At 72.8% G+C, this 56,579-nt stretch carries 52 protein-coding genes, 1 pseudogene and 1 riboswitch (2 of these 54 running past the window's edge); of the genes and pseudogenes, 27 read left to right on the forward strand and 26 right to left on the reverse strand.

The features are described from left to right. Both AB0M95_RS12475 and AB0M95_RS12480 read right to left on the reverse strand, forming a co-directional pair. On the reverse strand, window positions 1-598 hold the 5' portion of the coding sequence (locus AB0M95_RS12475; protein ID WP_363762700.1) for a hypothetical protein. Its footprint begins 362 nt before the window's first position; only the first 598 of its 960 coding nucleotides appear in the window; the start codon lies at window positions 596-598; its stop codon lies beyond the left edge, outside the window. A gap of 380 nt (window positions 599-978) precedes the next feature. Beyond that, window positions 979-1,782 carry a GPP34 family phosphoprotein gene (locus AB0M95_RS12480; protein WP_363762703.1) on the reverse strand — a complete coding sequence of 268 codons (804 nt, stop codon included), beginning with the start codon at window positions 1,780-1,782 and terminating at the stop codon, window positions 979-981. 613 nt (window positions 1,783-2,395) lie between these two features. Between AB0M95_RS12480 and AB0M95_RS12485 the strand changes: the two genes are divergently transcribed. Then, window positions 2,396-2,629, forward strand: coding sequence for a hypothetical protein (locus AB0M95_RS12485; protein WP_358523551.1), 234 nt, complete (start codon window positions 2,396-2,398; stop codon window positions 2,627-2,629). Window positions 2,630-2,652: 23 nt separating this feature from the next. Here AB0M95_RS12485 and AB0M95_RS12490 read toward each other — a convergent pair whose 3' ends face one another. Beyond that, window positions 2,653-3,594: a nucleoside hydrolase gene (locus AB0M95_RS12490; RefSeq protein ID WP_363762707.1), complete on the reverse strand. Its 942-nt coding sequence runs from the start codon at window positions 3,592-3,594 to the stop codon at window positions 2,653-2,655. A 327-nt stretch (window positions 3,595-3,921) separates the two neighbouring features. Between AB0M95_RS12490 and AB0M95_RS12495 the strand changes: the two genes are divergently transcribed. Continuing rightward, window positions 3,922-5,268 carry a lanthionine synthetase LanC family protein gene (locus AB0M95_RS12495; protein ID WP_358523546.1) on the forward strand — a complete coding sequence of 449 codons (1,347 nt, stop codon included), beginning with the start codon at window positions 3,922-3,924 and terminating at the stop codon, window positions 5,266-5,268. A gap of 136 nt (window positions 5,269-5,404) precedes the next feature. Here AB0M95_RS12495 and AB0M95_RS12500 read toward each other — a convergent pair whose 3' ends face one another. Both AB0M95_RS12500 and AB0M95_RS12505 read right to left on the reverse strand, forming a co-directional pair. Beyond that, the gene (locus AB0M95_RS12500; RefSeq protein ID WP_363762710.1) at window positions 5,405-6,475 is read right to left on the reverse strand and encodes an ABC transporter ATP-binding protein; all 1,071 of its coding nucleotides are present in this window, start codon (window positions 6,473-6,475) and stop codon (window positions 5,405-5,407) included. Further along, window positions 6,472-7,314: an ABC transporter permease subunit gene (locus AB0M95_RS12505; RefSeq protein ID WP_363762713.1), complete on the reverse strand. Its 843-nt coding sequence runs from the start codon at window positions 7,312-7,314 to the stop codon at window positions 6,472-6,474. Before AB0M95_RS12505 ends, AB0M95_RS12500 begins: the two co-directional genes overlap by 4 nt. A gap of 5 nt (window positions 7,315-7,319) precedes the next feature. On the opposite strand from AB0M95_RS12505, the gene AB0M95_RS12510 reads away from it, so the two are divergent. Continuing rightward, window positions 7,320-7,460 carry a hypothetical protein gene (locus tag AB0M95_RS12510; protein WP_363762716.1) on the forward strand — a complete coding sequence of 47 codons (141 nt, stop codon included), beginning with the start codon at window positions 7,320-7,322 and terminating at the stop codon, window positions 7,458-7,460. 90 nt (window positions 7,461-7,550) lie between these two features. Here the strand turns inward: AB0M95_RS12510 and icmF are convergent, their stop codons facing one another. Continuing rightward, window positions 7,551-10,766: a fused isobutyryl-CoA mutase/GTPase IcmF gene (icmF, locus tag AB0M95_RS12515; RefSeq protein ID WP_363762719.1), complete on the reverse strand. Its 3,216-nt coding sequence runs from the start codon at window positions 10,764-10,766 to the stop codon at window positions 7,551-7,553. 180 nt (window positions 10,767-10,946) lie between these two features. On the opposite strand from icmF, the pseudogene AB0M95_RS12520 reads away from it, so the two are divergent. The 3 genes and pseudogenes from AB0M95_RS12520 to AB0M95_RS12530 form a co-directional block, all read left to right on the forward strand. Next, window positions 10,947-11,155, forward strand: a pseudogene (locus tag AB0M95_RS12520) (LuxR C-terminal-related transcriptional regulator); the annotation flags it as partial. Window positions 11,156-11,421: 266 nt separating this feature from the next. Next, entirely contained in the window at window positions 11,422-11,694 is a 273-nt protein-coding gene (locus AB0M95_RS12525; RefSeq protein ID WP_358523535.1) for a DUF6400 family protein, read from the forward strand. Further along, the gene (locus AB0M95_RS12530) at window positions 11,681-11,917 is read left to right on the forward strand and encodes a hypothetical protein (RefSeq protein WP_358523533.1); all 237 of its coding nucleotides are present in this window, start codon (window positions 11,681-11,683) and stop codon (window positions 11,915-11,917) included. Before AB0M95_RS12525 ends, AB0M95_RS12530 begins: the two co-directional genes overlap by 14 nt. A gap of 34 nt (window positions 11,918-11,951) precedes the next feature. On the opposite strand, the gene AB0M95_RS12535 is transcribed toward AB0M95_RS12530, so the two are convergent. Next, the gene (locus AB0M95_RS12535) at window positions 11,952-12,710 is read right to left on the reverse strand and encodes an MOSC N-terminal beta barrel domain-containing protein (protein ID WP_363762723.1); all 759 of its coding nucleotides are present in this window, start codon (window positions 12,708-12,710) and stop codon (window positions 11,952-11,954) included. On the opposite strand from AB0M95_RS12535, the gene AB0M95_RS12540 reads away from it, so the two are divergent. Continuing rightward, entirely contained in the window at window positions 12,709-12,954 is a 246-nt protein-coding gene (locus tag AB0M95_RS12540) for a hypothetical protein (protein ID WP_363762726.1), read from the forward strand. The two genes, AB0M95_RS12535 and AB0M95_RS12540, sit on opposite strands and share 2 nt — an antisense overlap. Here AB0M95_RS12540 and AB0M95_RS12545 read toward each other — a convergent pair. Further along, a complete protein-coding gene (locus AB0M95_RS12545) occupies window positions 12,926-13,492 on the reverse strand; it encodes a helix-turn-helix domain-containing protein (protein WP_363762729.1) in 567 nt (188 codons plus the stop codon). The genes AB0M95_RS12540 and AB0M95_RS12545 overlap by 29 nt on opposite strands. Before the next feature lie 127 nt (window positions 13,493-13,619). Between AB0M95_RS12545 and AB0M95_RS12550 the strand changes: the two genes are divergently transcribed. The 6 genes from AB0M95_RS12550 (at window position 13,620) to AB0M95_RS12575 (ending at window position 19,618) form a co-directional block, all read left to right on the forward strand. Beyond that, window positions 13,620-15,239 carry an MDR family MFS transporter gene (locus AB0M95_RS12550; RefSeq protein WP_363762732.1) on the forward strand — a complete coding sequence of 540 codons (1,620 nt, stop codon included), beginning with the start codon at window positions 13,620-13,622 and terminating at the stop codon, window positions 15,237-15,239. Window positions 15,240-15,478: 239 nt separating this feature from the next. Further along, window positions 15,479-15,892, forward strand: coding sequence for a DUF3592 domain-containing protein (locus AB0M95_RS12555; protein WP_363762735.1), 414 nt, complete (start codon window positions 15,479-15,481; stop codon window positions 15,890-15,892). Window positions 15,893-16,044: 152 nt separating this feature from the next. After that, entirely contained in the window at window positions 16,045-17,739 is a 1,695-nt protein-coding gene (locus tag AB0M95_RS12560) for an MFS transporter (RefSeq protein ID WP_363762738.1), read from the forward strand. A gap of 21 nt (window positions 17,740-17,760) precedes the next feature. Continuing rightward, window positions 17,761-18,204, forward strand: a complete 444-nt coding sequence (locus tag AB0M95_RS12565) for a MarR family transcriptional regulator (RefSeq protein ID WP_363762742.1) — start codon at window positions 17,761-17,763, stop codon at window positions 18,202-18,204. A 49-nt stretch (window positions 18,205-18,253) separates the two neighbouring features. Further along, the gene (locus AB0M95_RS12570) at window positions 18,254-19,186 is read left to right on the forward strand and encodes a Ppx/GppA phosphatase family protein (RefSeq protein ID WP_363762745.1); all 933 of its coding nucleotides are present in this window, start codon (window positions 18,254-18,256) and stop codon (window positions 19,184-19,186) included. 144 nt (window positions 19,187-19,330) lie between these two features. Next, window positions 19,331-19,618, forward strand: a complete 288-nt coding sequence (locus tag AB0M95_RS12575) for a hypothetical protein (RefSeq protein ID WP_363762748.1) — start codon at window positions 19,331-19,333, stop codon at window positions 19,616-19,618. A 25-nt stretch (window positions 19,619-19,643) separates the two neighbouring features. Here the strand turns inward: AB0M95_RS12575 and AB0M95_RS12580 are convergent, their stop codons facing one another. The 8 genes from AB0M95_RS12580 to AB0M95_RS12615 form a co-directional block, all read right to left on the reverse strand. Next, window positions 19,644-20,954, reverse strand: coding sequence for a helicase (locus AB0M95_RS12580; protein WP_363762751.1), 1,311 nt, complete (start codon window positions 20,952-20,954; stop codon window positions 19,644-19,646). 73 nt (window positions 20,955-21,027) lie between these two features. Further along, complete coding sequence (locus AB0M95_RS12585) at window positions 21,028-22,497, reverse strand: hypothetical protein (RefSeq protein ID WP_363762754.1); 1,470 nt, start codon at window positions 22,495-22,497, stop codon at window positions 21,028-21,030. Then, a complete protein-coding gene (locus AB0M95_RS12590; RefSeq protein WP_363762757.1) occupies window positions 22,494-23,612 on the reverse strand; it encodes a hypothetical protein in 1,119 nt (372 codons plus the stop codon). The genes AB0M95_RS12585 and AB0M95_RS12590 overlap by 4 nt, the downstream gene beginning before the upstream one ends. 66 nt (window positions 23,613-23,678) lie before the next feature. Further along, window positions 23,679-24,542 carry a hypothetical protein gene (locus AB0M95_RS12595; RefSeq protein ID WP_363762760.1) on the reverse strand — a complete coding sequence of 288 codons (864 nt, stop codon included), beginning with the start codon at window positions 24,540-24,542 and terminating at the stop codon, window positions 23,679-23,681. Window positions 24,543-24,624: 82 nt separating this feature from the next. Beyond that, the gene (locus AB0M95_RS12600; protein ID WP_363762763.1) at window positions 24,625-26,415 is read right to left on the reverse strand and encodes a protein kinase; all 1,791 of its coding nucleotides are present in this window, start codon (window positions 26,413-26,415) and stop codon (window positions 24,625-24,627) included. A gap of 260 nt (window positions 26,416-26,675) precedes the next feature. Then, entirely contained in the window at window positions 26,676-28,283 is a 1,608-nt protein-coding gene (gene mctP, locus AB0M95_RS12605; RefSeq protein WP_363762765.1) for a monocarboxylate uptake permease MctP, read from the reverse strand. Next, window positions 28,280-28,510, reverse strand: coding sequence for a DUF3311 domain-containing protein (locus tag AB0M95_RS12610; protein ID WP_363762768.1), 231 nt, complete (start codon window positions 28,508-28,510; stop codon window positions 28,280-28,282). The genes mctP and AB0M95_RS12610 overlap by 4 nt, the downstream gene beginning before the upstream one ends. Before the next feature lie 316 nt (window positions 28,511-28,826). After that, window positions 28,827-30,422, reverse strand: coding sequence for a CocE/NonD family hydrolase (locus AB0M95_RS12615; RefSeq protein ID WP_363762771.1), 1,596 nt, complete (start codon window positions 30,420-30,422; stop codon window positions 28,827-28,829). A gap of 327 nt (window positions 30,423-30,749) precedes the next feature. Here AB0M95_RS12615 and AB0M95_RS12620 point away from each other — a divergent pair, with 327 nt between their 5' ends. Further along, window positions 30,750-32,888, forward strand: coding sequence for an anthranilate synthase component I (locus AB0M95_RS12620; protein ID WP_363762774.1), 2,139 nt, complete (start codon window positions 30,750-30,752; stop codon window positions 32,886-32,888). Window positions 32,889-33,035: 147 nt separating this feature from the next. Further along, window positions 33,036-33,746: an FAD-dependent thymidylate synthase gene (gene thyX / locus AB0M95_RS12625; RefSeq protein ID WP_363762777.1), complete on the forward strand. Its 711-nt coding sequence runs from the start codon at window positions 33,036-33,038 to the stop codon at window positions 33,744-33,746. 93 nt (window positions 33,747-33,839) lie between these two features. Here thyX and AB0M95_RS12630 read toward each other — a convergent pair whose 3' ends face one another. Then, window positions 33,840-34,145 carry a hypothetical protein gene (locus AB0M95_RS12630; protein ID WP_358523482.1) on the reverse strand — a complete coding sequence of 102 codons (306 nt, stop codon included), beginning with the start codon at window positions 34,143-34,145 and terminating at the stop codon, window positions 33,840-33,842. Window positions 34,146-34,462: 317 nt separating this feature from the next. After that, window positions 34,463-35,581 (reverse strand): globin domain-containing protein, encoded by a 1,119-nt coding sequence (locus tag AB0M95_RS12635; protein WP_363762780.1) that lies wholly within the window; start codon window positions 35,579-35,581, stop codon window positions 34,463-34,465. A 557-nt stretch (window positions 35,582-36,138) separates the two neighbouring features. Between AB0M95_RS12635 and AB0M95_RS12640 the strand changes: the two genes are divergently transcribed. After that, the gene (locus AB0M95_RS12640) at window positions 36,139-36,825 is read left to right on the forward strand and encodes a gamma-glutamyl-gamma-aminobutyrate hydrolase family protein (protein WP_363762784.1); all 687 of its coding nucleotides are present in this window, start codon (window positions 36,139-36,141) and stop codon (window positions 36,823-36,825) included. A gap of 34 nt (window positions 36,826-36,859) precedes the next feature. Here the strand turns inward: AB0M95_RS12640 and AB0M95_RS12645 are convergent, their stop codons facing one another. Together AB0M95_RS12645 and AB0M95_RS12650 are read right to left on the reverse strand one after the other, a co-directional pair. Continuing rightward, window positions 36,860-38,041: an acyl-CoA dehydrogenase family protein gene (locus tag AB0M95_RS12645; protein ID WP_363762787.1), complete on the reverse strand. Its 1,182-nt coding sequence runs from the start codon at window positions 38,039-38,041 to the stop codon at window positions 36,860-36,862. Window positions 38,042-38,083: 42 nt separating this feature from the next. After that, on the reverse strand, window positions 38,084-38,674 hold the full coding sequence (locus AB0M95_RS12650) for a methyltransferase domain-containing protein (protein ID WP_358523470.1): 591 nt from the start codon (window positions 38,672-38,674) through the stop codon (window positions 38,084-38,086). Window positions 38,675-38,852: 178 nt separating this feature from the next. On the opposite strand from AB0M95_RS12650, the gene AB0M95_RS12655 reads away from it, so the two are divergent. From AB0M95_RS12655 to AB0M95_RS12690, 8 genes are all read left to right on the forward strand, one after another. Further along, window positions 38,853-39,431 (forward strand): CDP-alcohol phosphatidyltransferase family protein, encoded by a 579-nt coding sequence (locus AB0M95_RS12655; protein ID WP_363762791.1) that lies wholly within the window; start codon window positions 38,853-38,855, stop codon window positions 39,429-39,431. A 95-nt stretch (window positions 39,432-39,526) separates the two neighbouring features. Beyond that, the gene (locus AB0M95_RS12660; protein ID WP_363762793.1) at window positions 39,527-42,028 is read left to right on the forward strand and encodes a mannose-1-phosphate guanyltransferase; all 2,502 of its coding nucleotides are present in this window, start codon (window positions 39,527-39,529) and stop codon (window positions 42,026-42,028) included. Window positions 42,029-42,419: 391 nt separating this feature from the next. After that, complete coding sequence (locus tag AB0M95_RS12665; protein ID WP_358523463.1) at window positions 42,420-42,926, forward strand: FHA domain-containing protein; 507 nt, start codon at window positions 42,420-42,422, stop codon at window positions 42,924-42,926. Window positions 42,927-42,938: 12 nt separating this feature from the next. Further along, window positions 42,939-43,619, forward strand: coding sequence for a MerR family transcriptional regulator (locus tag AB0M95_RS12670; RefSeq protein ID WP_363762796.1), 681 nt, complete (start codon window positions 42,939-42,941; stop codon window positions 43,617-43,619). A gap of 131 nt (window positions 43,620-43,750) precedes the next feature. Then, window positions 43,751-44,221: a bifunctional nuclease family protein gene (locus AB0M95_RS12675; protein ID WP_358523458.1), complete on the forward strand. Its 471-nt coding sequence runs from the start codon at window positions 43,751-43,753 to the stop codon at window positions 44,219-44,221. Window positions 44,222-44,367: 146 nt separating this feature from the next. Next, a complete protein-coding gene (locus AB0M95_RS12680) occupies window positions 44,368-44,991 on the forward strand; it encodes a MerR family transcriptional regulator (RefSeq protein ID WP_358523455.1) in 624 nt (207 codons plus the stop codon). Between the two features lie 163 nt (window positions 44,992-45,154). Further along, window positions 45,155-45,278, forward strand: a riboswitch (glycine riboswitch). Window positions 45,279-45,442: 164 nt separating this feature from the next. Beyond that, window positions 45,443-48,304, forward strand: coding sequence for an aminomethyl-transferring glycine dehydrogenase (gene gcvP, locus AB0M95_RS12685; protein WP_363762800.1), 2,862 nt, complete (start codon window positions 45,443-45,445; stop codon window positions 48,302-48,304). 105 nt (window positions 48,305-48,409) lie between these two features. Next, window positions 48,410-49,279 (forward strand): hypothetical protein, encoded by an 870-nt coding sequence (locus AB0M95_RS12690; protein ID WP_363762803.1) that lies wholly within the window; start codon window positions 48,410-48,412, stop codon window positions 49,277-49,279. Between the two features lie 6 nt (window positions 49,280-49,285). Here AB0M95_RS12690 and AB0M95_RS12695 read toward each other — a convergent pair whose 3' ends face one another. After that, window positions 49,286-49,663: a hypothetical protein gene (locus AB0M95_RS12695; protein WP_363762806.1), complete on the reverse strand. Its 378-nt coding sequence runs from the start codon at window positions 49,661-49,663 to the stop codon at window positions 49,286-49,288. Window positions 49,664-49,744: 81 nt separating this feature from the next. Here AB0M95_RS12695 and AB0M95_RS12700 point away from each other — a divergent pair, with 81 nt between their 5' ends. Further along, the gene (locus AB0M95_RS12700; protein WP_363762809.1) at window positions 49,745-50,338 is read left to right on the forward strand and encodes an alpha/beta family hydrolase; all 594 of its coding nucleotides are present in this window, start codon (window positions 49,745-49,747) and stop codon (window positions 50,336-50,338) included. A gap of 12 nt (window positions 50,339-50,350) precedes the next feature. Here AB0M95_RS12700 and AB0M95_RS12705 read toward each other — a convergent pair whose 3' ends face one another. Further along, entirely contained in the window at window positions 50,351-50,551 is a 201-nt protein-coding gene (locus AB0M95_RS12705) for a DUF5999 family protein (protein WP_358523442.1), read from the reverse strand. Window positions 50,552-50,876: 325 nt separating this feature from the next. Next, entirely contained in the window at window positions 50,877-51,527 is a 651-nt protein-coding gene (locus tag AB0M95_RS12710) for a TetR/AcrR family transcriptional regulator C-terminal domain-containing protein (RefSeq protein WP_358523440.1), read from the reverse strand. A gap of 160 nt (window positions 51,528-51,687) precedes the next feature. Here AB0M95_RS12710 and AB0M95_RS12715 point away from each other — a divergent pair, with 160 nt between their 5' ends. Then, window positions 51,688-52,086, forward strand: coding sequence for a hypothetical protein (locus AB0M95_RS12715; protein ID WP_363762813.1), 399 nt, complete (start codon window positions 51,688-51,690; stop codon window positions 52,084-52,086). Between the two features lie 87 nt (window positions 52,087-52,173). Here AB0M95_RS12715 and AB0M95_RS12720 read toward each other — a convergent pair whose 3' ends face one another. The 3 genes from AB0M95_RS12720 to AB0M95_RS12730 all read right to left on the reverse strand — a co-directional run bounded on the left by AB0M95_RS12720 (window position 52,174) and on the right by AB0M95_RS12730 (window position 55,504). After that, window positions 52,174-53,580 carry an RNA polymerase sigma factor gene (locus tag AB0M95_RS12720; RefSeq protein ID WP_363762816.1) on the reverse strand — a complete coding sequence of 469 codons (1,407 nt, stop codon included), beginning with the start codon at window positions 53,578-53,580 and terminating at the stop codon, window positions 52,174-52,176. A 289-nt stretch (window positions 53,581-53,869) separates the two neighbouring features. Continuing rightward, entirely contained in the window at window positions 53,870-54,235 is a 366-nt protein-coding gene (locus AB0M95_RS12725; RefSeq protein ID WP_363762819.1) for a hypothetical protein, read from the reverse strand. Between the two features lie 78 nt (window positions 54,236-54,313). Next, the gene (locus AB0M95_RS12730) at window positions 54,314-55,504 is read right to left on the reverse strand and encodes an AMP-binding protein (protein ID WP_363762822.1); all 1,191 of its coding nucleotides are present in this window, start codon (window positions 55,502-55,504) and stop codon (window positions 54,314-54,316) included. 187 nt (window positions 55,505-55,691) lie between these two features. On the opposite strand from AB0M95_RS12730, the gene menD reads away from it, so the two are divergent. Then, a protein-coding gene (gene menD / locus AB0M95_RS12735) for a 2-succinyl-5-enolpyruvyl-6-hydroxy-3-cyclohexene-1-carboxylic-acid synthase (protein ID WP_363762825.1) crosses the window boundary here: on the forward strand, window positions 55,692-56,579 show its 5' portion. Its footprint extends 768 nt past the window's final position; 888 of the gene's 1,656 nt are visible here — the first part of the coding sequence; its start codon is at window positions 55,692-55,694; the stop codon falls past the right edge of the window.

The following is a 56,579-nucleotide window of genomic DNA, read 5'->3' on the forward strand; positions in this document are numbered from 1 at the left end:
GGACGTCTCCGGTCACCAGGTCGCGTACATACCACTGGTAGAGGCCCGCTCCCGGCACCTGGGCGGACCGCGACCGGTAGACGACGGTGCGCACGCCGTCATAGGAGACCTCGTACACCGAGTTCTCCTGCCGGCCGTCGGGCACGTCCAGCCGGGTGTCGGCACCCGTGGTCAGATCCCTCACGTACAACTTGGCGCACGAGTTGCCGCATGTGGTCACATAGACCGCCTTGCGGGCGTCTTCGCTGAGTTGAACGCCGTCCGCCGGGAGCGTGACGGACGTTCCCGTCTTCCGGTTCACGATGACGCTCTGGCTCTGGAACGTCGTGAACGGCGTATAGGTGTACGCGATCGTGTCGCCGTCGGCGCTGATCGCGGCCGGCTGGTAGTTGCCGAGGTAGTCCGCGGAGTCACGGTAGGCGCCGGAAAAGCCCGCCAGGGTCGCCACGGGAAGCGGCGGGCTCGGCACGGCCGCGGGGCCGTCCGCCTCCGCGGCACCGGCCGGCGCCGGCGGGGACACCCACAGGGAGGTGGAGAGGACGGCGGTCAAGGTCAGCGCCCGCAGAGCCCCTCCCTTCCGTAAACGGACACGCTTCACGAGAACTCCTTGTTCAGAGTCGGATCGAGGAGTGGGAGCCGGTGGCGGCGTGTGCCGTGAGACCCGCACGGGCCAGCGGTGTGCCGGAGGGACCGCGAATCGGGGAACCGCCGGCTCGGAAGTGGGTCACAGCGAATCGATCAGGTCCGATCGTGCGTGGATCACTTGGCCGAGCGGCGAACTCGGCATGAATGCGCGGCCACGGACGGGATGGCCGCTCCCTCTGGCCGCGTCCCGCGCCGGATCCGATCACGCGCGGTCGCCCGTGATCGCGGTGCGTCGCGCATCCGGCCGCTACGACGGCCCGGAGCGTCGCGATCGCCGGGGCGCCTTTCTCGCCGGCGCCGGCGATCGGGGGCCACGGAAAGCCTCCGCGGACCTCACGAGTCTCGTTCCTCGTCGGACTTGATGAGCTCGTAGGCGGCATGGGCGAGTGCGTGGCCGGCGGTGAGGCGCTCGATGTACCGGCGCAGGTCGGGGTGCTCCCGCAGGGGATAGAGGTGTTGCACGGTTCCCGCGACGCCGGCGAGGGCCATCAGGTGCACGGTGCGAAGGCTCGGGGGCACGGGCGGGCGGCCGTAGAGGTGCGGCCGGAGTTCGAGGTCGATCCGGTCGGCCATCCGCCGTAGCGGGTCGTACGAGCTCACGGTCCATCTGGTGAAGGGCACGATCCCGAGAGTGCGGCGCCGGTCCGCGACCAGCATGCCCCGCCTCTCCAGGGCCTCGGCGTACCGCCGGTCCAGGTCATGGAACTCGGCGTATCCCATCCAGCTGCGCAGTTCCCGCGGCGGCTGGGTCCCGGCGCCCGCGGCTCGCATCACGACCCGCGCCCGGGCGACCCTCCGCCCCCAGTCGGTCGTCGGCGTCGGCCCGGGCACCCCGTCATAGTCCGTCGGCAGCCCCACCAGCCGCGTCTGCCGCGCCCCGGGCCTGCCGAGCCGGACGTCGAGCACGATCCTGGCCAGCGCCCTGTCCATGATCGGATCGAGGAGCTCGACCGGCGTGACCTCGGCGATCCGGCTATCCGTAATGGTGATCGCCCCGCGTAACTGAAGCTCTGCCAGCACGCCCCCGGCGAGCACGCGCGTGAAGTACCTCGGCCGCTCCAGCACTCCGGTGGACGGACTCGCGCACAGCAACAGGAGTTCTTCCGGCAACGTCAACTCCGGCCCGTCATCCATCATGCTTCTCCTCGGTCCGCGCCGGGCTGTACCTCCATGGTGGGCAACGGCCGGATTTCAGCCACGGCGGAGCGCGTCACGAGGTGAGTGTTAGGCGAACGTTCCTCCCGCGGAATGGCCGCATCCAGCCCGAGGACTCGCTCCCGTCACCACCCCCGGCGGGCCATGTCCGGAATCCGCCTCGTATCCGAGCCGCTCGGCCTGCCGGGCGACGCGGGCGATGTTCACGGGTGACGCGAGTGGTCCCGACGTGGGGAGCGCCACACCGAGCTTTATGGCTTCCATGTGCATCCTCAGGTGGTCTCGTACTGTCGCGTGTTCCTGCTCGGTCCAGCCCTGCGGAATGCCGTGATATTCCGGAAACCGGAGAAACGCCAGAAAAAGATCGTCTCCGCTGGTGAAGCCCTGCCCAGTCGGCGTTCCCGCCACACCCAAGATCCGCGACGCGGCCGGGCATCGCCTCCCGACTGGCACGAACGTGCCGTTTAGGAGCAGGATTGAGGACCTGGAACCGGACGCCGGCGCGTGCCGGGCCGCCGCCGGGGGGCGGAGGGGCCGCCGCGCCGCGCGCTCGCGTCGGCCCGGCCCGGGCCGATCACGACCGCGAGGAGAATTCATGACCGCCGCGCCGCATTTGGACAACCTCGATCTCGCCACGACCGCCCGCGAGATGGCCGACAGGACGCCGGCCGGTTCGCTCGACCACGCCGCCGCCACCTCGGTGGCGATCACCTGCGCCACAACCCGCGACATCGCCGAGGCGCGGGCCGCGCTGGACGGCATCACCCCGGCGAGCGTGCGGGAGGCCGCCCTGGAGCTGTTCGGCCGCCTCTCCGCCGGCGCAGGGTGACCGCGCCCGAGCCTGCCGGCTCGTCACCGGGCTGACGTCCGGGCCAGGGTCGCGGTGAACCGCGCGACGAACCGGGCCGCGTCGACCGCCGTGACCACGCGGGCGTCCGGCCCCGGTCCAGCGTCCGGGCGCGCCCGCCAGGACGTGCCGTCGCGGACGACGGCGACCGGCCCGGTCACGGCCTCGGTGACCAGGCCGGGGTCGAGCAGGACGCCCGCCGCCAGCGGGTCGTGCAGGGGGATGACCGGCCTGCCCAGCCGCCGCCGCTTGATGTCCCGGTAGGCGGCGAGGACCGCGGCGGCGAACCGTGCGCCCGGCGTGCCGGCGGCGCGCAGGACGTCCAGGGCGGTGTCCGGCAGCAGCGTGGTGGCGGTGACGTTCACCCCGACCATGGTCAGCTCGCCGTGCGGGGCGGACAGGACGGCCCGCGCCGCCTCGGGGTCGCACGTGACGTTGGTGTCGGAGAGGCGTTCGCCGCCGGGGCCGGAGCCGCCCATCACCACGACCGAACGATACTTTGTAAAGACCGCCGGATCGGCGCGCAGCGCCAGGGCCAGGTTGGTCAGTGGCCCGAGCGCCAGCAGGTCCAGTTCGCCCGGCCGCTCGCGGGCCAGTCGCACGAGCAGCGCCGCGGCCGTCTCGTCCGTCGCGGGAGGCGAGGGGCGGTCCAGGCCGAGGTCGCCGAGGCCGTCCGCGCCGTGGGAGTCGCGGGGGACGGGCGGGGCCCCCGGCAGAGGTTCGGCGGCGCCGCGCGCCACGGGCGCCTCCAGCCCGGCCAGGCCGGCGACGTGGGCGATGTTGCGCGCCGCCTGCTCCTCGGGGCAGTTGCCGGCCACCGAGGTCACGGCGGCGACCTCCGCGTCCGGGCGCCCGGCCAGGTAGAGCAGCGCACAGGCGTCGTCGATGCCCATGTCGGTGTCGACGACGACGCGGCGGACGGCGCCGGCCGGTGCCGGTGTGCTCACTTGGTCGGCCTCCTTCGTCTCGGCCGCTCGCCGTGGCCCGTGGGTCCCCTGGTGATCGCAAATCTGGACGAACGTCCCGGAGGGTGCATTTCCCGTCTTCAAGGCGGACCATGTGGCCCGGCACGTACGGGATTGTGCCGGTAGCGATGCCGATCGATCGCCCCGTGGGCCCGCCGTATGTGAGAGTGTTCTGATGCCGCGGGTATGCGGCGGGTCACGGAGCCCGCCGGATCTCGGTGGAGACGGTGACCGGATGTTGAGCGATTGCCTAGTTTTCCTACCAGATTCATGGGTTTTATGGGATGCTGGGAGCGTGGAGGAGGCGATATGAGCTCGGATCGGATCCATCATCCATCATGGCCGCGCGCCGAGACCCCGCTCACCACGGCGATCATGGCGGGCCGCTGGATCCGCTCGGCCGCCGTCGACGACGGGCGCGGCCGGCACTGGCTCGCCAACCCCGACGCCCGCCGCCGCTCCGCCCGCTCCGGGCAGCCCGGCTCGCTGTACGCGGGCGTCGCCGGCATCGTGCTGTTCTTCCTGGAGCTCGCCGCCGCGACCGGCCACGAGGCCTACCTCGACGACGCCCGGCAGGGCGCCCGCTACCTCGCCGCCACCTGGGAGGACGAGCCCGACCTCTCGCTCTACCACGGGCTCACCGGAATGGTCTTCGCGCTCGCCGAAGCCGGGTGGGCGACCGGCGACGAGAGCCTCTCCGCGGCGGCGCGGGCGGCGGCCGACCGCGTCGTGCGCAGCCTGCGCAGGACCGGCGACGGCGTCGGCTGGACCGGCGACCCGGCGCAGCGCGGCGACGGCGGCATCATCCTCGGCCTGCTGCACGCCTCCGGCATCCTCGGCGTCGCCGCCTACGAGGAGGTCGCCGTGGAGGCCGGGGCGTGCGTCGCCGACCGCGTCGTCCCCGGCCACCGCTTCGGCCGGGAGGGCTGCCCGGACCTGCCGGAGGACGCGGTCACGCCCGGCTTCCTGTCCGGCACCGCGGGCACCGCGTTCCTGCTCGCCCGCCTGTACGGCGTCACGGGGGACAGGCGTTTCCTGGACGCAGCCCGGCGCGGCGCCGACTTCGTCCGCACGGTCAGCGTCGTGACCGACAAGCACGTCCTGGTGCCCCACCACGTGCCGCAGGGCCGGGGGCTGCACTACCTCGGGCTGTGCTCGGGCTCGGCCGGAGTGGCCCGCCTGTTCTACGAGCTCCACCGCGTGACGGGCGACCCCGGCGACCTGGACTGGGTGCGGCGGCTCGCCGCCGGCATCGTCTGCAGCGGCGTCCCCCGCCGCCAGACCGCCGGTTACTGGAACGTCGCCTGCCAGTGCTGCGGCACCGCCGGGCTGCTCGAGCTGTTCGTCGGCCTGTGGGCGGCGACCGGCGAGCCCGACGACCTGGAGTTCGCGCGCATCCTCTCCGAGAACCTGATCGGCCGCGCCACCGGGCACGACCAGGCCGGTTACCGCTGGTACCAGGCCTATCGGCGGCTGCGGCCCTGGGAGGTCACCGCCGACACCGGCTACATGATCGGCGCGGCGGGCATCGGCTCGGCGCTGCTGCACCTGGACGCGGCCTGCCGGGCCGGCGAGCCACGCCGCATGATCCTCCTGCCCGACAACCCGTTCCCCGCGATCCCGCTCCCGGCCTCGGCGCTGCGCGGCATGTCCTGACGGCGCGCGTTCTTCACGGCGAAGTGGCCCGCGTCGAGCAGACGCGGTGCTCGATGGACACCTGTGGCAACCGCCTCAAGGCCCGGCGGCACTACCGCAGGCACCGCGACCGAGTCGTTCCGTCGCGCGTGCGGCCTCACGGGGACGGCGCGGGGGCGGGGTAGGCGTGGGTCTCGGCGGCCGGGACGCAGGCCCACACCTGGTCGCCGGGGGCCAGGCCCAGGTCGGCGAGGGCGGCCGGGCTCAGATCCGCGGCCGCCGCGATCGGCCCGCCGAGGCGGACCCGGACGCGGTCGCCGTGCCCCTCGATGCCCTGCACGCCGCCCCGCCACAGGTTGCGCGGCGTTCCGCCGGGGACGGTCCGCGACAGGGTGACCGCCGAGGGCGGGAACGCGACGAACACCGGCCCGCGCAGCGCCTCCCGCACCGTGAACATGACCTCGCCTCCCCGGACGGCACCCGTCCCGCCACCGACCGACACCGACCGCCCCGCGGCGTGCCCCCGGCACAGGTTGAGCCCGGCGAGGCGCGCGGCGTGGCCGCTGAGCGGGCGGCGGGCCACCTCGGCGGGCGCGCCCTCCTGGACCAGCGCGCCGTCGTCCATCACCAGCAGCCGGTCGGCCGCCACCATGGCGTCCAGCGGGTCGCCCGTCACCAGCAGGCACGCGCCGGTGAAATCGGTCAGATGCCGATGCAGCAGGACCCGCGCCGGGGCGAGCTCCTCCGGGTCCAGGGCGGCGAGCGGGTCGTCCAGCAGCAGGATCCGCGGGCGGGCGGCCAAGGCCCGGGCCCACGCCACCCGCTGGGCCTCGCCCGGGGACAACTCGCGCGGCAGGACGCCCGCGCGCGCCCCGAGGCCCATCCGCTCCAGCCAGGCGGAGGCCGCCAGGCGCGCCTGCCCCCTGGGCTCGCCCTGGCAGCGCGGGCCGAAGGCGACGTTGTCCAGCGCGGTCAGGTGGGGGAACAGCAGCGGATCACGCCCGGCCATGGCCACGGACCTGCGGCGGGGCGCGCGGGCGTGCACGGCCGCCCCGTCCAGCAGGACGTGCCCGCCGAGGGACGGGGTGAGCCCCGCCAGCACCCGCAGCGCCGTGGTCTTGCCGCAGCCCTCGGGCCCGAGCAGCGCGACCACCTCGCCCGCGGCCACGCGCAGCCTCAGGTCGAGATGGAAGGGCGGATGGGCGGTCACCAGGCGGGCGTCGATCATGGCACGGCCCCCGTCCGCGCGGGCACGCCGGGCGTCCCCATCCACTGGTCGCGCAGGCCGGCCAGCACGGCGACCGAGACCGTGACCAGCGCGAGGCTCGTCGCGACGCCGGCTGGGCCCGCGGCGGCGGGGGAGAGCTCCGGCGGCGCGACCGGCGTCCCCCAGACCGGGCTCCCCGCCAGGGCGAGGACCGCGCCGGACTCCCCGAGCGCCCGCGCCCAGCACAGCACCGTCCCGGCGGCGATGCCCGGCGCGGCCGAGGGGAGGGACACGCGGCGCAGCACCGTCCACGCCGACCCGCCGAGCAGGGCCGCGGTCTCCTCAAGGCGCGGGTCCGCGGCCCGCAGCGCGCGCTCCACGGCGATGACGAGGAACGGCAGCGCCACGAACACCTGGACGAGCACGAACGCGGCCGCTCCCGGACGCGTGCCCGGCCACGTACCGCCCGGCGACACCACCAGCGGCACGGCCACGGCGGCCACCGCGGGCGGCAGGACCACCGGCGCCGTGACCAGGGCCCGGACGACCCGCTCGCCCCGCGTCCGCGCCCGGGCGAGCACCCAGGCCAGCGGCACCCCGATCGGCAGGCAGACCAGCGTCGCCAGCACCGAGGTCACCAGCGGGAACCGCAGCGACTCCATGAGGTGCGCTCCGGCGAGGGACGCCCACGGGGCCCGGGCCAGCGTCCCGGCCGGCGGCAGCGTCAGGAGCGCCAGCGCCACCGCGGCGGGCACCAGCAGCGCCGCCGGAACCCCGCGCGCGGCGCCGTGACCGCTCCCGGGTCTTCGTCGCCTGCCCTTGAGCACGGATACCACCGTGAGCGTGCTTGATGCCTTCATGTCGCATGAATCCCCCTCATCGCGCCGCGCCACGCGAGCGCCGCCGGCCGCCCTTCGCCGGAGCCTCGCAACGCGTGTACGCGCTCGTCGGAATCCTCGCGTCGCAGATCGTCTTCGGAGGCGGAGGGAAGTTCGCCGCCTACTGATTCCGTGAGGCCCGAAGGCGTCGCACCTGACACCCCCTCGTCACGGACCCGGGCCGCGCGCGCCCGGGACCGTTCGCGTGCGAGGCGGGGTCAGACGTTGCGGCGGTACTGGCCTCCGGCCTCGAACAGCGCCTCGGTGATCTGGCCGAGTGAGCAGACCCGGGCCGCCTCCATCAGCGCGCCGAACGCGTTCTCCTGGGACATCGCGGCCTCCCTGAGCCGCCGCAGCGCCCCGGGGGCCTCGGCGGCGTGCCGCTCCTGGAACTCCCGCACGCGGGTGAGCTGGTCGTGCTTCTCTTCCTCGGTCCCGCGGGCCAGTTCGAGCGTGCCGTGCTCGGTGGTCCCGGCGGGGTTGCGGAAGGTGTTGACCCCGATGATCGGCAGCGACCCGTCGTGCTTGCGCGTCTCGTACAGCATCGACTCGTCCTGGATGCGCCCGCGCTGGTAGCCGGTCTCCATGGCCCCGAGCACGCCGCCGCGGTCCGACAGCCGCTCGAACTCGGCCAGCACGGCCTCCTCCACCAGGTCGGTGAGGTCGTCGATGATGAACGAGCCCTGCAGCGGGTTCTCGTTGTACGCCAGGCCCCACTCCCGGTTGATGATCATCTGGATGGCCATCGCGCGGCGCACCGAGTCGGCGCTGGGCGTGGTCACCGCCTCGTCGAAGGCGTTGGTGTGCAGGCTGTTGCAGTTGTCGTAGATCGCGATCAGCGCCTGCAGCGTCGTGCGGATGTCGTTGAAGTTCATCTCCTGCGCGTGCAGCGACCGCCCGGAGGTCTGGATGTGGTACTTCAGCTTCTGCGAGCGCTCGCCCGCGCCGTACCGGTCGCGCATGGCGACCGCCCAGATCCGGCGCGCCACCCGGCCGAGCACGCTGTACTCCGGGTCCATGCCGTTGGAGAAGAAGAACGACAGGTTGGGCGCGAAGTCGTCGATCGCCATGCCGCGCGCCAGGTACGCCTCGACGTAGGTGAAGCCGTTGGCCAGCGTGAACGCGAGCTGCGTGATCGGGTTGGCCCCCGCCTCGGCGATGTGGTATCCGGAGATCGACACCGAGTAGAAGTTGCGCACCTCGTTGGCGATGAACCACTCCTGCACGTCGGCCATCATGCGCAGGCTGAAGTCGGTCGAGAAGATGCAGGTGTTCTGCCCCTGGTCCTCCTTGAGGATGTCGGCCTGCACGGTGCCGCGCACGGTGGACAGCGTCCGCGCCCGCACCTCCCGCGCCTCCTCGGCGGTGGGCTCGCGGCCGGCGTCCTCGCGGAAGCGGTCCAGCGCCTGGTCGATCGCGGTGTGCAGGAAGTACGCGAGGATCGTCGGGGCCGGGCCGTTGATGGTCATCGACACCGAGGTGCTCGGCGAGGCCAGGTCGAAGCCGTCGTACAGCGCCTTCATGTCGTCCAGCGTGGCGATCGAGACGCCCGAGGTGCCGACCTTGCCGTACACGTCGGGCCGTTCGTCCGGGTCGTGGCCGTACAGGGTGACCGAGTCGAACGCCGTGGACAGGCGCACGGCGGGCTGGCCGTCCGACAGCATCTTGAAGCGCCGGTTGGTGCGGAACGGGTCGCCCTCGCCGGCGAACATGCGGGTCGGGTCCTCGTCGGCGCGCTTGAAGGGGAACACCCCGGCGGTGAACGGGAAGCGGCCGGGCAGGTTCTCGGCGCGCAGGAACCGCAGCAGCTCGCCGTGGTCGGCGAACCGGGGGAGGGCCACGCGTGGGACGCGGCTGCCTGACAGGGACGTGCGCCACAGCGGCGTGTGCAGCTCCTTGCCCCGCACGGTGACCACCAGCTCGTCGGCGGAGTAGGCCTCCACCGTCTTCGGCCAGTCCTCCAGCAGGGCGCGGGCTTCGGCGGGCAGCTCCCGGTCGGCGCGCTCGTGCAGCGCGTCCACGTCGGCGGTGGCGGCGCCCTCCTCGGCCAGCAGGCGGCGCACCTCGGCCAGTCGCTGGCGCCGGCGGGCCGCCTCGGCCAGCTCCGCGGTGCCCCGGTGGTAGGCGTGGACGGTCTCGGCGATGTCGGAGAGGTAGCGCACCCGGGCCGGCGGGACGATCGCGGCGCCGATGCTGGAGGTCTTCACCTCGGTCGCCGTCAGCAGCCCCGGCCCGTCCGGCAGGCCCTTGTCCCGCAGCGGCCCGAGCAGCGCCTGGTACAGGGCGGTGACCCCGTCGTCGTTGAAGCGCGAGGCGACCGTGCCGTAGACGGGCATCTGGTCGGCCGCGGTCCCGAACGCCTCGCGGTTGCGCACCATCTGGCGCCGCACGTCGCGCAGCGCGTCCTCGGCGCCACGCCGGTCGTACTTGTTGATCGCGACGACATCGGCGAAGTCCAGCATGTCGATCTTCTCGAGCTGGGAGCTCGCGCCGAACTCCGGGGTCATCACGTATAGCGAGACGTCGCTGAACGGGACGATCGCGGCGTCGCCCTGCCCGATGCCCGGGGTCTCGACGATCACCAGGTCGTACCCGGCGGCCCGGCACACGGCGATCACGTCCCCGAGGTGCTCGGGCAGCTCGCGGGAGCCGCGCGTGGCGAGCGAGCGGAAGAACACCCGGCCGCCACCGAGGCTGTTCATGCGGATGCGGTCGCCGAGCAGGGCGCCGCCGCCCCTGCGCCGGGTCGGGTCGACCGCGATCACCGCGACGCGCGGCTTGTCCTCGTAGTCGACGCGCAGCCGGCGGATCAACTCGTCGGTGAGGGAGGATTTGCCCGATCCGCCCGTGCCGGTGATGCCGAGCACCGGCGTGCGGCGCTCCGCCGCCGCCGCCCGCAGCGCGCCGAGATAGGCCTCACCGGCCCGTCCCGACTCCACGAAGGTGATCGCCCGGGCCACCGCCCGCTCGTCGCCGCCCTCCACGGCGGGGGGCTCGGCGCCCTCGGTGAGGTCGACGTCGCACGCTTCGATCATCGTGTTGATCATCCCGGCGAGGCCCAGGCGGTGGCCGTCCTCGGGGGAGAAGATCTTGGCGACGCCGTGCCCCTCCAGCCGGGCGATCTCCTCCTGGACGATCACGCCGCCGCCCCCGCCGTACACCTTGACGTGCCCGGCGCCGCGCTCGCGCAGCAGCTCGACCAGGTAGGTGAAGTACTCGACGTGGCCGCCCTGGTAGGAGCTGATCGCCACGGCCTGCGCGTCCTCCTGGACGGCCGCGGTCACGACCTCCTCGACCGAGCGGTCGTGGCCCAGGTGGATCACCTCGGCGCCCTGGGCCTGCAGGATGCGCCGCATGATGTTGATCGCGGCGTCGTGCCCGTCGAACAGGGCCGCCGCGGTGACCACTCGCACGGGGTTGGCAGGTACGTGCACCGGCGCTCCTCATTCTGAGATACTTGGACGTCCTATTAAATTGTAGGACGTCCAAGTATCCTCCTGCGCCCCGGATCCGGATCGTCATCCACCGTCCGTTCCGGTGTCGCCTCCCGGACGCCGCGGTCCCCGTCCTGGGGCGGTGGCCGCATCGGGCCCGTCCTGCGCCGGGCGGGCGCGCTCGCGCGGCTCGGCGAGCTCAACGACCGGGAGCGCCAGGTGGCGGAGGCCGTCGGGCGGGGGGGTCGAACGCCGAGATCGCCGCGGAGCTCTACATGAGCGTGCCCACCGTCAAGACGCACGTGTCGCGCATCCTGACCAGGCTCGACCTGAACAACCGCGTGCAGATCGCCCTGCTCGTCCACGACGCGGGCGTCCTCGGCCCCTGAGGGCCCGCTCCCGGCCGCCATCTACCTGGCGGCCATCGACCCCGGCCCGGTCCGGCAGGACGTTCCCGCGGACGAGGCGGGCCGCCCGCCGGTGTGACCCGCCTTTGCCGGCGAGTGAGTCGTGTCACCCTTCTTGGCAATCCGTTGGGGCTATGCATAAGGTGTGAAATCGGACAAAAGACGTGTAAACCGGCATCCTGCCGCTCGCCCACGGACACGTCATCCCCCGACATCGCCCACCGGAAAAACCCACGGAAAGTCGCGTCATGAGCCACGGCAGCGGTCACACCCCGCCCGAGCACGCAGTCCCCGAGCATGCGGTCTTCGAGATGGACCTCACCCCGCACGAGTCCCGCCGCCGCGCCGAGGTGATCTCCGCGCTCGGCCCCGGCTGGGATCCCCTCGCGGTCATGCGGGCCGAGGAGGAGGCCTTCGACCTGCTCTACTCCGGCCTGGACGCGCGGCAGCGCGAGACCTACGACATGCTCGTGGCGGCCGGTGTCCTGCCCCGGCGAGAGGCGGGCCGTGCTACCGATTGACCCGCACGCCGACATCGCCCGTCGTGCCTGGATCCCCTGCCCCCGCTGCCGTGACGACCGCGGCTGCGACGACTGCGGCTCGGGCCGCAACTGCCGCGACCACTGGCGCTACCTGCTGAGCAACACCGGCAGCGTCCTGCACGTGCAGTGCCCCGGGTGCGCCCACCTGTGGGACCACGAGTCCCGCTTCGGAGCCGGCGGCCGGCCGCCCTTCCTGCCCTGACTCTGCCCCTGGTCCAGACCTGGGCCTGGCGTCGTCAGGGGGCGGGCAGGGCGGACGGCGCCGGGACGTTCGCGACCGACGCGGCCTCGCCGACGCGCGTGACCCCCGGCACGAGCACCCGCATGATCAGGCCGAACGTGTTGCCGTGCTCGGCGATCAGATGGCTCTGCAGCTCGGGCCAGCGCACGCGTCCGTGAGGATCCCAGCTCGGGACCGCGCAGCGGACGCACAGCCCGGCGTTCTCGCCCACGATGCCGAGCGTGACCTCGCCCGCGGAGATCGTCGTCCCGCCGTCGAACGCCTTCTCGGCGAACGCGGGGGCGTCCAGGTCGAGGTGGACGTTCGGGCGGAAGCGCGTGACGTCGACCTCGGCGCCCATCTCCTCCTCCAGCGCGCGGCGCGACGCCTCGAAGGTGACGTGCACCGTCGGCCCGCGATCCTGCTGGCCGTCGGCCGCGCGCAGGGACAGCGGGACGCCGTACGACTCCGACAGCGCGGCGGGCAGGTCCGGGTCGTCCCAGGCCCAGGCCTCGCCGCCGCGGTACAGGACGGGAGGGCCCGGAGGCTCGGGCGCGCCGTCGCACGTCGCCGGGTAGGCGGCCTCCCACGTTAGCATGGCGGCGTTCTGGCGGACGGTCAGCCGCTTACCGGCCCGGTCGGGACGCTCGTCGATCAGCGCGTACGCGCGGTCGCCCGCCATACCGCGGTGGTCCAGCAGCGCCGAGGACACGAGCTCGCCGCGCAACGACTTCACCGGCCAGCGGTACAGGTCGTGAACGCTCCCCCGATACATGGCTCAGATTTTAGGGGACGCCGGGGACGCCGCGCGGCTGTGCGTGTCGCTCCTGCACCGGGGGCGGCGGCTCGGCTACCTGTGGATCACCGTGGGCGAGCGGCCGCCGACCGCGCCGTACGGGACGCCGCCACCGTCGCCGTGCTGCTGGACGAGCACGAGTTCCCTGGCCGCGAGCGGAGCCGCCGCGTGCTGCGGCGGGTGCCGGGGGACGGTCAGGCCGCGCGGGGGAGGGGCTCGATGAGCTCCAGGGCGACCTCGATGGCCGCCTTCTTGCGGTCCTCATCGCTGAGCCCCTCGTCCGGCAGGACGAACCAGGCGGCGTGCAACGTGAGGATTGCCATCGAGCTCCTGAGGCGGAGCGCCGCCGAGTCGTGCTCCTCGCAGAGGATGCCGTGCACGTTCTTCATGAGGTCACGCATCCTCCCCACCTTGGGATGATCGCGCAGCGCGGTCTGGTTGCGCTCCATGAACCTCATGAACGCGTGGTGGTTGCCGCTGTAGAGGGATTCGGCGTACCGCTGGACGAACTCGCGCCGCGTCTCGAGGGTGCGCGGCTGGTCCTGGGCCCACTTGATCAGACGCTCCATCTCGGCCTGCCGGTCCTTGCCGAGGCTGGCCACGATGTCGTCCTTGGTCTTGAAGTGGTAGTAAAGGGCCGCCTTGGTGACGCCGAGCTCCTCGGCGATCTGCCGCAGCGACGTCGCTTCGTAGCCCTGCTCGGTGAAGAGCTTCAGGGCGATCTCCTGAATGCGAGCCCGCGTGTCAGTATGCTCCCTCATGTCTGTTTTGGAGCACTCCTTCCCTTTAAATTAACTTGACGGCCGACAAGTAAGTTATCTACCTTTGGCAGTATAGTCACTAGCCGGTCGGCAAGTAAGCAACCAACTACCAAGGGGGCTCAAAGGAATGTCGGAGACCGAGGCCGAGATAGTTCCCGGCCGTCGGCGGGAGGTCATGGTCGTCCTGCCCGGCTTGATGCTCGCCATCATGCTGGCCATGCTCGACAACATGATCGTCGGTACCGCGATGCCGCGCATCGTGGGCGAGCTCGGCGGCCTGGCCCATCTCTCCTGGTTGGTGACGGCGTACGTCCTCGGGACCAGCGTCTCGACGCCGATCTGGGGAAAGATCGGTGACTTGTACGGACGCAAGACCATATTCCTGGCGTCCATCGCCATATTCATGGTCGGCTCCGCCCTGTGCGGCATGGCCGGCTCGGACATCTTCGGCGGCACCTCGGGCGGCATGGGCGAGCTCATCGCCTTCCGCGCGATCCAGGGCCTCGGCGCCGGCGGCCTCATGGTCAACGCCATGGCCATCATCGGCGACCTGGTCCCGCCCCGCGAGCGTGGCCGCTACCAGGGCATCATGGCCGCGATCATGGCGCTGGCGATGGTCGCCGGGCCGCTCGTCGGCGGCTTCATCACCGACAACCTGAACTGGCGCTGGGCCTTCTACGTGAACCTGCCCATCGGCGCCGTCGCGTTCGTCTGGCTGCTCCTGCGCCTCCACCTGCCGAAGTACCGCACCGAGCATCGCATCGACTGGCTCGGCGCCGCGCTGCTCGGCGTGGGCATCACGGCTCTGGTCCTCATCACCACCTGGGGTGGCACGGAGTACGCCTGGGGCTCCTGGCAGATCCTCGGGCTCGTCGCCGTGGCCGTGGTGAGCCTGGCGATCTTCATCCCGGTCCAGCGCCGGGTCGCCGAGCCGATCATGCCCCTGCACGTCTTCCGCGACCGGAACTTCACGCTGGTCTCGCTGGTGGGCTTCCTGCTCGGATTCGCCATGTTCGGCGCGATCAACTTCCTGCCGCTCTTCCAGCAGACCGTCCAGGGCGCCTCGGCCACCAACTCCGGTCTGCTGCTCCTGCCGATGATGGCCGGCATGATGGCGGTCTCACTGGTCGCCGGGCAGGCCATCACCCGGACGGGCAAGTACAAGGTGTGGCCCTTGGCCGGCGGCGTGGTCATGGTCGTCGGCATGTGGCTGCTGTCGCTGCAGGACGTCAACACCACGACCTGGCAGACCGGCCTGTTCATCGCCGTGCTCGGCCTCGGCATGGGCGGCCTGATGCAGACCACGATGCTGATCGCGCAGAACAGCGTCGAGCAGAAGGACCTCGGCGTGGCCAGCAGCGCCGCCACCTTCTTCCGCTCCATCGGCGGCTCGTTCGGCGTCTCGCTCTTCGGGGCCATCTTCAACCACCACCTGACGTCCAACCTGACCGACAGGCTCGGGCCGCAGGCGGCGCAGATGGCGCAGGGGGGCAACAGCGCTCGCCTGGACCCCACCGCGCTGGCCGCGCTCCCCGCGCAGGTCCGCGAGGGCTTCCTCTCGTCGCTGGCCGACTCCATCTCCAGCGTGTTCTTCTGGGCCATCTTCATCTCGATCCTGGTGCCGGTGTTCGCGGCCTTCATCAAGCAGATCCCGCTGCGCTCCGGCCCCGCCGCCCCGGGCTCGGCGCCGAAGGACGGCACGGGCGACGTCGCCAAGGACGCGATGCCCGTCGCGGCCTTCGACTGAGACGCCGCTGAGACGCGCTGAGACGCCGTCTCCCGCCCCCGCTTCGCCGCGGCCGTGACCACCTCCGTGGTCACGGCCGTCGCCTTTCCCGCCAAAGCTGGATATAGGCGGACACGTCATCGCTTGTTCCCGGCAGGCGCCTGGCAAGCGCCCTGCAAGCGATCCCTTCTAGCGTCGGGCGTACCCCCTGCGAGAACCCGGCGGGACCCACGGAGACCCGCCAGAACGAGGAGCCCGACGTGTCCACCACAGCCCTGATGGTGCTCATATTCGGCGTGATCGCCCTGGTCTTCGGCGGTGTCGGTCTCGGCGCGCTGATGTCGGCCCGCGACTTCCGCCGCATCGCGCAGCGCGTCCCCGGGGAGGTCGTGCGGCTGCGCGAGAGCCGCGACAGCGAAGGATCCGTCTACTATCCGACCATCCGCTTCATGACGCTGAACGGGCAGTACGTCGAGGCCGAGACCCACTTCGGGAGCAACCCGCCCCCGGCCCGCGTCGGCGGCCGGGTGACCGTGCTCTACGACCCGGCCAGGCCGGACCGCATCCGCCTGGAGGGCTTCTGGGCCGGCGGCAAGCTCATCGGCGTCCTGTTCGCGTCGCTGGGCCTCGTGTTCCTGGTGGTCGCGGCGGCCATAGCCGCCTTCAGCCCCTGATCCACCCCGAACCCGCCGATCCGCAACGTCCGCCTGAAAGGCGCCCCGAACCCGCCGAGCCGGAGGCTCGGCCATAAGCAGGGACTTCTCGGAAGTCTCTGGCGAATATATGGTTAGTTAGCGTAAGCAACTAACCCGCTGAAAGGTCGCCCGTGCGGACGAAGCACTATCACTGGGTGGCGCTGAGCAACACCACGCTGGGAATGCTGCTCGCCACCGTCAACTCCTCGATCGTGATCATCTCGCTGCCGGCCATCTTCCGTGGCATCCACCTCGATCCACTCAAACCCGGCAACGTCAGCTACCTGCTGTGGATCCTGATGGGGTACATGCTCGTCTCGGCCGTCCTGGTCGTGACGCTCGGCCGCCTCGGGGACATGTTCGGCCGTGTACGCATGTACAACGCGGGGTTCGCCGTCTTCACCGTCGGCACCCTCGCGCTCTCCCTCGACCCGTTCCAGGCCGACGCCGGCGCGATGTGGCTGATCGGCTGGCGGGTCTTCCAGGGGATCGGCGGCGCGCTGCTCATGGCCAACTCCGCCGCCATCCTCACCGACGCCTTCCCGCCCGACCGGCGCGGCATGGCCATCGGCGTCAACCAGGTCGCCGCCATCGCGGGCAGCTTCTTCGGCCTGGTCGCGGGCGGGCTGCTCAGCGAGATCAACTGGCGGCTGGTCTTCTTCGCCTCCGCGCCCATCGGCATCGCCGGGACGGTCTGGGCCTACAGGTCCCTGCGCGAGACCGTCCGCCGCACCTCCGGCGCCCGCGTCGACTGGCTGGGCAACGCGACCTTCGCCGTCGGCCTCACGGCGCTGCTGGCCGGGGTCACCTACGGCATCCAGCCGTACGGCGGTCACCCCATGGGCTGGACGAACCCGTGGGTGCTCGCCGGTGTCGTCGGCGGCACCGCCGTGCTCGGCGCGTTCTGCGTGATCGAGACCCGGGTCGCCCAGCCGATGTTCCACCTGGAGTTGTTCCGCATCCGTGCCTTCGTGGCCGGCAACTCGGCGGGGCTGCTCACCGCCATCGCCCGCGGCGGCATGCAGTTCATGCTGATCATCTGGCTGCAGGGCATCTGGCTGCCGCTGCACGGCTACCGCTTCGAGGAGACCCCGCTGTGGGCGGGCATCTACCTGCTGCCGCTGACGGTCGGCTTCCTGGTGGCCGGTCCGCTGTCGGGCCACCTGTCGGACCGGCACGGTGCGCGGGCGCTGTCCTCCGGCGGGCTGGTGCTGTCCGCGCTGGCCTTCACCGGGCTTCTGCTCATCCCCACCGACTTCCCGTACTGGCTGTTCGGCGTGCTGATCTTCCTGAACGGCGTGGGGTCGGGCCTGTTCGCCGCGCCCAACTCCACCGCGATCATGAACGCCGTCCCCGCGGGGCAGCGCGGCGTGGCCTCCGGCATGGGCGCGACGTTCACCAACGCCGGCATGGTCCTGTCCATCGGCGTATTCTTCTCGCTGATGATCGCGGGCCTGGCCGACACCCTGCCCCGCACGCTCACCGCCGGCCTCGCCGAGCATGGCGTGCCGTCCGCGATCGCCGCCCAGATCGGGAACCTGCCCCCGGTCGGCACGCTGTTCGCGGCGTTCCTCGGCTACAACCCGATCGAGAGCCTGCTCGCCCCCACCGGCACGCTCGCCCCCGCCGACGCCGGGACGCTCACCGGCGGGTCCTACTTCCCGAACCTCATCTCCGGCCCGTTCCACCACGGCCTGGTCATCGTGTTCACGCTCGCGATCGCCATCTCGCTGCTCGCCGCCCTCGCCTCGCTGCTGCGCGGAGGCCGTTATGTGCACGAGGATGAGCCCACGCCCCGGAAGGTGGTCGCCGTGGGCGAGTCATGACCGCGCGCAGTGGAAGGCCTCATGATCGAAGAATCCCCCGGCGTCACCGTCACCGACGCCGAACTCGCCGACCGTCTGCGGAAGGCCCTGGCCCGCCTGTCGCGGCGGGCCCGCCAGCAGGTCCCGCAGGCGCTCACGGTGAGCCAGGTCTCCACGCTGTCGGCCGTGGACGCCCTGGGCCCGGTCCGCCTGGTCGACCTCGCCGCCCACGAGGGCGTCAGCGCCCCCACGCAGAGCAGGCTGGTCGGCAGCCTGGAGACCCTGAACCTGCTGACCCGCGCGCCCGACCGCGCCGATCGCCGCGCGTCCCTCCTCACCCTCACCGAGGAGGGACGCGCGCGGTTGGCCCAGCTCCGCGACGACCGCTCGGCGTTCTTCACCGCCCGGGTCGCCGCGCTGCCGCCCGGCCAGCGCGCCGCGCTCGCCGCCGCTCTGCCCGCGTTGGAGTCGCTGGCCGCGCCATGATCGCAAGGGTGATTTTCTTCATGATTCCCCCAGGTAGTAGCGTCGGATCATGCGACTAGGCGTCCTCGACATCGGTTCGAACACGGTGCATCTTCTGGTGGTGGACGCCCACAGGGGCGCGCAACCGCTGCCCGCGTACTCGCACAAGGCCGAGATGCGGCTGGCCGAGCACCTCCACGACGGCGAAACGCTGTCCTCGCAGGGGGAGCGCGAGCTGCGCCGGTTCATCGAGGAGTCGCTGCGCATCGCCGAGGACAAGGGCGTGGAGGACATCATGGCCTTCGCCACCTCGGCGGTGCGCGAGGCGTCCAACGGCGAGGACGTGCTCGGCCGCCTGCGCGACATCACCGGTGTCGACCTGCAGGTCCTGTCCGGGCAGGACGAGGCCCGGCTGACGTTCCTGGCGGTGCGGCGCTGGTTCGGCTGGTCCTCCGGCAGGCTGCTGGTGGTGGACATCGGCGGCGGGTCCCTGGAGATCGCCTCCGGTGTCGAGGAGGCGCCGGACGTCGCCGTCTCGCTGCCACTCGGCGCGGGACGGCTGACGCGCCGCTGGTTCACCGCCGACCCGCCGCCCGCCGGGGAGATCCGCGCCATGCGCCGGCAGGTGCGCGCCCAGATCGGCAGGGTGGTCGGCGACGTCGTCAAGTACGGCAGGCCCGACCACGCGGTTGCGACGTCCAAGACGTTCAAGCAGCTCGCCCGCATCGCCGGCGCCGCGCCCTCCGGCGAGGGCACCTACGTCAAGCGGACGCTGAGCCACAAGAGCCTGTCCGGCTGGACCGAGCGGCTCGCCGGGATGACCAACGCCCAGCGCGCCGGGCTCCCCGGCGTCTCCGCCGGCCGCGCGCCGCAACTCCTGGCCGGCGCGATCGTCGCCGACGCCACCATGGACCTGTTCGGGCTCGGCGAGCTGGAGATCTGCCCGTGGGCCCTGCGCGAGGGCGTGATCCTGCGCCGTCTGGACCGCATGCCCGGCACGTGAGACGCCCGGCGTCGCTTCCGTAACGCAAACACCGCGAACGGCGCGCCGGCCCGGCGGAATCAGTACGTTCACCAGCGGGGGACGAAGTGTGAGCGTGCCCGGCGCGGGCACGAGTCCCACGCCACAACACAAGAGAAGGGGGCGATGATGGAGGTCATCGGCGCGGCCTTGACAGTTCTGGCCGTCCTGATGCTCGCGGGACTCGCCCTGATATTCATCGCCGTGGTGACGCTGATCCTTCTGGCGCTGATGGCCTCGGCCACCAGCCCCGAGCCCGACCTCACGCCCGCCCCGCGTCCGGAGCCGCCGGGAACGTTCCCGGCGGCCTCGCCGGCCCCCCGGCCGGTTCAGGAGCGCAGGGACGGCCGCGTGAAGGCGGGCCCGGCCAGGGGCGTCGTCATCCGGAGGGAGGGCCACCCGGGAGTCTCGTGAGGTGGATCGCACGCCCGCGCCGGGGTCAGCGAAGCGGCGCCGCCTCGACACGGTGCGCGGACAGATGGGCCAGAACGGCCTGGTTGGCCTCCCACCCGTCGGGGAACTTCACCGGGACGTTCAAGCGGACCGGCTCGGCCGAGGGATGCGCGTCGAGCAGTTCGGGGATCCCGGCGCGGGCGACGACCACGCACGCGTGCCGATGCCGCGAGGTCAGCACGCACAGCCGACCGGACTCCAGGTGGAAGGCCGTCGCGTCCCTGCGCCCCGACAGCGGGTGCAGGACGATCGTGACGTCGTACTCGCGGCCCTGCAGCCGGTTGGCGGTGTCGACGGTCACCCCCGGCGGGGGCCCGGCGGCCAGGATCGCGGCCACCTGGTCGCGGTGCGCCGCCCCGATCGCGATGCGCTCGGCCGTCACCGGCCGCTCGCCGCGCTCGGAGATCGCCACCGGCGCGCGCTGCACGAGCCTCGTGGCCAGCAGGGCGACGGCCTGGACCGCCTCGGCGTCGGTGCGCAGGGTGTGCCGGCTCGGCAGCTCGTACAGCGCCCAGCCGTGGGAGGCGGCCTCCTCCAGCGCGCGGTCGTAGGCGGTGCGCATGCCGCCGGCCTGGAACTCCAAGCGCCGCTCGCCGGGCTCGGTGCCCGCGCGAAAGCCCGTGAACGGGTAGAACGCATCGGACACCACCGGCGCGGCCGAGGCGGGCAGCCGCCAGGACACCGGCAGCCGGTGCACGGGCAGGTCGGGGTTGTGGCGCAGCAGCACGGCCACCGCGCTCTGCAGCGGATCCCACGACAGGCCGGCCCAGCGGTCGCCGTCCACGACCGAGAACGGGTCGAGCTGGCCCGGGTCGCCCACGAACAGCGCCCGCTCGAACATGCCCGCGACGCGCAGCAGCTTGTCCGAGCGCATCTGGTACGCCTCGTCCACGATCGCCCACGGCCAGGTGCGGTCGCCCGCCCACGCCCATTTGTCCGCGGTGGCCACCACCACGGCGGGGTCGCCGAGGTCGGGCAGCTTGGTGCCCACGGACGCCTTGCCCAGAACCCGCTCGGGCATGACGTAGTCGGACGCCGACAGCCGGCCGAGCGGCAGGTCCGGGTGCTCCTCGGCCAGGCGGACGATCAGGTCGTCCACCTGCTCGTTGGTCTGCGCGACGATCATCAGCGGCTCGCCGGTCGCGGCCAGATGCCCGGCCGCGCGCACCACCAGCGTCGACTTCCCCGCGCCCGGCGGCGAGTCGACGACCACGCCCCGGTTCCGGGGCAGGTCGTCCAGCACGGCGTCGACCACGGCCGCCGCCTCCGCCGCGGGGGAGAGCATCCCGCCGATCACGGCCACTCCTCCCGGCCGCCGCGCGGGGCCGCCGCTCGTGTCACGCGTGTCACCAGGAGGCGATCGCTCTGGTTCACGACCATTCCTCCTGATCGTCCTCAGGGCTCGGGACGTACTCCGGCGGCGGGCCGCCGTGCGTCCAGGGGGTCTCCTCGGAGGCGGGCAGGCTCGCGGGCGGCTGGTACTCGTCGCTGAGTGCGGCGTAGCAGACCTGGTCGCCGGACTCCGGGACCGCGCCCGGGGTCGCGACCTTGCCGCGACCCATGCCCTTGACGATCTTCAGGGTGACCAGCTCGCCGTCGACCTCCACGACCTCGGCCTGCTGGCCGCGCCGCTCCGGGGTGCCCAGCTTCGCGCCGGCCGCCAGCCGCACCGGGTCGCCCGTCCGCACGGTGACCAGCGGCCGCAGCTTGCGCCCCCGGCCCTCGCCCTCGGCGTTGGCGGGGTCGGACGCGACGACCGTGCCGGTGAACGCCTCGCCGGTCAGCCGGTAGGCGGCCATCAGCAGCGGGTCGTCGTAGGCGCGCTGGGCGTCGTAGGACGCCTGCGCGCGCTCCATGCGGGCCAGCCGGGACGCCGCCGGCACCGCGCCGTCGTGCTTGGGCTGCGGCGGCCCGCCCTCGGCGACCTGCTCGGCGAAGGCGGTGAACGACCCGCGGTCGAGCTCCCACCGCGCCGACGCGCCCCTGCCCTCGGGCAGCCCGCGCAGCAGGTCCACGGCGCGCCACATCAGCCGCCACGTCGGGTCGAGCTGCGTGCGCACCGCCTCGGCGACCCGCGCGGTCGCGCGGTCGCCCGGCGCCTCCTCGTACGCCCGGATCGCCGGCGCCAGCACCTCGGCGTCGAAACCGGGGTCGGTGGCCGGGCCCGCGGGCGGCCAGACCAGCGGGTCCTCGGCCTCCCTGGCCGCCTCCGCCCCGGTCGTGCCCGGCGGCGGGTCGATCCAGCCGACCAGCGACGCGAGGTTGGCGTCCTCCAGCGCGCTCTGGCCCGTGGCCCAGTGCAGCGACAGCGCCTCGGTGACCGCCGGCAGCAGCGCCGAGCCCGGGTGGCGCGCCCGCTGGGCGAAGAACGTGAGCCACCGGCCGAGGACCGGCACCGACGGGTGGACGGCGTGCGGGCCCTCCGCGCGGCGGAACCGCGTCGAGCGGCCGAGCAGCAGCGTGAACGCCAGCGCGGCGCGGTTCGGGACCAGCAGCTGCGGCGCGTCGGCGCACCGCTCGTACGGCTCGGCGCCGCGCCGCTCCACCGTCTCGGTCTCCTTCAGGAAGCCCTCGACGTACGGCAGGACGATCTGCGCCAGCTCGGCCGCGAACGCGAACCGCAGATCCCGGTCGCGCGGCTGCGGCACCACCAGCAGGTGGGGATGGCCCGGGTCGGTGCCCGCCATGGCGGCCAGCGGCGCGGCGGCCTCGCCGGCCAGCCGCAGCGGGATGAACACCATGGGCCGCTCCGACAGGTGGCAGTGGCGCACGGTGGCGAGCCGCTGGGCCGTCCCGGTGCGCACGGCGCGCAGGCGGGCGAGGGCGGCCAGCGTGCTCATCCCGCCTCCGCGTAGACGCCGTAGATGCCGTCGGCCAGGCGCAGCAGGCGGGCGATCTCCTCTTGGCCCTCGCCGGGCGTCAGGGTGCCGTCGGCGAGGCCGAGCGCCTCCGACACCGTCGCCACCCCGCCGAGCGCGTCGCGGACCTGGCGTCCCAGCAGCTCGGTCGACCCCTCGGCCGCGGCCTCGTCCCGGCAGAAGAAGCACAGGTCGCACGTGGACAGGCACTCGGGCGCGTACCGCGCGCCGACCGCGCCCACCGCCTCGCGCAGCTCGCTCACCGGGCGCGTCGGCACGCCGTCGGCGTCCGGCGCCAGGTCGAAGGTCAGGTCCTCGGGCAGCGTGTCGGCGATGGCGCCGACCTTGGCCATGCGCGAGAGCTGCCTGCGCAGCACCGCCAGCTCCCTGCGCACGTCCAGCAGCGTGCCCGCCGGGCGGTTCGCGAAGTTCTCCGGGCACACCAGCACGACCTCGTGCGACACGCGGGCCGGGTCGTGCCCGAGCTCCGCCAGCATGTTCCGCAGCGCCAGCACGTACACCGCGGCCTGGCGCGCCGCCGCGGCCACCTTGTCCGGCTCGGCCTGGCCGTCGACGATCGCGAACGACTTGATCTCCACGATGTGGAACCGGCCCGCGAGCCGGAACGCGACGACGTCCGGCTCCAGGTAGGAGGTGTGCCCGGCGATCTCCAGCCGCAGCAGCGGGTGGTCGTACAGCGTGCCCGCCTCGTCGTCGTCACGGGCGGCCCGGTCGATGAGCTTGAGCGTGTGGGCGTGGCGCAGGTGCGCCGACGGGTTGCCGCCGATGTCGCCGAGGTCGGTGTAGGCGGCGAGGGGGATCGGCAGGCCCAGCAGCTCGCGAAGCAGCCGCAGCAGCTCGGCGCAGCCGGAGTCCTTCACCAGGGCCTCGAACGCGTTGCCCCGGGTGATCGCGAACGGCGACCGGCCGAACGGGGCGGGGAACCCCAGATGGGTCGCGGTCGCGTCCTTGTCGATCCCCGCGGCGTCCATCACCGCGCGCCGCCCGCACCCGGGGTTGGCCGCCAGCGCGGCGATCGCCCGCGCGTCGTGCGGCCGCGCGGGCACGGCGCCGCGCAACCGGTCGAACCGCTCCACCTCACACCTCTCTCTGCCGCTCTTCGCCACGCGAGTGAACACCGGACCGCACCGCCGCGAGGGGCCTCACGACGCCTCCTCGCGGGCCAGGCTCAGGAGCCTGCCGCCGAACAGGCGCTCGGCGTCGCCGAGGCGGGCGCGGGCGCGCTCGGCGATCCGCGCGCGGGCGTCCGCGTCCGCGCCGGCGTGGACGTCCAGCTCGGCGCGGGCCGCCCTGACCACCACGGCCGGGTCGGGCGGGGCGTCTTCGGCGGCGGACGGCACGGGGACGCCGGGGACGTTGTGCGCGAGCCGCGCCAGCAGCCTCCGCGCGGCGTCCGGCGCCGGCTCGCCCGTCTCCTCCAGCCGCAGGATGTGCTCGCCCACGCGGATCGCGGTGGTGAGGAAGTCGACGCGGGGGCTGAGCGGGCCGATCGCCCGGCGCTCCTGCGGCCACGTGCTGACCGTGAGCAGGCCCCGCGAGGCCGACAGGCGGTCGGTGAGCGCGGCGCACAGGTAGTACGGGCGGGCGAACGGTGAGGACCGGAAGGAGCGCTCCTCGTCCCGGCGCAGGCTCGCGAGCTGGGTGCCCCTGAGCGACCCCGCGCGCAGGGCGCCGTGCACCGCGACGATCACCCGGGCCGAGGCCGGCACTCCGAGCAGCGTCAGCGCCTCGTGCACCTGCTCCCGCACCGGCACCAGCGAACCAGGCCCGTCCGAACCAGGCCCGTCACCACCCCTTGCCCCCTTACCGGCGGGCTCCGGGGAGTCCTCCAGGGATCCCTCGGCGGGGTCCTGGGGGGCCAGCGCCCGGTCCCAGGCTCGCTCGGCGGTGCGCAGTTCGGCCCGCAGCACCCTGGCGAGCGCGCCGTCACGCCCCCGCACGGCTCGCCGGACCTCCGCCCGGAGCGCGTTGATCCGCTCCTCCAGGGCGTCCAGCCTTTCACTCACGCCCGGAGCGTACCAAGAGTTCCCAGGAGTTCCAGGCAATTCCCATATTCACCGCGCGTCGCCATGGGCGGCGACGCGGCCCTCAGCTCAGGGGCCGGAAGTAGGTCCCGGGGCGCTCGCTGCCCATCACGCCGCCGACGCAGCGGTAGACGCGCACGCCCGACTTGAACGCGTCCGGGCTCGGGGGCAGCGCCGAGACCATCCACTTGGACGGGGAGATCTTCCTGGCGGCCTCCGACCTCGACTGGAGCAGCACCGGCATCGAGCACAGCTTCTTCACCACGGGATGCGCCTCGAGGTCCTGCAGGTCATAGGTGACGCCGTCCACCGGCATCGGGGCCACGGCGAACGTCTCCCACGAGTGGCCCTCCTCGCAGCCGCGGCGCTTGACCGTCACCGACCCCGCGATGGAGACGATGCCGCCCCAGCACTCCGCCTCCTGGCTGCAGGCGGCCTGGGCCCCGGCCACCGACGTCGCGGGGCAGTTCGCCGTGACGGTCTTCACGGTTCCGGCGTCCGGGTCCGTGACGGCCGTGCCCCCGGACGTTCCGCCCGCCGTCGTCGCCGGCGCGCTCGCCGGCGTGGACGCGGTGTCGTCGGGGATCGTGCCCTCGTGCAGGGCGAGGGCCGTCCCGATCGTCAGCAGCAGGGCGAACACCCCGGCCACGGCGACGTACACGCCGGTGTGCGCGTTCTGCTTCGGCGTGTGCGGGGCGAGGGTGCTCGACATCGCCCGCCCGCCCGGACCGGCCACGGACTCCCGGGGGGAGAGGCGCTCAGGCCGCACGTCCACGTGCTGCCGCGACGGCCCGGTCGGAGCCGAATGCCGGGAATGGGCGACGGGCACGGACGAGGCGGGCCGGGCGTACTGCGGCGGCCGCTCGTACGGCCCCGAGAGCCCGGGGGAGCCCGCGTGGGGGAGCGGCGCCGAATGCCCGAGGGGGGCCGGATGCGACAGCGGCCCCGAGTGCCCCGGCTGGGCGCTCGGATACCCCTGCCGCCCGGGGCCTCCCACGGCGGACGGCCCGGAGTTCCCCGGGCCGGAGAGCAGGCCCGCGGGGATCGCGGCGAGGGCGTCGCGCAGGTCGGCGGCGGACGGGGTGCGCTCGCGCGGGTCGGCGGCCATGCCCGCGCGGAGCACGGCGGTCAGCTCGGGCGCCACCCCGGGGATCTCCGGGATCGGACGCCGGTGCAACGCCATGATCATCGCGACGTTGACCACTCCGCTCTCGGGGAAACGCGGCGGACGCCCGTTGAGCAGCGCGTACAGCGTCGCCGACAGCGAGTAGACGTCGCCCGCCGGGCTCGGCTCGGCGAGCTCGAACGCCTCCGGAGGGCCGAACGCCGGGGTCAGCGACTCGCGGGTCACCGACATCTCGCCCTCGGTGTGCGCGGTGGCGGCCAGCCCGAAGTCCGACAGCGCCACCATCCCGTACCCGTTCACCAGGATGTTGGCCGGTTTCACGTCACGGTGCAGCACGCCCGCCGTGTGGGCCGCCGCGAGCGCGTCGGCGATGCGCACGCCGATGTCGCGCACCTCGGCGGGGCTCAGCGGGCCCTGCTCGCGCAGCCGGTCCGACAGCGAACCGCCCGGGCACAGCTCCAGCACCATGTACGGACGCCCGTCGCCGAGCACCCCGGCGTCGTACACGTCCGCCACGTGCGGGTGCCCCGACAGCGCCCCGGCCGAGCTGACCTCGCGCATGAACCGCCGCCGGTCGCGCTCGGAGACCAGCACACGGTTGTCGATCTTGAGAGCGACCTCGCGGCGTACGGCGAGCTGCCGCGCGCGGTACACCACGCCGAACCCGCCCTGGCCGAGGATTCCCAGCACCTCGTACCCCGGCACCTCGGGCGCCCCAGGCTCGCTCACCCGCCACCTCCCTCACGCCCCGCGACCGGCACCCTACCGGAAGCTTCTCGCTCATATTTCCGCATAGATCACACTCGTCGGGCGCCGCGGTGGCGGGGCGAGAGGAAAGCCCTGCTCACCGCAGAGGGGCGCGGCGAGCGGAAAAGGCGAACGCCCGGCGGTCCGCCGGGGACCGCCGGGCGCTCCCGCCGCGCCGGGGTGTGCCGGCGCGGCGGCCTACAGGCGTCCGGGGAGGTGCAGGGGAACGGACGGGGGCGGGGTCAGTGGGAGGCGGTGAGCTGGACGTCCTGGACGCGGGGGTCGCCCTCGTCGGCGAAGTAGTCCGCGGGCCGGGTGGCGTCGGCGCCCTCGGCGAGCTTGGCGGCGCGGGCGACCAGCGTTCCGGCGACGGCCACCACCAGGTTGACGGCCAGGGCCAGGAAACCGGCGTAGATCGTCATCTTGGTGTCCAGGCCCAGCTTCTCCAGCGGGAACGCCGACCCGCCGAAGTGGGCGTGGTTCGTGGCCGGGTTGGCGATGTTGTAGAGCATCAGCAGGCCGGCGGCCATGCCCGCCGCCCACCCGGCGACCAGCCCCGCTCGGTGGAACCAGCGGGTGAACAGGCCGAGCGCGACCGAGGGCAGCGTCTGCAGGATGATCACGCCGCCGATGAGCTGGAGGTCGATGGAGAACTGCGGGTCGATCAGCAGGATGACCAGCACCGCGCCGATCTTCACGACCAGCGAGGCGATCTTGCTGACCGCCGCCTCCTGGGCGTCGGTGGCGTCCCGCCTGATGTACTCCCTGTAGATGTTGCGCGTGAACAGGTTGGCCGCCGCGATCGACATGATCGCCGCGGGCACCAGCGCGCCGATGCCGATGGCGGCGTAGGCGACCCCGGTGAACCAGTCGGGGAACATCGCGTCGAAGAGCTGCGGGACCACCGTGTTGGGGTCGGCCTTGCCGCCGGAGACGATCGGCTTGACCCCGGCGGCGATCGCCATGTAGCCGAGCAGCGCGATGAGGCCGAGCAGCAGGCTGTAGGCGGGCAGCGCGGACATGTTCCGCTTGATCACGCCCCGGCTGCGCGCCGCCAGCACGCCGGTCACGCTGTGCGGGTACAGGAACAGCGCCATCGCCGAGCCGAACGCCAGTGTGACGTACTGGAGCTGGTTGTTCGCGTTGAGCAGATACCCGTCACCCGGCGCGGGGGTGGCCTCGAACTTGGCCCGGGCCGCGTCGAAGATCGAGCCCATGCCGCCGAGCCGCGCCGGAATGTAGATGACCGCCACCAGGATCACGATGTAGATCAGCGTGTCCTTGACGAAGGCGATCAGCGCGGGGGCGCGCAGGCCCGACTGGTAGGTGTAGGCGGCGAGGATCGCGAACGCGATGACGAGCGGCAGCTCGCCGCTGACGCCCATCGACTTCAGCACCGCCTCGATGCCGACGAGCTGCAGGGCGATGTACGGCATCGTGGCGACCAGGCCGGTGATCGCGATCAGCAGGGCCAGCGTGGGCGAGCCGAACCGGGCGCGGACGAAGTCGGCGGGCGTCACCAGGCCGTGCACGTGGGACACCGACCACAGCCGGATCATCACCAGGAACACCATCGGGTAGGTGATGATCGTGTACGGCAGGGCGAAGAACCCGGTCGCGCCGGCGCCGTACAGCAGGGCGGGGACCGCCACGAAGGTGTACGCGGTGTAGAGGTCGCCGCCGACGAGGAACCAGGTGATCCAGGAGCCGAACTTCCGGCCGCCGAGGCCCCACTCGTCCAGGCTGGCGAGGTCGTCGGGGCGGCGCCAGCGGGCCGCGACGAACCCCATGCCGCTGACCAGCAGGAACAGGACGGCGAAGACCAGGATCTCGGTGACGTGCTCGCTCATCGGCCGCCCCTCCGCTTGCCCATCCGGTACACGATGGTGGTGGAGGCGACGCCCAGGACGATGAACGCGAGCTGCAGCCAGTAGAACAGCGGGAACCCGAACAGGCGGGGCTCGTCCGCGTTGTAGAGGGCGGTGATCAGAGGGATGACGATCGGCACGAGCAGCAGCCAGTTCCACGGGCTGCGATCGCTCCTGGCCGGGCGCTGATCGCTGGGGGGCGTGGTCAACTCACTCTCCTCGCGAAAGGGAGGCGGCACCGGCCCTGGTGGGGCCGGTGGTCCGGTTGAGCGGAAGCGTAATTTCGCGCGTGAGGCGGAACCCTCACCAATCGGTGAACGGACCTGTTGGCGCGGTGAACGGGCCCGCCCGGCCGATCCTCCCAGCTCTGGGGCGTCACGCGGGGGAGGCGTGGCCGGGGGACGCCCTTTCGGCGACGGGTTCGGCCCGGTCGCCGTTCATCGTCCCCGCGGCTCTTGACAAGCGGTCTGACTCGCGCGTGAACGGCCGTGACCGGAGTACGGCACGCGTGCCGGGGGCGCGGCGTCAGGCGCGGGCATGGGGAAGCATGATCGACGAGGGGTGCTCGGGATCGTGGAAGACCTCTTGGTCGGCCGCGACCGCCGTGCGGCCGGTGGCCAGCGGCTCGCCGGTGCCGAGGTTGCGCGCCAGCCGGGGGTAGGCCCCGCTCGCGATCTGGACCCGCACCCGGTGCCCCCGCAGGAAGCGGTGGGCGATCGGCCACAGCTCGACCTCGACGCGGCGCACGTCGTCCGCGTCGGCGGGCGGCGCCCCGGGGAACAGCCGGCGCACGCCCTCGCACACGTTGAACGACGCCCCGTCGGGGCGCACGTCGCAGACGCGGACGACCAGGTCGGTGTAGGGGGTGCTGGAACGCAGGAACACCTCGGCGGTGACCGGGCCGATCAGGTCCAGGTCCTCGCGCAGGGCCTCGCCGGTGTAGACGAGGACGTCCGCCCGGGCCTCCAGGCGCCGGTTGTCGCGGGGCGCGGAGTTGCCGAGCAGCGTCGGGCCGCCGAGGACCGGGGTGGGGTGGGCGGGGTGGTAGCGGTAGCGGTCCGGGGGAGAGTCCTCCGGGCCGCCGGGGCCGAGCCCGAAGCCGGGCCGCAGGTGCCAGCGCCGCACCGTCATCCCGGGCACGGGCCAGTCGTCGTAGTCGCGCCACATCCCCGCGCCGGTGACGTACAGCCGCACGGGGCTCGCCCGCAGGCCCGAGGCGTCGCCGAGCAGATGGGCGCGGAACCAGTTCAGCGCGTCCAGGTTGGCGAGCCGCCCGTGCCGCATGTCCGCGTGGTGCCAGGGCCCGATCGTGAGATGGGGACGCCTCCCGGCCGTGCGCAGGGCCGCGTAGTCCTTGAGCTGCCACGGCAGGAAGACGTCGTACCAGCCGCCGGTCATGGTGACCGCCGCCTCGACCTCGCCGACGGTGGCCGAGAAGTCCCTCTTCTTCCAGAACGGGACGGCCGGGTCGGCGTGGTGGTTGAGCACCTCCTGGTAGAACGGCAGCGTGCGCCCGGCGGCCACCTGGTCGAACTCGCCGACGGGACGGCCGGACATCACCGCCCGCTGGGTGCGGCGCGGGGCGAAGACCGGCGCGGCGCCGCTGAGCGGCCCCGAGAGCATGGCGGTCAGTGTGCTCCAGCTCAGCACGGCCTCCAGCGCGAAAGAGCCGCCCACGTAGGCGGCGTCACGGAACTGGGAGGCGGTCACCTGGGTGGCCATGGCCTTGAGGTCCGGCCCGGCGAACGGCGCTATCGCCCACTGGGCGTACCCGAGGTAGCTCGGGCCGTGCATGGCGAAGGTCCCCCCGTACCAGGACTGGGCGCGCATCCACTCGACGGTCGCCAGCCCGTCGTCCTGCTCGTCCAGCGGGGTGAGCTCGCCGCCGGACCCGAACCCGCCCCTGCAGCTCTGCAGGATCACCTGGAAGCCCTGCCGGGCGAACGACCTGCCGTAGACCAGGCCGAACAGCCCGCGCCTGCCGTAGGGGGAGCGGACGAGGATGGTGGGCGGAGCGCTCACGCCGATCGGGATGTACCGGTCGGCCAGTAGCACGACGCCGTCCGGCATGGGGACCCGCATGTCCCTGTGCACGACGACCCTGTACGGAAACCGAGTCATGGGCGCTCCTCGTTTGGAGTCATACCCCGTTCGATGTAAGCGGCGCGTTACTCTCCGGTAACATGCTAGTGCTATCCTGCGGGTGGCGCTGTGACCTACGTCACTCACCGCCCGGGGTGCCGCCGTCGCCGGTGTGCCGGGGCGGACAAGTGGCGCCGCGCACCGGGGGCCGCTAGCATGCCAGCATGCGAAAGACCTCTTCTGCTCAGTGGTGGCGCCCCGCATAGGCGGCGCGACTTTCGCATACCTACGGACGGCCGCCCCGGGAGGCGGCCGTTTTTCGTGCCCGCCCGGGGCAAATCGAAGATCAAGAAGGGCGGGGCAAGGGTGGAAACGAGCGCATATACCACCGCTGGTGGCATCAAGGTCGAGGTGACGACCGCCGACGTACCCGAGTCGGTGCTGGAGGACGTCGTCTCCTCGCTCGGCGAGCGTCGCGGCGGCGTGCTCTCCTCCGGCATGGAGTACCCCGGCCGCTACAGCCGATGGCACCTCGCCTACGTCGACCCGGTGCTGGAGATCGTCGCCCGCGGCCGCGCCATCTCCGCCCGCGCGCTCAACGCCCGCGGCCGGGTCGTCATGCCCGCGGTCACGAGCTGCCTGCTGGCCGTGGGCAAGCCCACCACCGAACCGGCCCCCGACCACGTCGAGGTCCACATCGCCGAGACCGGGGACATCCTCCCCGAAGAGATGCGCAGCCGCCGTCCCACCGTGTTCACCGCGATCCGCGAGGTCATCGCCGCGTTCGCCGGCGAGGACGAGCACCTCGGCCTGTACGGCGCCTTCGGCTACGACCTGGCGTTCCAGTTCGAGCCGATCCGCCGGCGACTCGAACGCGCGGCCGGCCAGCGCGACCTGGTCCTGCACCTGCCCGACCGCGTCATGGTCATCGACCGCAAGCGCGAGACCAGCCGCGAGTACCTCTACGAGTTCACCGTCGACGGCGTCTCCACGCGCGGCCTCGAACGCGCGGGTGAGACGGTCCCGCTGCCCGCCCCGCCCGCCGAGATCCCCGCCGACCCGGTGCGCGGCGACTACGCGGGCGTGGTCGAGGCCGCCAAGCAGAGGTTCCGCCGCGGCGACCTGTTCGAGGTCGTCCCCGGCCAGGTCTTCCACGCCCCCTGCGCCGACCCGGCGGGCTTCTACCGCCACCTGCGCCAGAGCAACCCCGCCCCCTACGAGTTCCTGTTCAACCTCGGCGAGGGCGAGCACCTCGTCGGCGCCTCGCCCGAGATGTACGTCCGCGTCCAGGGCGACCGGGTCGAGACCTGCCCGATCTCCGGCACGATCGCCCGCGGCGCCGACCCTGTGGAGGACGCCGAGGCCATCCGCACCCTGCTCAGCTCCGTCAAGGAGGAGTCCGAGCTCACCATGTGCACCGACGTCGACCGCAACGACAAGTCGCGGATCTGCGTCCCCGGCTCGGTGCAGGTGATCGGCCGCCGCCAGATCGAGCTCTACTCCCGCCTCATCCACACCGTCGACCACATCGAGGGACGCCTGCGCCCCGGCTTCGACGCCCTGGACGCCTTCCTCACCCACATGTGGGCCGTCACCGTCACCGGCGCCCCCAAGACCTGGGCCATGCAGTTCATCGAGGACCACGAGGCGACCGCCCGACGCTGGTACGGCGGCGCCGTCGGCTACCTCGGCTTCGACGGGGCCATGAACACCGGGCTCACCCTGCGCACCGCCCAGATCCGCGACGGCGTGGCCATCGTCCGGGCCGGCGCCACCCTGCTGTTCGACTCCGACCCCGCGGCCGAGGAACGCGAGACCGAGCTCAAGGCCAGCGCCCTGCTCGGCGCCCTGGCCGCCGTCGGCCGCTCCCAGGACCAGGACCACGCCGCCTCGTCCCCCGCGCCCGAGCGGCCGGGCGAGGGCGTGAAGGTCCTGCTCGTCGACCACGAGGACTCCTTCGTCAACACCCTCGCCGACTACTTCCGCCAGTACGGCGCCGACGTCGTCACCCTGCGCCACGGCTTCCCCCTGACCATGCTGGAGGACGTCGACCCCGGCATGGTGGTCCTCTCGCCCGGCCCCGGCTGGCCGTCCGACTTCGGCTGCTCGGCCCTGCTGGACGCCCTGTACGCGCGCGGGCTGCCCGTGTTCGGCGTCTGCCTCGGCCTCCAGGCGATGGTCGAGCAGGCGGGCGGCGGCCTCTCGCTGCTGTCCCACCCCGAGCACGGCAAGCGCGGCCAGGTCGCCCGGGTGGGCGAGAGCGCGCTGCTGGACGGCCTGCCGCAGGAGTTCACCGCCGCCCGCTACCACTCCCTGCACGCCAAGCGGCCCGACGTGAAGGGGTTCACCGTCACGGCCGAGACCCCCGACGGCGCGGTCATGGCCATCGAGGACGTCGAGAACCGCCGCTTCGCCGTCCAGTTCCACCCCGAGTCCATCCTCACCGTCGAGGGCGGGGCCGGGGCCCGGATCATCGCCAACGTGCTGCGGCTGTGCCGGGATTGAGCCAAGGATCGGGCTGACACGCGGCGGGCACGCCCGGGACGGAGACGGCCCGGGCGTGCCCGCCCACCGCGTCCGCCGCCTTCGGCGGGGTTCCGGACTCGTACTCCAGTACGATGGCGGCGGCCGCAAACGGAGGGGGAACCGAGCGTGGAATTCCTGAGCGATGTGACGGTGGAGCTGGTCAGGCACAGCGCCGCCGACTCCGACGTGGTGTGGGCCGCCCGGGTCTCCACCGCGGGCGAGCAGTCACTGGAGGCCGTCGACCAGGACCCGGAGCGTTCCAAGGGACTGATCAACTACCTCATGCGCGACCGCCACGGCAGCCCCTTCGAGCACAACTCGATGACCTTCTTCATCAGCGCCCCCATCCTCGTCTTCCGCGAATTCCACCGCCACAGGGTCGGCTGGTCATACAATGAGGAGAGTGGTAGGTATCGTGAGCTTCGTCCGGTTTGCTATGTGCCCGGGCGGGAGCGCAAGCTCGTGCAGGAGGGGAAGCCAGGGCGGTACGTCTTCGTCGAAGGGGACGACGAGCAGTACAAGCTGGTGACCGAGACCATGGAGGACTCCTACCGGCGGTCCTACGAGGCCTACCAGGAGATGCTGAAGGCCGGAGTCGCCCGCGAGGTCGCCCGCGCGGTGCTGCCCGTCGGGCTGTTCTCCTCGATGTACGCCACGTGCAACGCCCGCTCGCTGATGCACTTCCTGTCGCTGCGCACCAAGGACGAGCGGGCCACGGTGCCGTCGTTCCCGCAGCGCGAGATCGAGATGGTCGCCGAGAAGATGGAGGCGATCTGGGCCGGGCTGATGCCGCTCACCCACGCCGCCTTCAACGCCGCGGGCCGCGTCGCCCCCTGATCGACCCCTGGCCCCCCGTCGGCCAGGGCGCCGATCACGGTACCGGCCGCCGCGCCGGTCACAGAGCCGGTCACAGCGCCTGTCAGCGGCGGCTCACAGGGCCGGCAGCACGTACACCTCGGCTCCGGGGGGTAAGGCGCAGTCCAGCCCCCCGAGCCGCCGGGCGTTCTCGCCGCAGACGAACATGCTGATGTGACGGCGGATCCCGCCGTACTCGTCGCAGAGGCGTTTTTCCAGCATCGGATGGGTGCGTCGGAGGGTGTGCAGGGCGGCGCCGAGCGTGGGACGGCTCTCGGCGGAGTCCGCCACGGCGAAGACCCGCACCTCGGTCGCTCCGCTGCCCCAGTGGCCGAGCGCGCTGGGCAGCACGAATGTCACGAGCGTGACCGGCTTGGCCATGGGAGTCAGCGCACCGCCGGCGTGGTCTGACGGGCCCGGGCGAAGGGGGGAGAGTGCCGCCGGGGGCCGGCGGCGGGCGGGGTGCCCAGCATGGTCGCCCTTTCTTTCGCGGGGCCGGGCCGCGTCGCCGTTCCCCCCGTCACGGCGTGGCGCCGCCCGGCCGACGTGTCGGCCGCTGCGCGCGGATCGGCATCATCGTGTCACGTCGGCGGGGCGTCCGCCGGACTCCCCGCGATTTGGTGATCAGATCGCCCGGATCGTCCTGCGATATCTGGTTACCCTGCGCGGAAGGCCGGTTTCCGGGCAGGCGCGTGCCCTCATGGTTCGCGGACCGGATCCCGGTGGATCCGGCCAGGGGGCACGCCGTCGTCCTCCAGCAGCCGCACGATCTCGCTCACCATGGCGGGCGGCCCGCAGACGTACACCTCGTGCTCGGTCCAGGAGTGGAACCGGCGCACGGCGTCGGGCAGCGTGCCGCGCATCCCGTCGTAGGCGGGCTCGGCGGACACGACGGGGACGACCCGCAGCCACGGGTAGTGCGCCTCCATCCGGATCAGGTCGCCGAGGTCGTACAGCTCGGCGGCCGTGCGGGCGCCGAACAGCAGGTGGATGTTGGGGCGGTCCCCGGAGGCGATGACGTGCTGGGCGATGGCCTTCAGCGGGGCGAGGCCGGTGCCGCCGGCCACCAGCAGCAGGTCGCGCGGGTGCTCGCTCTCCGGCGGCGTCATGGCGCCGACGGGCGGGCCGAGCAGGACCGAGTCGCCGACGCGCGTCCGGGAGACCAGCGTCGTGCTGACCCACCCGCCGGGGACGGTGCGCACGTGCAGGCGGATGGTGTTGTCCGGGCGGGGCGCGTTGGCGATGGAGTAGGTGCGCCAGACCCGGGGCCAGCGGGGGGTCTGCACGTCGATGTACTGGCCGGCGGCGAAGGGCAGGGGCGCGGCCGGGAGCAGCGTGATGACGGCGAGGCCGGGGGCGCGGGTCTCGTGGTCGACGACCTCCGCGGTCCACCAGGCCGGGGAGACCCCGGCGTCGGCCTCGGCGGCCTCGATCATCATGTTGGCCGCGGCGGTGTAGGCGGCGGCCCACGCCGCCTCGACCTCGGGGGTCCAGCCGTCGCCGACGAAGCGTTTGATCGTGGCCAGGAGCGCGTTGCCCACGGCGGTGTAGTGCTCGGGTAACACGCCGTACTTGCGATGGTCCCGGCCGAGTTGTCCCAGGTAGTTGCGCAGGCTGTCCGGGCTGTCCAGGCTCCAGACGACGCGGGTGAGCGCCCCGAAGAGGCGGTCCCGCTGGACGTCCATGGCGGGCGGGAACAGCCCGCGGAGCTGTGGGCTCTCAGCGAACAGCCTCCCGTAGAAGTACGCGACGGCCTTGCCCATGACGGGCTGGAGGTCCGAGAAACTTTCCTTGACGAGACGCGGATTCAACGACATTTGTCGACGCCACCCTAATAGACCGGAAACGATGTCCGGTCTTGTCGTGCCACCTCCTGACGGTTCCGGGTCGGTGAGCGTCCGGCGGCCCCGGCGCGACCGATCGCTCGAATTGGAGTCTTCCATTCCCTCATGCCCCTCACAACCGTTTCACCACAAGGTGGCGGTAAAGCGAACTGTTCGTAATTGGTGGTTGATTCTCCGTAATGGCCGATCAGGACTGCAGGAAAACGGCCTGAATGAGAGATTTATTCGTATTCGATCGTCGAAATCATGGGCTCGACGCCGGTGCGGGCGAAATGGTGAATCCGTCTCTCATTTCCCCGCCTGCCTGGCGTCCGGCGCGGCGGAGGGGGCGCGGGAGCCCGTGCGGACCGCGCCCGGCGGGCGAGCGGGGCGCTGGGACGGATGTGACTCATGGGGTCAGTGAGACGTGACTGATACCCGGATACGTGACATACCCGGAAATGTTGTGCGCCATGATTGGTCTGCCACCGCTTACTGGGCTGGGTGCCGCCGCAGGGCGGCACGACCGTGCGCGAGCCCCTGGAGACCGCATGTCCCGACCGCTTATCGGTATCACCACATATTTCGACGCCGCCCGCTGGGGCAGCTGGGTGCGCGAGGCCGTCCTCTCGCCGCCCGCGTACGCCAAGGCGGTGGACAAGGCGGGAGGTGCCCCGGTGCTGGTCCCACCGCTCAGCCTGGGCGCCGTGGACGGCTACGTCCGCGGCCTGTCGGGGCTCATCCTCGCCGGCGGCGTGGAGGTCGACCCGGCGGTCTACGGCGAGGAGCGGGACGAGCGGCTCGAGGAGCCCCAGCCGCGGCGCGACAGGTTCGAGATGGCGCTCGCCAAGGCGGCCATCGACGCCGACGTGCCGGTGCTCGGCGTCGCGCGCGGCATGCACGTCCTGAACGTCACCCTGGGCGGCTCGCTGTTCCGGTGGCTGCCCGAGGCCGTCCACCACGACCGGCACGCCGCGAGCACGCCGCACGCCATCCAGGTGAGCGTGTCCAGCAAGGCGGGCAAGGCCATCGGCGACCACATCGAGGTGTCCACGCCCCACCACCAGGGCCTGCGGCGGCTCGGCGCCGGCCTGATGGCCATCGCCTGGGCCGACGACCAGATCGTCGAGGGCGTGGAGCTCCAGGGCCACCGGTTCTGCGTGGGCGTCCAGTGGCACCCCGAGCGGGGCAACGACAACCGCCTGGTGGACGCCCTGGTGGAGGCCGCGATCCACTGACCCGCGGGGAGGCGCGGCCTCGCCGGGCCGCGCGTCAGAAGCTGCGGGGCAGTCCCAGCACCTGGGTCGCCAGATAGTTCAGCAGAAGTTCCTCGGTGACCGGCGCCACCTTGCCGATCCGCGCGTCCGCCAGCAGGCGGGCGACCGGGTACTCCAGGGAGTACGCCATGCCCCCGTGGGTCTGGAAGGCGTGGTCGGCGGCCTCCCAGGCGGCCTGGGAGGCGGTGAGCTTGGCGATGTTGGCCTCGGTCCCGCAGGGCAGGTGCCGGTCGAACAGCCAGGCCGCCTTGTACAGCATCAGCCGCGCCAGCTCGATCTTGGCCTTCACCTGCGCGAGCGGGAACGCGATGGCCTGGTTGGCGCCGATCGGGCGTCCGAAGACCTCCCGCTCCTTGGCGTAGGCCACGGCCACGCGCAGCGCCACCTCCGCCCCGCCCAGGGCGCTCGCGCCGAGCAGGATGCGCTCGGGGTTGAGGACGTCCCACAGCACCACCGCGCCCTGGTCCACCTGGCCGAGCACGTCGGAGGCGGGGACCCGCAGGTCGTCGAAGAACACCATGTTCGAGGGCGTGGTGTTGGCGCCCATCTTCGGGATCGGCCGGTAGGAGAGCCGCCCCTCGGCCACGGCCTTCGGCACGTCCACCAGGAACACGGTGAGCCCGTTGGTGCGGGGCCTGGCCTCGGCCGCCGGGATCGTGCGGGCGACCAGCAGCATCCAGGTGGCCCGCTGGACCCCGGTGATCCAGATCTTCTGCCCGTTGATCACGTACTCGCCGCCGTCGCGGCGGGCGAAGGTGGAGATCGCCAGCGAGTTGGACCCGGCGTCCGGCTCGGTGAGCGCGAAGCACGTCTCCAGCTCACCGGTGGCCAGCTTGGGCAGCAGCGCCGCCTTCTGCTCGGGGGAGCCGTGCCGCGCCAGGGTCAGCGCGCCGAACCCCGGCGTCAGCACGTACGTGAAAGCCGAACCTCCGGCCGAGCCCGAGGCCGACAGCGTCTCGGTCGCCACGGCCAGCTCCAGCAGGCCCTGGCCGCCGCCGCCGTACTCCTCGGGCACGGCCAGGCCCAGCCACCCGCCCTTGGCGAGCTCGGCCCAGACCTCCTCCGGCCAGCGTTTCTCCGCCTCGCACCGCTGCCAGTAGTCCATGTCGTAGCGCGCGCAGATGGCGGCGACGCCGCGACGGACGTCCTCGGCGCTCTCCGGGAGCGTGAAGTCCACCGTGACCTCCAGTGTCTATGGCCGCGCCTTCGGCGCGGCGGGTCAGGCGCGTGGGCGGCGGGCGTGGTAGACGAACGCCGGGGGCAGGTTGCCCCACACCGTGCGGCTCGGCACGACCTCCTCGAAGGCCTCCGTCAGCCGGCGGCGGAACCGCAGGGCCGGGGGCAGCGTGCGGGCGTGGGTGTAGGCGAAGGTCGTGAACGCCCCATCGTGGCCGAGCACCGCCGTGATGGCCTCCAGCAGCCGGTCCTGCAGCCGGGCCGGGAACGCCGCCCACGGCAGCCCGCTGACCACGACGTCGGCCCGCGTCAGGCCGTGTCGCTCCAGCAGGCGGGGCAGGTCGCAGGCGTCGGCGGCGACGACCGTGGCTCCGGGGTGGCGCTCGGAGAGCCGGGCGGCCAGCACCGGGTTGATCTCGACGGCCAGGTGGCGGCCGCGGCCGCCGAGGCGGCGCTGGATCTCGCCGGTGAACACGCCGGTCCCGGGCCCGAGTTCGACGATCACTGGCTCCCCGCGCTCGGGCACGGGCGAGGCGACCACCCGCGCCAGGCGGAGGGAGCTGGGCGCCACCGCGCCGGTTTTGCCCGGCGATCGTACGAACTGCCCGAAGAAGAGGGCTGTGTCATTGGCCATGCCCACGACCTTAGAGAACGGCGGGGCGTGCTCGCTTCCCCAATGCGGTGGATCTCGTGATCGGTTCGGCGTCGGTCTTCAGAAGGAGCGGCGGCGGGCCGCCCGCCCCGCCGCCGCGCGCCGCGCCCCGGTAGGGTCGGCAGCAGATCGACGCGGGGGGCATGAGGGGAGCAAGCCGGTGAGATCGGCCGAGGACCGGATCTGGACGGTTCCGAACGTCCTGAGCATGCTGCGACTGCTCGGCGTGCCGGTGTTCCTGTGGCTCGTGCTCGGGCCCAGGGCCGACGGGTGGGCCCTGGCGCTGCTAATGGCGGCCGGGTTCTCCGACTGGCTCGACGGCAAGCTGGCCCGCGCCTGGAACCAGACCAGCCGGCTCGGCAGGCTGCTCGACCCGCTGGCCGACCGGCTCTACATCCTGGCGACGCTGATCGGCCTGACCCTGCGGGAGGTCATCCCGTGGTGGCTGACCGCGCTGCTCGTCGGCAGGGACCTGGTGCTCCTGCTCGGCGTCCCCGTGCTGCGCAGGCATGGCTTCGGCCCGGCCCTGCCGGTCCACTTCCTCGGCAAGACGGCGACGGCCAGCCTGCTGTACGCCTTCCCGCTGCTCTTCCTGGCGTCCCACGACGGCTGGTACGCCGACGTCGCCCGGATCCTGGGATGGGCCTTCGCCATCTGGGGAACAGGTCTTTATTGGTGGGCGGGGGCGCTTTACGTGGTTCAGGGACGCCGGCTCATCGAAGAGGCGAGCCGGGCATGATCGTATCGTCGGGCCGCCTCGGCGGCACCTCACGGCGATCACCCGCGTAAGCGCGGCCGCGTGCCCACCGTGACGAAACTTCCGGAGGGTGATTTGTGAAGGCCGTCGTGATGGCGGGCGGGGAGGGGACTCGGCTCCGGCCGATGACCGCCAACCAGCCCAAACCCCTGCTTCCCGTGGTGAACCGGCCGATCATGGAGCACGTGCTCCGCCTGCTCAAACGGCACGGTTTCACCGAGACCGTCGTCACCGTGCAGTTCCTCGCCGCGCTCGTGCGCAACTACTTCGGCGACGGCGACGAGCTCGGCATGAGCCTGCACTACGCCACCGAGGAGATCCCGCTCGGCACCGCCGGCAGCGTGAAGAACGCCGCCGACAAGCTGCGCGACGAGCGCTTCCTGGTGATCTCCGGGGACGCGCTGACCGACGTCGACCTGACCGACATGATCAGGTTCCACGAGGAGAACGGCGCCCTGGTCACCATCGGGCTCAAGCGCGTCCCGAACCCGCTGGAGTTCGGCATCATCATCGTGGACGAGCACGGCCGGGTGCAGCGCTTCCTGGAGAAGCCCACCTGGGGCCAGGTCTTCTCCGACACGGTCAACACCGGCGTGTACATCATGGAGCCCGAGGTCCTGGACGAGGTCGCCCCCGGCACGGCCGTCGACTGGTCGGGCGACGTCTTCCCCAAGCTGCTCGCCCGCGGCGCCCCGCTGTACGGCTACGTCGCCTCCGGCTACTGGGAGGACGTCGGCACCCACGAGAGCTACCTCAAGGCCCAGGCCGACGCCCTGTCGGGCCGGGTGCGGCTGGACGCCGACGGCTTCGAGCTGTCCCCGGGCGTGTGGGTGGCCGAGGGCGCCTCGGTCGACCCCGACGCCATCCTCAAGGGCCCCCTGTACATCGGCGGCTACGCCAAGGTCGAGGCCGGCGCCGAGCTGCGCGAGTACACCGTCCTCGGCGACAACGTCGTGGTGAAGGAGGGCGCCTTCCTGCACCGCGCCGTCGTCCACGACAACGTCTACATCGGGCCGAGCGCCCACCTGCGCGGATGCGTCATCGGCAAGAACACCGACATCATGACCGGCGCCCGCATCGAGGAGAACGCCGTCGTCGGCGACGAGTGCGTCATCGAGGCCGAGGCCTACGTCTCCTCCGGGGTGAAGATCTACCCGTTCAAGACGATCGAGGCGGGCGCGGTCGTCAACACCAGCGTGATCTGGGAGTCGCGCGGCCAGCGCAGCCTGTTCGGCCCGCGCGGCGTCTCCGGCCTGGTCAACGTCGAGATCACCCCCGAGCTGTGCGTCCGCCTGGCCAGCGCCTACGCCACCACCCTGAAGAAGGGCGCCTCGGTCATCACCTCGCGCGACTCCTCCCGCGCGGCCCGCGCCCTCAAGCGCGCCGTGATCAGCGCGCTCAACGCCAGCGCCATCAACGTGCTGGACCTGGAGGCCGCCCCGATGCCCGTGGCGCGCTTCCACACCTCCAACGAGACCGCCTCGGGCGGCATCGCCCTGCGCACCACCCCAGGCGACCCCCAGAGCGTCGACATCGTCTTCATGGACGAGAACGGCGCCGACCTGTCCCAGAACGCCCAGCGCAAGCTGGAGCGGGTCTTCTCGCGCCAGGAGTTCAGGCGCGCGTTCCCCGGCGAGATCGCCGAGCTCAGCTTCCCCGCCAGGGCCGTGGAGGACTACACCCGCGAGCTGCTGCGCTGGGTCGACATGTCCGGCGTGCGGGACGCCGAGATGAAGGTCGTCATCGACTGCGCGGGCGGCACCTCCGCGCTGGTGCTGCCGAGCCTGCTCGGCCGGGTCGGCGTCGACGTCCTGACCGTCAACAACCGCCTGGACGACTCCTCGCCGACCGAGACCCTCGCCGAGCGCCGCAGGGACCTGCAGCGCCTGGCCGAGCTCGTGGGGTCCTCCCGGGCCGCGTTCGGCGTGCGGTTCGACCCGGTGGGCGAGCGCATCTCCCTGGTCGACGAGATGGGCCAGCTCATCAGCGAGGAACGCGCCCAGCTCGTCGTCCTGGACCTGGTGGCCGCCGAGCGCCGCGGCGGCCGCGTGGCCCTGCCGGTGACCACCACCCGCGTCGCCGAGCAGGTCTGCCGCTTCCACGGGGCCCAGGTGCAGTGGACCTCCACCGCCCTGGACGCGCTCACCTCGGCCGCGGCCGACCCCGAGCTGATCTTCGCCGCGGACGGGCGCGGCGGCTTCATCGTCCCGGAGTTCGCGCCCACGGTGGACGGCCTGGCCGCCTTCCTGCGCCTGCTCGGCCTGGTCGCCCGCACCCGCCTGTCGCTCAGCCAGATCGACGCGCGCATCCCGCAGGCCAAGATGCTCAAACGCACCGTGCCGACGCCGTGGGCGGCCAAGGGGGCCGTCATGCGGTCGGTGGTGGAGGCCGCCGACGGCTACCGCCTGGACACCACCGACGGCGTCCGGGTGGTGGAGGAGGACGGCGGCTGGGCGCTCATCCTGCCCGACCCCTCCGAGGCCGTCACCCACCTGTGGGCCGAGGGCGACGACCTGGACGTCGCCCAGGCCCTGCTGGAGCGCTGGGCCCGCGTGGTCGAGCAGGCCGTCGGCACCTGACCGCCCGCCCCCCGCGGCCGCCCGCCCGCGCGATACGGGTTCGATCTGCCCCTGAACCACCGTTACCCACCGGTTCCGGTCACATTCGTCCGGCGCGGCGCATGGACCGCGGGGCCGCGCGGGCGGTAGTTTTGGACCGGCGCGGCGAGCCGGGCAGGAAGGGGAAAGGCGAGCAAGTCGTACACGAGCACTCGCCGGCCCCCGCAGCGAGAGCCCGAGCGAGCCTCACCAAGCATGTCCGAACCCGCGAGCACGCCCTCATCTTGACCTTTGCGACTCATCAGCGTATGTTGCGGCATTCGCAGCCTGAGGAACATGAGAAGCGAAGAACCGAGGCACGCCGCCCTGAGCACCGTCGCCGCGACTTCGCGGTAGGAGGCCGAGCCGATCGATGCCGAGCGTCTACTGCACGCAGTGCGGCAATGCCAACCCTGAAGACGCCCGTTTCTGCTCACGGTGCGGGTCGCCACTGAGCCGACCCGAGAGCACGCCGGTGGGGGACACGACCTCGACGATCTCCCTGAGCGGGATCGAGGCGATGGACTCGGAGGCGACGGGGCAGACGCTCCTTCCCGACCGCGCGGCCGTCGACCAGCTGCCACCGGGCACGGCGCTGCTGGTCGTGATGCGCGGGCCGAACGCCGGGAGCCGCTTCCTGCTCGACAGCGAGCTCACCACGGCCGGCCGCCACCCCGAGAGCGACATCTTCCTGGACGATGTGACGGTCTCGCGCCGGCACGCCGAGTTCTACCGGCGGGGCGACTACTACACCGCCAGGGACGTCGGCAGCCTCAACGGCACCTACGTCAACAGGGAGCGCATCGAGGAGCTCCCCCTGTCCGGCGGCGACGAAGTCCAGATTGGCAAGTTCCGGCTGGTGTTCCTCACGCGTGGGTGAGGAGGAACGGTGATGAGCGCGCAGGCCGCCCGGGCGTTCATGAGCATCGGGGAGGTCCTCGAGATCCTTCGGGCGGACTTCCCCGACGTCACCGTCTCCAAGATCCGCTTTCTCGAGGGCGAGGGGCTGATCGAGCCCCAGCGCTCCCCGTCGGGCTACCGCAAGTTCACCCACGCCGACGTCGAGCGCCTGCGGTACATCCTCACCGCCCAGCGTGACCGCTACCTTCCCCTCCGGGTGATCAAGGACCACCTGGAGACGGCGGGCCCGGACGGCGCGACCGCGGCCCGGCCTCGTGCCGTCGGGGGCGAGGCCCCGCCCGCCGAGGTCCGGCTCAGCCGCGCCGAGCTGCTGGAGGCCGCCGAGCTCGACGAGGAGACCCTCGCCGAGCTGGAGGACTACGGCCTGCTGACCCCCGTCGCCCGCTGGTACGACGCCGAGGCCCTCACCGTGGCCAGGGCCACCGGCGCGCTGACCAGGTTCGGCCTGCACCCCCGCCACCTGCGCGTGCTCAAGGCCGCCGCCGAGCGCGAGGCCGGGCTCGTCGAGCAGGCCGTCGCGCCGCTGATGCGCCGGCGCGCCCCGGGCGCGGCCGGCCAGGCGGGGGAGACCGCGCGCGAGATCTCCGCGCTGCTCCAGGAAGTGCGTACCGCCCTGGTGAGGGGCGGTCTGCGGGGCATTCTGGGCCGCTGACGGAGCCGCCCGGACATTTCGGGGTGCGGGGATGTTACGTTGAATTTTGCGGCGATGGTCACGCCGCGAGCTGAGAGCCGCAAGGGAGCAGGCCTGGAACGGGCCGGTGACCCAATGGGACGGAGCCGCGTGTGTTGCAGATGGAGGTCGTGGGGGTCCGCGTGGAGATGCCCACCAACCAGCCCATCGTCCTGCTCAAGGAGGCGAAGGGTGAGCGATATCTGCCGATCTGGATAGGCATGACCGAGGCCACGGCCATCGCCCTGGCTCAGGCAGAGGAGCCGCCTCCCCGGCCGCTCACCCACGACTTGTTCAAGGACGTGATCGAAGCTTTCGGCGTGCGGTTGCAGGCGGTCAACATCGTCGCGCTGCGCGACGGGATCTTCTTCGCCGACCTGGTGTTCTCCAACGGGGTGGAGGTGAGCGCGCGTCCCTCCGACTCCATCGCGCTGGCGCTTCGCACGGGCGCGAGCATCTACGCCAGCGAGGACGTCGTGCGCGAGGCCGGTGTCATCATTCCCGACGACCAGGAGGACGAGGTCGAGAAGTTCCGCGAGTTCCTGGACACGATCACCCCGGAGGACTTCGGCCGTGCGGGTTAGCCATATCGGGCATTTACGCTTCACGACGCGCCGGGCGGGATCGTTGACTGAGCATCGCACCGGTCCTACGGTGCAAGGGAAACCACGGTTGTAATTCACGAACCCCCAGATCAGACCGTGGGATGAGAGAAAGCCGGAGGTCCGCAGTGGCGGTCAGCAGCGGCGAGGGAAAGACGGCCGGCCAGCACGATCCGGCCCAGCGCCGGTCGGCGCGGGAGCGCGCGGGAGAGCAGGGCCTGCTGTTCGACGAGCGGCCGGCGTCGCTGCCCGCCGACGTGGGATACCGCGGCCCGACGGCCTGCTCGGCGGCCGGCATCACCTACCGGCAGCTCGACTACTGGGCCCGCACCCAGCTCGTCGAGCCGTCGGTGCGGGCGGCCCATGGCTCGGGCTCCCAGCGGCTCTACAGCTTTCGCGACATCCTCGTGCTCAAGGTGGTCAAGCGCCTGCTCGACACCGGGGTGTCGCTCCAGCAGATCCGCACCGCGGTGCAGCACCTGCGCGACCGCGGGGTCAACGACCTGGCCCAGATCACGCTGATGAGCGACGGAGTGAGCGTCTACGAGTGCACCTCGGCCGACGAGGTGATCGACCTGCTCGAGGGCGGCCAGGGTGTGTTCGGCATCGCCCTCGGCGGCGTCTGGCGCGAGGTCGAGGGGTCCCTGGCGGAGCTGCCGGGGGAACGGGTCGAGCCGGCCGCCTCGGATTCCGCGGAGGATCACCCGGGTGACGAGCTGGCTCGCCGCAGGAAGGCCCGCAAGACGGGCTGAACGGGCCCGCACCCCTACCGGGGGCCGGGGCAGGGGGTCGCAGTTGTACGCGGTGTGGGGCCGCGCATGGCGAACCCGCAGGCCGGCGGGCCGAGCAACGGGGTGCGGGGACTGGGGTAACCCCCTACCAGGGGCGGGACGGTACAGTTGAGCCGAAGGCTTACGACCCCGCGCGGGAGAGTCCCGGGGAGCGGGCCGGTGCCGCGGCCGCGGCACCGGTGAGCGACCCGGGCGCCGAAGGAGCAACCTCCCCGGAATCTCTCAGGCTCACGTACCGCGCGGGTGAGGCGACTCTGGAAAGCAGGCATGCCCGCCAGGCGTGCCTCACCGACGGTGCAAGCCCCCGCGGGGGGTGAAGCTCTCAGGTCGCGGTGATCGCACCGCGCCGACAGAGGGGGAGACGGCAAACGCGCGTGCCACGCGCCGGTCTCTACCCCACTGGAGGGCATCCATGACCGATCGGTCACCGCTTCGCGACCTGTCCGCACCGCCCTTCGCCACCCGGCACATCGGCCCGGCCGACGCCGAGCAGGCGCGCATGCTGGAGGCCGTCGGCTACGCCTCCGTCGCCGACCTGGTGGCCGTCGCCGTCCCCGAGGTGATCCGCGCCGAGGGCCCGCTGGACCTGCCCGGCGCGGCGAGCGAGACCGAGGCCATCGCCGAGCTGCGCGCGCTGGCCTCCCGAAACCGGGTGCTCACCTCGATGATCGGGCTTGGCTACCACGACACGATCACCCCCGCGGTCATCCGGCGCAACCTGCTGGAGAACCCCGGCTGGTACACCGCCTACACGCCCTACCAGCCGGAGATCTCGCAGGGCCGCCTGGAGGCGCTGCTCAACTTCCAGACCATGATCAGCGACCTCACCGGCCTGGACGTCGCCGGCGCCTCGCTGCTGGACGAGGCCACCGCCGCCGCCGAGGCGATGACGCTGGCCCGCCGCGCCGGCCGCGCCAAGAGCCCGGTGTTCGTCGTGGACGCCGACACCCTCCCGCAGACCAAGGCCGTGCTCGCCACCCGCGCCGAGCCGCTCGGCATCGAGCTGGCCGAGGCCGACCTCTCCGAGGGCCTGCCCGAGGGCGAGCTGTTCGCCGTCCTCGTCCAGTACCCCGGGGCGAGCGGCCGCCTGAAGGACTTCCGCGCCGTCGCCGACGAGGCCCACGCCCGCGGCGCGCTGGTCGTCGTCGCCGCCGACCTGCTCGCGCTCACGCTCACCGAGGCCCCCGGCTTCCTCGGCGCCGACATCGCGGTCGGCTCCTCCCAGCGCTTCGGCGTCCCGCTCGGTTTCGGCGGCCCGCACGCCGCCTACATGTCCGTCCGCGAGGGCCTGCAGCGGCAGATGCCCGGCCGCCTGGTGGGCGTGTCGCAGGACGCCGACGGGCGCCCCGCCTACCGGCTGGCCCTGCAGACCCGCGAGCAGCACATCCGCCGGGAGAAGGCCACCAGCAACATCTGCACCGCCCAGGTCCTGCTGGCCGTCATCGCCGGCATGTACGCCGCCTACCACGGCCCCGAGGGCCTGCGGCGCATCGCCCAGCGCGTCCACCGGCACGCCGCGATCCTGGCGGCCGGGCTGCGCGGCGGCGGCGTCGAGGTCGTCCACGACGCGTTCTTCGACACCGTCCTGGCCCGCGTTCCCGGCCGGGCGGCCGGCGTCGCCGCCGCGGCCCGCGACCGGGGCGTCAACCTGCGCCTGGTGGACGCCGACCACGTGGGCGTCACCTGCGATGAGAAGACCACCGGCGAGCACCTGGCCGCCGTCTGGGAGGCGTTCGGCCTGGACGGGGTCGTGCTGGACGACCTGGACACCGCCGCCTCCGACGCGCTGCCGGCAGAGCTGCTGCGTACCACCGACCACCTGACCCACCCGGTCTTCCACTCCCACCGCTCCGAGACCGCGATGCTGCGCTACCTGCGCAGGCTGCAGGACAAGGACATCGCGCTGGACCGGTCGATGATCCCGCTCGGCTCCTGCACGATGAAGCTGAACGCCACGACCGAGATGGAGCCGATCACCTGGCCCGAGCTGGCGGGCATCCACCCGTACGCGCCGGCCGACCAGGTCGAGGGCTACCTCTCCCTGATCGCCGACCTGGAGCGCTGGCTGGCCGAGGTCACCGGCTACGCCGCGGTCTCCCTGCAGCCCAACGCCGGCTCCCAGGGCGAGTTCGCCGGACTGCTCGCCATCCGCGCCTACCACCGCGCGGGCGGCGAGCACGAGCGCGACGTCTGCCTCATCCCGTCCTCCGCCCACGGCACCAACGCCGCGAGCGCGGTCATGGCGGGCATGCGGGTCGTCGTGGTGGCCTGCGACGACCAGGGCAACGTGGACGTCGCCGACCTCGACGCCAAGATCGCCAAGCACCGCGACCGGCTCGCCGCGATCATGGTCACCTACCCCTCGACGCACGGCGTGTACGAGGAGACGATCACCGCGATCTGCGAGCGGGTGCACGAGGCCGGCGGCCAGGTCTACGTCGACGGCGCCAACCTCAACGCGCTGGTCGGCCTGGCCAAGCCCGGGGCCTTCGGCGCGGACGTCTCCCACCTCAACCTGCACAAGACCTTCTGCATCCCGCACGGCGGCGGCGGCCCGGGCGTCGGCCCGGTGGCGGTCCGCGCCCACCTGGCGCCCTACCTGCCCGGCCACCCGCTGGAGGACGACGCGCCGGTCGGCCCGGTCTCGGCCGCGCCGTACGGCTCGGCGGGCATCCTGCCGATCTCCTGGGCCTATGTGCGCATGATGGGCGGCGAGGGGCTCAAGGCGGCCACCGAGCAGGCGATCCTGTCGGCCAACTACCTCGCCAGGCGCCTGGCCCCGCACTACCCGGTGCTCTACACCGGCCGCGAGGGCCTGGTCGCCCACGAGTGCATCGTCGACCTGCGCCAGATCACCAAGGAGACCGGCGTCACCGTCGATGACGTCGCCAAGCGGCTGGTCGACTACGGCTTCCACGCCCCCACGATGTCGTTCCCGGTGGCGGGCACCCTGATGATCGAGCCGACCGAGAGCGAGGACCTCGCCGAGCTCGACCGGTTCTGCGACGCCATGATCGCGATCAGGGGCGAGATCGCCAAGGTGGCCTCCGGCGCCTACGACCGGGCCGACAACCCGCTCCGCAACGCCCCGCACACGGCCGACTGCCTGGTGGCCGACGACTGGAAGCACCCCTACACCCGTACCGAGGCGGCCTATCCGGTGCCCGCGCTGCGGGAGGGCAAGTACTGGTCGCCGGTGCGCCGCATCGACCAGGCCTACGGTGACCGCAACCTTGTGTGCTCCTGCCCCCCGCTGGAGGCATACGAGGACTGACGACCGTCCTCCGCCGCCTGTCCCGATCGGCATAATATGTCGCGCGCGACGGCGCGCTCGCGTCGCGAGGCCGGCAGTTCCCCCCGACGCGGAGAAGAGGTCCCGATGGCGGCGCACGAGGTGGAGTCCGGACGGCGGATCGACGACGCGCGAAGGCTCGCCGAGAGCGGCGAGCTGGAGGCCGCGGCCGAGATCTTCGCCGAGCTGGTGGCCGACGACGGAGAGGCCGACCGCGCCCAGGCGGCCGTCGGCCTCGCTCTGGTGCTGGAGCGGCGCGGCGACGTCGCGGGCGCCAGGGCGGCGGCCCGCGCGGCCCTGGCCACCGGGCACCCGGAGTTCGCCGCGCAGGCGGCCTGCCACCTGGCGCGCGGGTTCGAGCGCGAGGACCTGGGCGACCAGGCCCGGGCCGCCTGGCAGGCCGTGATCGGCATCGGCACGCCCGCCTACCTTCCCGCCGCGCACATGGCGCTGGCGCGCCTCGCCGCGCGGCGGGGGGACGACGCGGAGGCCGAGGCCGCGCTGCGGGCGGCGCTCGCCACCCGCGACCCCCTGGTGGGCTCCCGGGCGGCCCAGGCGCTCGCCGAGCGGCTCCTCGGCGACGGGGAGCCGGGGGAGGCCGCCGACGTGATCCTGGGGGCGCTGGAGGTGCCCGGGGCCGCCGACGCCGGGCGGCTGCGCGTCCTGCTCGGCATGGCCCACCTGGACATGGCCTGCGGCGAGTTCGCGGCCTCCGTTGAGGGCGCCGCCGAGGGCGGCGGGGACGCCGACGGCACGGCGCTGGCGATCGAGCTGCTGGCGCGCACGCTCCCGCTGCGCGGCCGGGACGAGGACGCCGACGCGGTGTGGGAGTACGGCCTCAGCCACCCCGACGAGGCCGTGGCCGCGCAGGTCCGCCTGCGGCTCGCCCGTGACGAGGGCCCCCACGCCGCCGTCCCGCGCGCGGGGGAGGGGCCGGGGGCCGGGGACGAGGGCTGACCGGCCTCAGCGGCGGCGCCGGCCGAGCGCGGCGGCGACGTTGACGATCACGATGCCCGCCCAGGCCAGGAACAGCCCGCCGGGCCCCCCCTGGTGGGCGGCGATCGCCGTGAGCGGCACGCCGATGCCGAGCGAGCCGAGCGCGATCGGGATCATCGCGTCGACCTGCTTGGGGCCCTTGCCCGGCGGGGGATAGGCGTCGCCGGGCGGCGGGGCGTACCCCTGGGGCCCGCGCTGGGCGGCGATCTCGGCGCGCACCCTGGTCTCGATCGTATGGTCGAGCTTCTCCAGGAACGACTCGATCAGGACGTTCTCGTACTCGGGCCCGAGGTCCCGCCGCGCCTCGACGGTGGCGCGCAGCTCGTCACGTGGATTATCCGGCACCGCCCTAATCTGTCACGGCGGCGCGGGCCATGGCATCCCCCGCGAGAAGTAGCGGGGTCCTTCCCAGGTACGGTGTGGGCCATGCGCATCGTGACGCCGAACGGGCCGGCGATCGTGGAGGTCGACAAGGCGCGCGACCCGCGGTTCCTGTTCGTGCTCACCCACGGCTCGTCCGGGGGAGTGGAGGCGCCGGACCTGCTGGCGGTGCGCGACGCGGCCGGCGAGATCGGCGGGACCGTCGCGCGGGTCCTCCAGCCGTTCCGCGTCGCGGGCGCCCGGGCCCCGGGCTCGGCGGTCAAGCAGGACGAGTCCTGGACCGCGCTGGTGGCCTCGCTGCGGCGCCGGTTCCCTGGCCTGGCCCTGGTGCAGGGCGGGCGGAGCAACGGCGCGCGGGTCGCCTGCCGTACCGCCCGTGCCGTCTCGGCCGACGCGGTGGTGGCGCTGGCCTTCCCGCTGCACCCGCCCGGCAGGCCGGAGCGCTCGCGGGCCGGTGAACTACGCGAAGCGGGCGTGGACGTGCTCGTGGTGAGCGGTGACCGCGACCCGTTCGGCGTGCCCGAGGAGGCGGACGCCGCCCGGCGGGTCGTGCTCGCCGGGGAAGGACATGAATTCAAGAAAAACCCCGCCCGGGTGGGCGAGGTGGTCGCGGAGTGGCTCGGCCCCCGGTTCGGGTGAACCGCGGGCCGGTCAGGCCGCGCTGATGGCGAGGTCGGTGGGGCGGTGCGGGGCGATGACCGCGCCGTCGGGCAGGAGCTCCCCGGTGTCCTCGAAAAGCACGATGCCGTTGCACAGCAGGCTCCACCCCTGCTCGGGGTGCGCCGCGATCGTGCGGGCGGCTTCGCGGTCCGGTGCGGTGGTGCTCGGACAGGACGGCTCATGCGGGCACATCGGCGTGCCTCCGGATTTCTCTCTCGGTCTGGTGTCCGGCCGGGATCCTCGGCGACGGCGCGTCTGCCCGCTCCGATTCCCCCGCCCCCGTCGGACGGGGCCGAACGCTGTGTGGTCGACGTGTGTGCTGACGCACACTTACAGAGTAAGTGTGCTGCGGGTCACACGCGGGCGACATAGCCCATTAGGACGGTTTAGATCCTTCGATTAGGGGGGTCCAGGGGGCCGCCGGGCCGGTCTCGTGCCGTGTGACCTGCGACACAAGCGTGCCCGACAGAAGATAACGGTCTCAATACGACTCGCCGCCGAACGGATAAACGTATGGTTACGCCTCGGCAAGCCCCCTGAGCAGGGCGTCCAGCCCCCGCTCGAAGGCCTCCACGGCCTCCTCCCCGGACTCGGGACGGGCCGCCGTCGCGCCGCCGAGTCTAGCGCCGCCGGGGCCGCCGCTCCCGCCGTTCGCGAACTCCGCGCCGTCCCCGTCGCCGTCGTCTCCCGCCGGCGCGGCCCAGCCGGACCGCTGGATCTCCACCGCGACGCTGCCCATCACGTACGCCCGCAGCGCGCGCACGGCCGCCGCGGCGTCCCCCAGCCCGGAGGCGGCCAACTGCTCGGCCTGCTCGCGGATCGCCATCAGCGCCGTGCCGCGCGGGGGTTTGGTCAGGGCCAGGGCCAGCACCCCGGGGTGCTCCAGCAGCGCGGCGCGGCTCGCCCGGGCCCACGCGCGGGCCACGTCCTGCCAGCCCGCCGCACCTGAGGGATCGACGGCGACGGTCGTGACGTGCTCGGCCAGCGCGTCCATCAGCGCCTCCTTGCCGCGGGGCAGGTGGTGGTAGATGGCCATCGCCTCCACCTGGAGCGCGTCGCCGAGCCTGCGCATGGTGAGCCGCCGCAGGCCCTGGCCGTCGGCGATGTGCAGCGCCGCCTCGATGATGCGCTCGCGGGACAGGGGGACGGGAGGTCGTTTCGCCGGCATACAGGTCATGATCCACACAGTGGCTTACTTTGTAAAGGGCGCCACGCCGTACCGGCGGCCCGGCCCCTCCGTAGGCGGCGTACGCTAGGGCGAGCGACGAACGCCGGATCACCGGCGAAGTGCCGAGAAAGGGCAGGCGATGGCGTTTTTCCGTCCGAGGGTGAGCCGGGAGGCGGAGGTCAGGCACCACGCCGACCAGGAGGTCGGGAAGGGCTTCGCCCAGGTGCTGGAGAAGGCGCGTGACGCCGAGCGCGCGCTGCGCCGGGCGCGGGCCGAGGAAGCGGGCGCGGCCGAGCTGTGCGCCGCGGGCCTGGCCTTCGACCGGGCGCTGACCGACGCGCTGCGCACCGCCGAGGCCGCCAAGCGGGCGACCCTGGGCGTGCGGGCGTACGACGACCGCATCCGGCGCCGCAAGGGGGTCGCCACCCCCGAGGGCGCCCGCTGGGTGGCCGAGGTCGACCGGCTGCGCACCCTGCGCGAAGAGAACCGGCTCACCGGCATCGTCCGCGTGCCGCGCCCGTTCGTCTCCACCCCCGCCGGCGGCGCCTCCGCGCACTAGCCGCGCGGGGCGCCCCGAGACGCGAACGGCCTCCATCCCGTGCGGGGCGGAGGCCGTGACCGCCGGCTCACCGGCCGGGCTGCGTCGTCAGCTCGCCCAGTCCAGCAGCGGCCGGGTGTTGCTCGGGTGGCGCAGCTTGCTGAGCGACTCCTTCTCGAGCTGGCGGATGCGCTCCCGGGTCAGCCCCAGGTGCTTGCCGATCTCGTCCAGCGTGTGCGGCTTGCCGTCGATCAGGCCGAACCGCAGCGCCATGATCTTGGCCTCGCGCGGCGTCAGGTTGTCCAGCACGCCGCGCAGCTCGGCGCCGAGGAGCTGCCGGTCGACGACCTCCGAGGCCTCGGGGGCGTCGACGTCCTCGATCAGGTCGCCGATGGTGGTCTCGCCGTCCTCGCCGATGGTCGCGTTGAGGCTGATCGGCTGGCGGCTGGTGCGCAGGAGCTCCTCGATCTGGTCGGGGGTCTTGTCCAGCTCGACCGCCAGCTCCTCGGGGGTCGGCTCGCGCCCCAGGCGCTGGTGCATGTCGCGCTCGACGCGCGACAGCTTGGACAGCAGCTCCAGGACGTGGACGGGCAGGCGGATCGTCCGGGCGGAGTCGGCGAAGCCGCGCTGGATCGCCTGGCGGATCCACCACATCGCGTACGTCGAGAACTTGTACCCCTTGGAGTAGTCGAACTTCTCGACCGCGCGGATCAGGCCGAGGTTGCCCTCCTGGACGACGTCCAGCAGCGCCATGCCCCGGTCGGTGTACTTCTTGGCCACCGAGACGACCAGGCGCAGGTTGGCCTCGAGCATGTGGTCCTTGGCGCGCCTGCCGTCCTCGACGACCCACTCCAGCTCCGTGCGCTCGTCCTCGCCCGGCGACCCGGTCTCCAGCTTGTGCTCGGCGTACAGGCCGGCCTCGATGCGCTTGGCCAGCTCGACCTCCTCGGCCGCGGTCAGCAGCGTGCGGCGGCCGATGGACTTGAGGTAGGTGTGCACAGAGTCGCCCATGACCGAGGACTGGTCGTCCAGGTCGAGCGTCTCGTTCTGGAGCTCGTGCTCGTCGGGCTCCTCCCAGTTGTCCTGGGGGCCGGGTCCGTCGTCGGGGGCGACCGGCGCGGTGGCGGGTGCGGGCGCGGCCGTCTTGCGCGCGGATCGCCGGGGGCGCGGCTCGGCGGTGGTCTCGGAGGCGCCGGAGCCGCCGGCGGGCGTGATGGTGGTGCTGGTCATTGCGCTCTTCGCGGTAGTCTTCACAGTGGTGCTCTTACGAGTATCGCTCGCCGGGTCGCCGGCCTTGGGGGCGGGCTCGTCCTCCGCGGCGAGGTTCACGCCCGCCTCGGTGAGCTCGCGCAGGATCGAACGGCCCTTGGCCGGGCTGATCCGCGCCGACGAGAACGCCTCGCGCAGCTCCGCGAGGGAAAGGTGCCCCTGAGCTCGGCCTCTGTCGAGAACGCGGTCGAGGGTCGTCGAGGGCGCCTCGCGCTCGGTCGAGGCCGCCGCGGCAGTTCGGGGCATGAGCACACCTCCTCCGTCACGGAGTCGCCTGATTCATTCGATGGGATGGCGCGGCGTTCGCGTTCGGCGCACCAGTATCAATAACGCCCGACGCCGTCTTTTGTTCCCGCGACCCGCCACACCGTGACCGGGCGACTCCTGATCTCCCGGCTCGTCTTGCCTGGTCGCGGTGCCCTCTGCCCTCGATCGGGTGTCCGGCACCGCCCTGCCCGGGGGCGTCCCGGCCCCCGGCATGAAAGGAGGCGGGCCCCCTCGAGGTGGCCCGCCTCCCCGGCGTGATCGCGCGGCGTCAGCTGCCGGGCGTCTTCGTGGGGGTCTTCTCGGGCGTCAGCACGGGCATCGGCATCGGCTCGGCGCTCTCCAGCCGCTTCTCGGTCCAGTACTCCGCCACCTTGCCCGGGTCCGAGTTGAGATCGGGGTCGGTGACGACGAACTTCTCCGGCGAGCGGGTCGGCTCGGCGTTCTGGGGCACCTCGGGGCCGGGGATCTGGCCCGGAGCCTCACCCGGGCCCGGGGTCGCCTGCGACGGCTCCTGGCCGGTCTTCTCGGACCTGTCCACCCGTCCGGACGCCGCGGCGGCCGCGACGGAGATGCCCCCGGCGAGGACCACACCGGCCACTCCGGCCGAGATCCACATCTTGCGGGTTGGGTTCATCGAGGCGTCCTTCCTGATCCAGCCTGTCCGTATGACGCGCTGGACATCACTTCCGGTTCCCTTGACGGGACATTGTGGTCAAGAAGGATCGCTTATGCCAACAAACCCGGAAATCTGCGTACGTATGGCGACGAGATCGTGTTTGCCGTTCGGGAGCAGCGGCAGCCGGTCCACCACCGCCAGCGCCCGCGGCGCCGCGTACCCCGGCAGGCGCGTCTTCACCAGCGACCGGAGCTCGGCGAGGGCCGGGGGAGCGGCGGGGTCGGCCGCGACCACCACCGCGACGACCTCCTGACCCCACTCCGGGTGAGGACGGCCCACCACGACGGCCTCCCGGACCGCCGGATGCCCGGCCAGGAGCCCGGCGACCGCCCCGGCCACGACCTTCCGGCCCCCGGTGGTGATCACGTCGTCCACCCGGCCCAGCACCCGCAGCCGCCCGTCCTGGAACGCCCCGAGATCGGAGGTGAGATACCAGCCGCCGTCCAGCGCCGCCGCCGTCAGGTCGGGGCGCAGCCGATACCCCGAGAACAGCACCGGCCCGGCCAGCCGGATCCGCCCGTCCGGCCCCACATCGGCCCGTACGCCCTCCAGCGGGACGCCGTCGTACACGCACCCCCCGCACGTCTCGCTCATGCCGTACGTGCCGACCACGCGCGCGCCGGACTCGCGGGCGGCCTCCACCAGCCCGGGAGGGGCCGCGGCGCCGCCGAGCAGGATCGTGCGGAACCCCGACACGTCCGCCCCCGCCTCCAGCAGGCGCCGGAGCTGGGTGGGCACCAGCGACACGTGGTCGGCGCCGCTCGCCGCCACCGCCTCGGGGACGAACCGCTCGTGGACCAGCGGCTCGGAGCCGCCGAGCAGCGCCCGGACCAGCACCTGCAGACCCGAGACATGGGAGGGGGGAAGGCAGCACAGCCAGCGCCCGCCGGGCCGGGCGCCGAGCCGCGCCAGCGAGGCCGACGCCGAGGCCGTCAGCGCCGAGGCCGTCAGCTCCACCCCCTTGGGCGCCCCGGTGGACCCGCTGGTCGCGATGACCACCGCGACCCCGTCCGCCGCGGGGACCCCGCCCGGAAGGGGCCGGACCTCGCCGGGGGTCACCAGATGGGTCGGGCGCAGCGCCTCCAGCGCGGCCCGCAGCGCCGGGGCGGGCAGGGACGGATCCAGCGGCAGCACGGCCGGGCCGCCGCCGAGCAGCGCCTCGCGGACCTTCCGCACCACCAGCGGGCCGGGGCCGGAAACCACCGCGTGCACCGGTCGCTCACTCACGGTCGTAAGGTTAGTCCCGATGAGAGGCCTCCCCGCGCGCTGCGCCGGCGCCGGGCGCAGTGAGGAGCGAGACTGATCGTGGGCGTTGTCGACCGCAACCGCGCCGTCCCCGCCGCTCGATGACGGCCCCGCGCGTCCCCGCCGCGGCGAACCCTCCGGTCCGGCCGAGCGCGCCAGAGGAGGGCCGGTGAACCCGGCGACGGCGCTCAGCGACGTCCTGGTCGACGAGCTGGTGCGCTGCGGGCTGACCGACATCGTGCTCGCCCCCGGCTCGCGCTCCGCGCCGCTGGCCATCGCGGCGCACGCCGACTCCCGCGTCCGGCTGCACGTCCGCATCGACGAACGGTCGGCCTCCTTCCTCGCCCTCGGCCTGGCCCGCAGGTCCGAGCGGCCCGTGGCGCTGGTCTGCACCTCCGGCAGCGCCGCCGCCAACTTCCACCCGGCGGTCATCGAGGCGAGCGAGTCGGGGGTGCCGCTGCTGCTGCTGACCGCCGATCGGCCGCCCGAACTGCGTGGCACCGGCGCCAGCCAGACCATCGACCAGCTCAAGCTGTACGGGGCGTCGGTGCGCTGGTTCGCCGAGGTCGGCGTCCCCGAGGAGCGCCCCGGGCAGGTCGCCTACTGGCGCTCGCTGGCCTGCCGCGCCTACCAGCGCGCCCTCGGCCCGGGCGACCCCGGCCCCGTCCACCTCAACCTCGCCTACCGCGAGCCGCTGATCCCCGACGGCGACACCTCCTGGTGCGAGCCGCTGGACGGCGACGCGGGCGGGCCCTGGGTGCGGGCCCGGGTGGCGCCGCCCTCGGCCGGGCTGCACGTCACCCCCACCCGGCGGGGCGTGCTGGTCGTCGGGGACGGCGCGGTGAACGTGCGGCGGTACGTCGCCGCCGCGGGCATGGCGGGCTGGCCGGTGCTGTCGGAGCCCAGCGGCGGCGCCCGCTACGGCGACAACGCCATCTCGGCCTACCACTTCCTGCTCGGCGTCCCGGAGTTCGCCGATGCCCACATCCCCGACGTCGTGATGACGCTCGGGCGGCCGAGCCTGTCGCGCCCGCTGCTGTCCTGGCTCAAGCGGGCG

The organism is Sphaerisporangium sp. NPDC051017 (assembly GCF_040683095.1).
Lineage (GTDB): Bacteria > Actinomycetota > Actinomycetes > Streptosporangiales > Streptosporangiaceae > Sphaerisporangium.

Coding starts and splice junctions, on each gene's coding strand:
- AB0M95_RS12480 (WP_363762703.1), bottom strand. CDS start 1,782: ATGATGGATGACGGGCCGGAGTTGACGTTGCCGGAAGAACTCCTGTTG.
- AB0M95_RS12485 (WP_358523551.1), top strand. CDS start 2,396: ATGACCGCCGCGCCGCATTTGGACAACCTCGATCTCGCCACGACCGCC.
- AB0M95_RS12495 (WP_358523546.1), top strand. CDS start 3,922: ATGAGCTCGGATCGGATCCATCATCCATCATGGCCGCGCGCCGAGACC.
- AB0M95_RS12500 (WP_363762710.1), bottom strand. CDS start 6,475: ATGATCGACGCCCGCCTGGTGACCGCCCATCCGCCCTTCCATCTCGAC.
- AB0M95_RS12505 (WP_363762713.1), bottom strand. CDS start 7,314: ATGAAGGCATCAAGCACGCTCACGGTGGTATCCGTGCTCAAGGGCAGG.
- AB0M95_RS12510 (WP_363762716.1), top strand. CDS start 7,320: ATGAATCCCCCTCATCGCGCCGCGCCACGCGAGCGCCGCCGGCCGCCC.
- AB0M95_RS12525 (WP_358523535.1), top strand. CDS start 11,422: ATGAGCCACGGCAGCGGTCACACCCCGCCCGAGCACGCAGTCCCCGAG.
- AB0M95_RS12540 (WP_363762726.1), top strand. CDS start 12,709: ATGGCTCAGATTTTAGGGGACGCCGGGGACGCCGCGCGGCTGTGCGTG.
- AB0M95_RS12535 (WP_363762723.1), bottom strand. CDS start 12,710: ATGTATCGGGGGAGCGTTCACGACCTGTACCGCTGGCCGGTGAAGTCG.
- AB0M95_RS12545 (WP_363762729.1), bottom strand. CDS start 13,492: ATGAGGGAGCATACTGACACGCGGGCTCGCATTCAGGAGATCGCCCTG.
- AB0M95_RS12550 (WP_363762732.1), top strand. CDS start 13,620: ATGTCGGAGACCGAGGCCGAGATAGTTCCCGGCCGTCGGCGGGAGGTC.
- AB0M95_RS12565 (WP_363762742.1), top strand. CDS start 17,761: ATGATCGAAGAATCCCCCGGCGTCACCGTCACCGACGCCGAACTCGCC.
- AB0M95_RS12570 (WP_363762745.1), top strand. CDS start 18,254: ATGCGACTAGGCGTCCTCGACATCGGTTCGAACACGGTGCATCTTCTG.
- AB0M95_RS12575 (WP_363762748.1), top strand. CDS start 19,331: ATGATGGAGGTCATCGGCGCGGCCTTGACAGTTCTGGCCGTCCTGATG.
- AB0M95_RS12585 (WP_363762754.1), bottom strand. CDS start 22,497: ATGAGCACGCTGGCCGCCCTCGCCCGCCTGCGCGCCGTGCGCACCGGG.
- mctP (WP_363762765.1), bottom strand. CDS start 28,283: ATGAGCGAGCACGTCACCGAGATCCTGGTCTTCGCCGTCCTGTTCCTG.
- AB0M95_RS12615 (WP_363762771.1), bottom strand. CDS start 30,422: ATGACTCGGTTTCCGTACAGGGTCGTCGTGCACAGGGACATGCGGGTC.
- AB0M95_RS12630 (WP_358523482.1), bottom strand. CDS start 34,145: ATGGCCAAGCCGGTCACGCTCGTGACATTCGTGCTGCCCAGCGCGCTC.
- AB0M95_RS12635 (WP_363762780.1), bottom strand. CDS start 35,581: ATGTCGTTGAATCCGCGTCTCGTCAAGGAAAGTTTCTCGGACCTCCAG.
- AB0M95_RS12640 (WP_363762784.1), top strand. CDS start 36,139: ATGTCCCGACCGCTTATCGGTATCACCACATATTTCGACGCCGCCCGC.
- AB0M95_RS12650 (WP_358523470.1), bottom strand. CDS start 38,674: ATGGCCAATGACACAGCCCTCTTCTTCGGGCAGTTCGTACGATCGCCG.
- AB0M95_RS12665 (WP_358523463.1), top strand. CDS start 42,420: ATGCCGAGCGTCTACTGCACGCAGTGCGGCAATGCCAACCCTGAAGAC.
- AB0M95_RS12670 (WP_363762796.1), top strand. CDS start 42,939: ATGAGCGCGCAGGCCGCCCGGGCGTTCATGAGCATCGGGGAGGTCCTC.
- gcvP (WP_363762800.1), top strand. CDS start 45,443: ATGACCGATCGGTCACCGCTTCGCGACCTGTCCGCACCGCCCTTCGCC.
- AB0M95_RS12690 (WP_363762803.1), top strand. CDS start 48,410: ATGGCGGCGCACGAGGTGGAGTCCGGACGGCGGATCGACGACGCGCGA.
- AB0M95_RS12700 (WP_363762809.1), top strand. CDS start 49,745: ATGCGCATCGTGACGCCGAACGGGCCGGCGATCGTGGAGGTCGACAAG.
- AB0M95_RS12705 (WP_358523442.1), bottom strand. CDS start 50,551: ATGTGCCCGCATGAGCCGTCCTGTCCGAGCACCACCGCACCGGACCGC.
- AB0M95_RS12710 (WP_358523440.1), bottom strand. CDS start 51,527: ATGCCGGCGAAACGACCTCCCGTCCCCCTGTCCCGCGAGCGCATCATC.
- AB0M95_RS12720 (WP_363762816.1), bottom strand. CDS start 53,580: ATGCCCCGAACTGCCGCGGCGGCCTCGACCGAGCGCGAGGCGCCCTCG.
- AB0M95_RS12725 (WP_363762819.1), bottom strand. CDS start 54,235: ATGAACCCAACCCGCAAGATGTGGATCTCGGCCGGAGTGGCCGGTGTG.